This is a genomic window from Pseudomonas sp. GNP012, assembly GCF_054343835.1.
This window is the reverse complement of the sequence record NZ_JBTGUU010000001.1, coordinates 3,983,050-4,038,891: the sequence shown is the minus strand read 5'-3', so window position 1 is coordinate 4,038,891 and position 55,842 is coordinate 3,983,050. Positions and strand designations below refer to the sequence as shown.

The 55,842-nt window shown below is 59.3% G+C and carries 53 protein-coding genes, 4 tRNA genes and 1 pseudogene (2 of these 58 cut by a window edge); 35 read left to right on the top strand and 23 right to left on the bottom strand.

From position 1 onward, the window contains the following. From csrA to mgtE, 5 genes are all read left to right on the top strand, one after another. A protein-coding gene (gene csrA / locus ACXX83_RS18230) for a carbon storage regulator CsrA (protein ID WP_002554426.1) crosses the window boundary here: on the top strand, positions 1-140 show its 3' portion. It extends 49 nt beyond the left edge of the window; only the last 140 of its 189 coding nucleotides appear in the window; its start codon lies beyond the left edge, outside the window; its stop codon occupies positions 138-140. A 62-nt stretch (positions 141-202) separates the two neighbouring features. Further along, a tRNA-Ser gene (locus tag ACXX83_RS18225) sits at positions 203-293 on the top strand. Between the two features lie 107 nt (positions 294-400). After that, a tRNA-Arg gene (locus ACXX83_RS18220) sits at positions 401-477 on the top strand. A 72-nt stretch (positions 478-549) separates the two neighbouring features. Then, positions 550-626, top strand: a tRNA-Arg gene (locus tag ACXX83_RS18215). Between the two features lie 559 nt (positions 627-1,185). Then, positions 1,186-2,628 (top strand): magnesium transporter, encoded by a 1,443-nt coding sequence (gene mgtE / locus ACXX83_RS18210; RefSeq protein WP_007971042.1) that lies wholly within the window; start codon positions 1,186-1,188, stop codon positions 2,626-2,628. 501 nt (positions 2,629-3,129) lie between these two features. Here the strand turns inward: mgtE and ACXX83_RS18205 are convergent. From ACXX83_RS18205 to ACXX83_RS18195, 3 genes are all read right to left on the bottom strand, one after another. After that, positions 3,130-3,456: an Arc family DNA-binding protein gene (locus ACXX83_RS18205; RefSeq protein ID WP_003178899.1), complete on the bottom strand. Its 327-nt coding sequence runs from the start codon at positions 3,454-3,456 to the stop codon at positions 3,130-3,132. A gap of 412 nt (positions 3,457-3,868) precedes the next feature. Then, a complete protein-coding gene (locus tag ACXX83_RS18200; RefSeq protein ID WP_217836148.1) occupies positions 3,869-4,048 on the bottom strand; it encodes a PA3371 family protein in 180 nt (59 codons plus the stop codon). Between the two features lie 21 nt (positions 4,049-4,069). Then, positions 4,070-4,291: a hypothetical protein gene (locus tag ACXX83_RS18195; RefSeq protein WP_126047121.1), complete on the bottom strand. Its 222-nt coding sequence runs from the start codon at positions 4,289-4,291 to the stop codon at positions 4,070-4,072. A gap of 290 nt (positions 4,292-4,581) precedes the next feature. On the opposite strand from ACXX83_RS18195, the gene ACXX83_RS18190 reads away from it, so the two are divergent. The 5 genes from ACXX83_RS18190 to ACXX83_RS18170 all read left to right on the top strand — a co-directional run bounded on the left by ACXX83_RS18190 (position 4,582) and on the right by ACXX83_RS18170 (position 10,190). Continuing rightward, positions 4,582-4,658, top strand: a tRNA-Arg gene (locus ACXX83_RS18190). Between the two features lie 339 nt (positions 4,659-4,997). Next, on the top strand, positions 4,998-6,602 hold the full coding sequence (locus ACXX83_RS18185; RefSeq protein WP_458549239.1) for a response regulator: 1,605 nt from the start codon (positions 4,998-5,000) through the stop codon (positions 6,600-6,602). After that, the gene (locus tag ACXX83_RS18180) at positions 6,599-7,291 is read left to right on the top strand and encodes a sensor histidine kinase (protein ID WP_015096479.1); all 693 of its coding nucleotides are present in this window, start codon (positions 6,599-6,601) and stop codon (positions 7,289-7,291) included. The genes ACXX83_RS18185 and ACXX83_RS18180 overlap by 4 nt, the downstream gene beginning before the upstream one ends. A gap of 201 nt (positions 7,292-7,492) precedes the next feature. After that, positions 7,493-8,737: a glutamine synthetase family protein gene (locus tag ACXX83_RS18175; protein WP_172435664.1), complete on the top strand. Its 1,245-nt coding sequence runs from the start codon at positions 7,493-7,495 to the stop codon at positions 8,735-8,737. Positions 8,738-8,807: 70 nt separating this feature from the next. After that, positions 8,808-10,190, top strand: coding sequence for an MFS transporter (locus ACXX83_RS18170; RefSeq protein WP_458549237.1), 1,383 nt, complete (start codon positions 8,808-8,810; stop codon positions 10,188-10,190). Positions 10,191-10,253: 63 nt separating this feature from the next. On the opposite strand, the gene ACXX83_RS18165 is transcribed toward ACXX83_RS18170, so the two are convergent. From ACXX83_RS18165 to flgA, 4 genes are all read right to left on the bottom strand, one after another. Further along, positions 10,254-11,000 carry a flagellar brake protein gene (locus ACXX83_RS18165; protein WP_217836146.1) on the bottom strand — a complete coding sequence of 249 codons (747 nt, stop codon included), beginning with the start codon at positions 10,998-11,000 and terminating at the stop codon, positions 10,254-10,256. 93 nt (positions 11,001-11,093) lie between these two features. Then, positions 11,094-11,561, bottom strand: coding sequence for a flagella synthesis protein FlgN (locus ACXX83_RS18160; protein ID WP_458549236.1), 468 nt, complete (start codon positions 11,559-11,561; stop codon positions 11,094-11,096). A gap of 48 nt (positions 11,562-11,609) precedes the next feature. Further along, positions 11,610-11,936, bottom strand: coding sequence for a flagellar biosynthesis anti-sigma factor FlgM (flgM, locus tag ACXX83_RS18155; RefSeq protein WP_095963677.1), 327 nt, complete (start codon positions 11,934-11,936; stop codon positions 11,610-11,612). A gap of 168 nt (positions 11,937-12,104) precedes the next feature. Beyond that, positions 12,105-12,863, bottom strand: coding sequence for a flagellar basal body P-ring formation chaperone FlgA (gene flgA / locus ACXX83_RS18150; protein WP_458549234.1), 759 nt, complete (start codon positions 12,861-12,863; stop codon positions 12,105-12,107). A gap of 83 nt (positions 12,864-12,946) precedes the next feature. On the opposite strand from flgA, the gene ACXX83_RS18145 reads away from it, so the two are divergent. The 6 genes from ACXX83_RS18145 (at position 12,947) to flgE (ending at position 18,079) form a co-directional block, all read left to right on the top strand. Then, positions 12,947-13,879: a chemotaxis protein CheV gene (locus tag ACXX83_RS18145; protein WP_015096472.1), complete on the top strand. Its 933-nt coding sequence runs from the start codon at positions 12,947-12,949 to the stop codon at positions 13,877-13,879. Between the two features lie 45 nt (positions 13,880-13,924). Continuing rightward, positions 13,925-14,752, top strand: coding sequence for a protein-glutamate O-methyltransferase CheR (gene cheR, locus ACXX83_RS18140; protein WP_007980127.1), 828 nt, complete (start codon positions 13,925-13,927; stop codon positions 14,750-14,752). Positions 14,753-15,123: 371 nt separating this feature from the next. Continuing rightward, on the top strand, positions 15,124-15,531 hold the full coding sequence (gene flgB / locus ACXX83_RS18135; RefSeq protein WP_217836143.1) for a flagellar basal body rod protein FlgB: 408 nt from the start codon (positions 15,124-15,126) through the stop codon (positions 15,529-15,531). Between the two features lie 3 nt (positions 15,532-15,534). Next, positions 15,535-15,978 (top strand): flagellar basal body rod protein FlgC, encoded by a 444-nt coding sequence (gene flgC, locus ACXX83_RS18130; RefSeq protein WP_007937507.1) that lies wholly within the window; start codon positions 15,535-15,537, stop codon positions 15,976-15,978. Between the two features lie 15 nt (positions 15,979-15,993). Next, positions 15,994-16,716 carry a flagellar hook assembly protein FlgD gene (flgD, locus tag ACXX83_RS18125; RefSeq protein ID WP_095963681.1) on the top strand — a complete coding sequence of 241 codons (723 nt, stop codon included), beginning with the start codon at positions 15,994-15,996 and terminating at the stop codon, positions 16,714-16,716. Between the two features lie 31 nt (positions 16,717-16,747). After that, entirely contained in the window at positions 16,748-18,079 is a 1,332-nt protein-coding gene (gene flgE / locus ACXX83_RS18120) for a flagellar hook protein FlgE (RefSeq protein WP_217836142.1), read from the top strand. Between the two features lie 248 nt (positions 18,080-18,327). On the opposite strand, the gene ACXX83_RS18115 is transcribed toward flgE, so the two are convergent. Further along, entirely contained in the window at positions 18,328-21,219 is a 2,892-nt protein-coding gene (locus ACXX83_RS18115) for a ribonucleoside-diphosphate reductase subunit alpha (protein WP_015096468.1), read from the bottom strand. Between the two features lie 740 nt (positions 21,220-21,959). Here ACXX83_RS18115 and ACXX83_RS18110 point away from each other — a divergent pair. Next, a complete protein-coding gene (locus ACXX83_RS18110) occupies positions 21,960-22,682 on the top strand; it encodes a response regulator (protein ID WP_007980115.1) in 723 nt (240 codons plus the stop codon). After that, a complete protein-coding gene (locus ACXX83_RS18105) occupies positions 22,679-24,289 on the top strand; it encodes an ATP-binding protein (protein WP_217836141.1) in 1,611 nt (536 codons plus the stop codon). Before ACXX83_RS18110 ends, ACXX83_RS18105 begins: the two co-directional genes overlap by 4 nt. A gap of 124 nt (positions 24,290-24,413) precedes the next feature. On the opposite strand, the gene ACXX83_RS18100 is transcribed toward ACXX83_RS18105, so the two are convergent. Beyond that, on the bottom strand, positions 24,414-25,139 hold the full coding sequence (locus ACXX83_RS18100) for a 4'-phosphopantetheinyl transferase family protein (RefSeq protein WP_458549231.1): 726 nt from the start codon (positions 25,137-25,139) through the stop codon (positions 24,414-24,416). A gap of 36 nt (positions 25,140-25,175) precedes the next feature. Further along, positions 25,176-25,253: pseudogene (locus tag ACXX83_RS18095) on the bottom strand (hypothetical protein); the annotation flags it as partial. A 211-nt stretch (positions 25,254-25,464) separates the two neighbouring features. On the opposite strand from ACXX83_RS18095, the gene ACXX83_RS18090 reads away from it, so the two are divergent. From ACXX83_RS18090 to ACXX83_RS18080, 3 genes are all read left to right on the top strand, one after another. After that, positions 25,465-26,067 (top strand): hypothetical protein, encoded by a 603-nt coding sequence (locus tag ACXX83_RS18090; protein WP_458549230.1) that lies wholly within the window; start codon positions 25,465-25,467, stop codon positions 26,065-26,067. A 120-nt stretch (positions 26,068-26,187) separates the two neighbouring features. Continuing rightward, complete coding sequence (locus ACXX83_RS18085; protein WP_015096464.1) at positions 26,188-26,865, top strand: response regulator transcription factor; 678 nt, start codon at positions 26,188-26,190, stop codon at positions 26,863-26,865. Then, positions 26,862-28,208 carry an ATP-binding protein gene (locus ACXX83_RS18080; protein ID WP_458549229.1) on the top strand — a complete coding sequence of 449 codons (1,347 nt, stop codon included), beginning with the start codon at positions 26,862-26,864 and terminating at the stop codon, positions 28,206-28,208. Before ACXX83_RS18085 ends, ACXX83_RS18080 begins: the two co-directional genes overlap by 4 nt. A gap of 160 nt (positions 28,209-28,368) precedes the next feature. On the opposite strand, the gene ACXX83_RS18075 is transcribed toward ACXX83_RS18080, so the two are convergent. Further along, positions 28,369-29,367: an AraC family transcriptional regulator gene (locus ACXX83_RS18075; RefSeq protein ID WP_458549227.1), complete on the bottom strand. Its 999-nt coding sequence runs from the start codon at positions 29,365-29,367 to the stop codon at positions 28,369-28,371. A gap of 338 nt (positions 29,368-29,705) precedes the next feature. On the opposite strand from ACXX83_RS18075, the gene ACXX83_RS18070 reads away from it, so the two are divergent. Together ACXX83_RS18070 and ACXX83_RS18065 are read left to right on the top strand one after the other, a co-directional pair. Beyond that, the gene (locus ACXX83_RS18070; RefSeq protein WP_458549226.1) at positions 29,706-31,040 is read left to right on the top strand and encodes a dicarboxylate/amino acid:cation symporter; all 1,335 of its coding nucleotides are present in this window, start codon (positions 29,706-29,708) and stop codon (positions 31,038-31,040) included. A 144-nt stretch (positions 31,041-31,184) separates the two neighbouring features. Beyond that, complete coding sequence (locus tag ACXX83_RS18065) at positions 31,185-32,366, top strand: CaiB/BaiF CoA transferase family protein (RefSeq protein WP_458549225.1); 1,182 nt, start codon at positions 31,185-31,187, stop codon at positions 32,364-32,366. A 120-nt stretch (positions 32,367-32,486) separates the two neighbouring features. Here the strand turns inward: ACXX83_RS18065 and ACXX83_RS18060 are convergent, their stop codons facing one another. Next, complete coding sequence (locus ACXX83_RS18060) at positions 32,487-32,981, bottom strand: SprT family zinc-dependent metalloprotease (protein ID WP_126047086.1); 495 nt, start codon at positions 32,979-32,981, stop codon at positions 32,487-32,489. Between the two features lie 157 nt (positions 32,982-33,138). Beyond that, on the bottom strand, positions 33,139-33,741 hold the full coding sequence (locus ACXX83_RS18055; RefSeq protein ID WP_015096459.1) for a Yip1 family protein: 603 nt from the start codon (positions 33,739-33,741) through the stop codon (positions 33,139-33,141). Between the two features lie 283 nt (positions 33,742-34,024). On the opposite strand from ACXX83_RS18055, the gene ttcA reads away from it, so the two are divergent. Together ttcA and ACXX83_RS18045 are read left to right on the top strand one after the other, a co-directional pair. Next, positions 34,025-34,849, top strand: coding sequence for a tRNA 2-thiocytidine(32) synthetase TtcA (ttcA, locus tag ACXX83_RS18050; RefSeq protein ID WP_015096458.1), 825 nt, complete (start codon positions 34,025-34,027; stop codon positions 34,847-34,849). 129 nt (positions 34,850-34,978) lie between these two features. Continuing rightward, the gene (locus tag ACXX83_RS18045; protein ID WP_095963692.1) at positions 34,979-35,653 is read left to right on the top strand and encodes a DNA-3-methyladenine glycosylase I; all 675 of its coding nucleotides are present in this window, start codon (positions 34,979-34,981) and stop codon (positions 35,651-35,653) included. A gap of 103 nt (positions 35,654-35,756) precedes the next feature. Here the strand turns inward: ACXX83_RS18045 and ACXX83_RS18040 are convergent, their stop codons facing one another. From ACXX83_RS18040 to arsC, 3 genes are read right to left on the bottom strand one after another with little or no spacing between them, the layout of a single operon-like run. Then, positions 35,757-36,182 carry a DUF2069 domain-containing protein gene (locus tag ACXX83_RS18040; RefSeq protein WP_126047084.1) on the bottom strand — a complete coding sequence of 142 codons (426 nt, stop codon included), beginning with the start codon at positions 36,180-36,182 and terminating at the stop codon, positions 35,757-35,759. 1 nt (position 36,183) lies between these two features. Then, the gene (gene wrbA / locus ACXX83_RS18035; RefSeq protein ID WP_015096455.1) at positions 36,184-36,780 is read right to left on the bottom strand and encodes an NAD(P)H:quinone oxidoreductase; all 597 of its coding nucleotides are present in this window, start codon (positions 36,778-36,780) and stop codon (positions 36,184-36,186) included. Beyond that, complete coding sequence (gene arsC / locus ACXX83_RS18030; RefSeq protein ID WP_458549224.1) at positions 36,777-37,130, bottom strand: arsenate reductase (glutaredoxin); 354 nt, start codon at positions 37,128-37,130, stop codon at positions 36,777-36,779. The genes wrbA and arsC overlap by 4 nt, the downstream gene beginning before the upstream one ends. Positions 37,131-37,244: 114 nt before the next feature. Between arsC and ACXX83_RS18025 the strand changes: the two genes are divergently transcribed. After that, entirely contained in the window at positions 37,245-37,712 is a 468-nt protein-coding gene (locus ACXX83_RS18025) for a TlpA disulfide reductase family protein (RefSeq protein ID WP_217836135.1), read from the top strand. A gap of 86 nt (positions 37,713-37,798) precedes the next feature. Here ACXX83_RS18025 and ACXX83_RS18020 read toward each other — a convergent pair whose 3' ends face one another. The 4 genes from ACXX83_RS18020 to ACXX83_RS18005 form a co-directional block, all read right to left on the bottom strand. Next, a complete protein-coding gene (locus ACXX83_RS18020) occupies positions 37,799-38,203 on the bottom strand; it encodes an META domain-containing protein (protein WP_458549222.1) in 405 nt (134 codons plus the stop codon). Then, positions 38,203-38,637: a hypothetical protein gene (locus ACXX83_RS18015; RefSeq protein WP_015096451.1), complete on the bottom strand. Its 435-nt coding sequence runs from the start codon at positions 38,635-38,637 to the stop codon at positions 38,203-38,205. The genes ACXX83_RS18020 and ACXX83_RS18015 overlap by 1 nt, the downstream gene beginning before the upstream one ends. A 77-nt stretch (positions 38,638-38,714) precedes the next feature. After that, positions 38,715-39,707 carry a 2-hydroxyacid dehydrogenase gene (locus tag ACXX83_RS18010; RefSeq protein ID WP_458549221.1) on the bottom strand — a complete coding sequence of 331 codons (993 nt, stop codon included), beginning with the start codon at positions 39,705-39,707 and terminating at the stop codon, positions 38,715-38,717. 145 nt (positions 39,708-39,852) lie between these two features. Beyond that, positions 39,853-42,606, bottom strand: a complete 2,754-nt coding sequence (locus tag ACXX83_RS18005) for a response regulator (RefSeq protein ID WP_015096449.1) — start codon at positions 42,604-42,606, stop codon at positions 39,853-39,855. 216 nt (positions 42,607-42,822) lie between these two features. Here ACXX83_RS18005 and ACXX83_RS18000 point away from each other — a divergent pair, with 216 nt between their 5' ends. The 9 genes from ACXX83_RS18000 to ACXX83_RS17960 all read left to right on the top strand — a co-directional run bounded on the left by ACXX83_RS18000 (position 42,823) and on the right by ACXX83_RS17960 (position 53,647). Beyond that, the gene (locus tag ACXX83_RS18000) at positions 42,823-43,539 is read left to right on the top strand and encodes a response regulator transcription factor (protein WP_458549219.1); all 717 of its coding nucleotides are present in this window, start codon (positions 42,823-42,825) and stop codon (positions 43,537-43,539) included. Next, complete coding sequence (locus tag ACXX83_RS17995) at positions 43,529-44,887, top strand: sensor histidine kinase (protein WP_458549218.1); 1,359 nt, start codon at positions 43,529-43,531, stop codon at positions 44,885-44,887. The genes ACXX83_RS18000 and ACXX83_RS17995 overlap by 11 nt, the downstream gene beginning before the upstream one ends. Positions 44,888-44,963: 76 nt before the next feature. After that, the gene (locus tag ACXX83_RS17990) at positions 44,964-45,575 is read left to right on the top strand and encodes a hypothetical protein (protein WP_458549216.1); all 612 of its coding nucleotides are present in this window, start codon (positions 44,964-44,966) and stop codon (positions 45,573-45,575) included. Between the two features lie 773 nt (positions 45,576-46,348). Further along, positions 46,349-47,251 (top strand): cysteine synthase CysM, encoded by a 903-nt coding sequence (cysM, locus tag ACXX83_RS17985; protein WP_015096444.1) that lies wholly within the window; start codon positions 46,349-46,351, stop codon positions 47,249-47,251. Beyond that, on the top strand, positions 47,251-48,603 hold the full coding sequence (gene rlmD, locus ACXX83_RS17980; protein WP_458549215.1) for a 23S rRNA (uracil(1939)-C(5))-methyltransferase RlmD: 1,353 nt from the start codon (positions 47,251-47,253) through the stop codon (positions 48,601-48,603). The genes cysM and rlmD overlap by 1 nt, the downstream gene beginning before the upstream one ends. 122 nt (positions 48,604-48,725) lie before the next feature. Beyond that, positions 48,726-50,969: a GTP diphosphokinase gene (gene relA / locus ACXX83_RS17975; protein WP_015096442.1), complete on the top strand. Its 2,244-nt coding sequence runs from the start codon at positions 48,726-48,728 to the stop codon at positions 50,967-50,969. Between the two features lie 138 nt (positions 50,970-51,107). Then, positions 51,108-51,941, top strand: coding sequence for a nucleoside triphosphate pyrophosphohydrolase (gene mazG / locus ACXX83_RS17970; protein WP_458549214.1), 834 nt, complete (start codon positions 51,108-51,110; stop codon positions 51,939-51,941). Positions 51,942-51,969: 28 nt separating this feature from the next. Further along, entirely contained in the window at positions 51,970-52,512 is a 543-nt protein-coding gene (locus ACXX83_RS17965) for a DUF2058 domain-containing protein (RefSeq protein ID WP_015096441.1), read from the top strand. Between the two features lie 187 nt (positions 52,513-52,699). Next, entirely contained in the window at positions 52,700-53,647 is a 948-nt protein-coding gene (locus ACXX83_RS17960) for a hypothetical protein (RefSeq protein WP_458549213.1), read from the top strand. 57 nt (positions 53,648-53,704) lie between these two features. Here ACXX83_RS17960 and ACXX83_RS17955 read toward each other — a convergent pair whose 3' ends face one another. The 3 genes from ACXX83_RS17955 to fabA all read right to left on the bottom strand — a co-directional run. After that, positions 53,705-53,893 carry a hypothetical protein gene (locus tag ACXX83_RS17955; RefSeq protein ID WP_007974549.1) on the bottom strand — a complete coding sequence of 63 codons (189 nt, stop codon included), beginning with the start codon at positions 53,891-53,893 and terminating at the stop codon, positions 53,705-53,707. A gap of 333 nt (positions 53,894-54,226) precedes the next feature. Next, on the bottom strand, positions 54,227-55,447 hold the full coding sequence (gene fabB, locus ACXX83_RS17950; protein WP_015096439.1) for a beta-ketoacyl-ACP synthase I: 1,221 nt from the start codon (positions 55,445-55,447) through the stop codon (positions 54,227-54,229). Between the two features lie 11 nt (positions 55,448-55,458). Continuing rightward, positions 55,459-55,842: the 3' portion of a 3-hydroxyacyl-[acyl-carrier-protein] dehydratase FabA gene (fabA, locus tag ACXX83_RS17945; protein WP_003227150.1), read on the bottom strand. Its footprint extends 132 nt past the window's final position; 384 of the gene's 516 nt are visible here — the last part of the coding sequence; its start codon lies off the right edge, out of view; it ends in the stop codon at positions 55,459-55,461.

The window sequence follows — 55,842 nt, the reverse complement described above, 5'->3', positions numbered from 1 at the left end:
GCGAAATCACCGTGACCGTACTCGGCGTCAAAGGAAATCAAGTGCGCATCGGTGTTAATGCCCCCAAAGAGGTCGCTGTTCACCGGGAAGAAATCTACCTGCGTATCAAGAAAGAGAAGGACGAAGAACCAAGCCATTAATTTTTATCGTTTTTTATGTTTGCAAACGGGGAAGAAGCTGGTTAATATACGCCCCGTGTTGCGGAGAGCTGGCCGAGTGGCCGAAGGCGCTCCCCTGCTAAGGGAGTACACCTCAAAAGGGTGTCGGGGGTTCGAATCCCCCGTTCTCCGCCATTATTTGCTTAGTACGTTGTAATCTGGCTTTTTCGGTAAGTTGTTGAAATTACTAGAAAAAGTGTTTGACATAGAGATTAGACGGCCTATAATGCGCGGCAACAAATGCACTCGTAGCTCAGCTGGATAGAGTACTCGGCTACGAACCGAGCGGTCACAGGTTCGAATCCTGTCGAGTGCACCATTTAAGAGTCATCTGCAGTAATGTGAATGACTTGGCTTCAACCAGTTGTGATCTGGTCTAAAAACACAAATTGCACTCGTAGCTCAGCTGGATAGAGTACTCGGCTACGAACCGAGCGGTCACAGGTTCGAATCCTGTCGAGTGCACCATACAACAAAAAGCCCGCATTTAATGCGGGCTTTTTGCCGTCCGGGATTTGGCTTTTTCCTTTCGTGCATCCCTTCTCATCGAACTCCAGGTTTGCGCTGCGACCTTGCAGGGTGTCGTAGCGATCGCTCGTGGCTGAATTGCCAATACTGAGCCTGTCCGGCTTGCCGAGGGCGCTTTCGGCGTCTTGTCGGGTCATGCCGGCGTCACTCGCTAGGGGATGATTGTCTCCGCATGCACCTCAGAGCCCTCCGCCACGTTCCTTTCAAGACTGGCGACTACAATTTTCGAAGGGACGTGTGTTTTCTTTTCAGAATACGTCGTCGCACTTTCACTGGTCAGGACGATGCTCAGGTTTGTTGTGCAAGCGCTTGTTTCAGCCAAGATTTTTTAACGTTTAAAACCGTCAGGCGGTGTATCATTGCGCCCGTCAGCCCCGCCGGGGCTTGTGGAATACCTCCATGGACTTACCCAGTAGTTACTCAGTACCCCGTTTCACCAATCATGAATTGACTGATTGATCCTTCCGGCGTGCCCCGCTGCTGGGAGTGGAGTTCGCCTATGTCCGAAGTTGAAGTAAAGAAAACGCAGGAAAGCTTGCAGGATCGCCTGGCTCAGGTGGTTGAGTTGCTGCAGCGCCAGCGAGTGGTTGAAGACCTGACTCACCGCCAGGAAGGCCCGCATCATGACCGGGTCGAGAACCTGGTCCACCGGCAGAACCTCGTCGAGTTGCAACGCAAGCTCGATGACCTGCACTCCGCCGACGTCGCCTATATCCTTGAAGCCTTGCCGCTGGACGATCGTCTGACGCTCTGGCAATTGGTCAAGGCCGATCGCGACGGCGACATCCTGCTTGAAGTATCCGATTCGGTCCGTGAATCGCTGATCGCCGACATGGACGATCACGAGCTCCTGGCAGCCGCCAAGGACATGGATGCCGACGAACTCGCTGACCTGGCCTCCGAGCTGCCGCGAGACGTCGTCCATGAGCTCATGGAGACCCTCGACCAGCAACAACGCGAGCGTGTGCGTTCGGCACTGTCCTACGACGAGGAGCAGGTCGGTGCGCTGATGGACTTCGAGATGGTGACCATCCGCGAGGATGTCAGCCTTGAAGTGGTCTTGCGTTATCTGCGTCGTCTGAAAGAGCTGCCGGGCCACACCGACAAGCTGTTCGTGGTCGATTACGACGGCGTCCTCAAGGGCGTGTTGCCGATCAAGCGTTTGCTGGTCAACGATCCGGACAAACAGGTTTCGGAGGTGATGGCCAGCGATCCGGTGAGTTTTCACCCGGACGAAGACGCCTACGATGCCGCCCAGGCGTTCGAGCGTTACGACTTGATCTCCGCGCCCGTGGTCGACAAGAACGGCAAGCTGATCGGTCGTCTGACCATCGATGAAATGGTCGACCTGATCCGTGAAGAGAGCGAAAGCGAAGTTCTCAACATGGCGGGTCTGCGAGAAGAAGAAGACATTTTTGCGTCGGTCTGGAAATCCCTGCGTAACCGCTGGGCCTGGCTGGCGATCAACCTGATTACCGCGTTCGTGGCTTCCCGGGTCATCGGCTTGTTCGAGGGGTCGATCGAGAAGCTCGTGGCGCTGGCGGCGTTGATGCCGATCGTGGCGGGCATCGGTGGTAACTCGGGCAACCAGACCATCACCATGATTGTTCGGGCCATGGCGCTGGACCAGGTGAGCACCGGCAATACCTCGCGCCTGATGCGCAAGGAGTTGGCAGTCGCCTTGATCAACGGTGTGATATGGGGCGGGGTGATCGGTGTGGTCGCCTATCTGCTGTATGGCAGCTGGTCGCTCGGGGTGGTGATGACCGCCGCGATGACGCTCAACCTGTTGCTGGCGGCATTGATGGGGGTCTTGATTCCGATGACCTTGGCGAAGATGGGCCGCGATCCAGCGATGGGTGCCAGTGTGATGATTACGGCCATGACCGACAGCGGAGGCTTTTTCATCTTCCTCGGGTTGGCGACAATTTTCCTGCTCTGATGCCCGGCTCACTGAAAACCCGCCTTCTGGCGGGTTTTTTGTGCCCGGGTTTCAGGCAAAAAGGTTCTTCACGCATTCCCGGGAAACTGTAGGAGCCAGCCTGCTGGCGATGGACTCAAGTACGCCGCGTTTATCCGGTTCACCCGCGTTATCGTTAACGACCATCGCTGGCAAGCCAGCTCCCACAGGGGGCCATGCCCACGCTGAAACTGTAGGAGCCAGCCTGCTGGCGATGGACTCAAGTGCGCCGCGTTTATCCAGTTCACCCGCGTAATCGTTAACGACCATCGCTGGCAAGCCAGCTCCCACAGGGGGCCATGCCCTCGCTGAAACTGTAGGAGCCAGCCTGCTGGCGATGGACTCAAGTGCGCCGCGTTTATCCAGTTCACCCACGTTATCGTTAACGACCATCGCCAGCACAAGGGGTCGTGCTCATGCTCAAACCAGTGAAATAACCAAAAAAAAGCCAGCGATCAGGCTGGCTTGAGCTTTCTGGCTGAATCAGGACGCGTCTGCGGCCATTTCAGCGTCATGAGCGATCAGCGACACCAGGGCGTTCTGCTGTCGATGGGAGAGTTGGCGGAAGCGCTGCAACAGCTCCCGTTCGTGCAAGGAAAGCTCCGGGCTGTCCAGGCGCATGCTCAACTCTTCTCCCAGTGCGCCTTCCTGAATGAGACTCTGCTCAAGGCGCGCAATGATTTCGGAGTTCATGCTGCGATGATGATTGCGAGCCACCTCGGCAATGCGTTCACGCATTCCGTCTGGCAGACGTACGACGAACTTGTCAGCCGTACGGCTGGAATAAATTGCCTGTTTCAATGGGCGCATATATTTAACCGGTTAGTTCAGGGGAGCGGTTTTCGGGATTGGCCGCAGGATGTCTGATAGGACAAGCTCTCTGACCAAATGTTCAACCTGAATTGATAGAGGCGCGCATCATGCCTCAAACCAGCCAGATCCTTGGCGTCAATTCTGTGACAAATATTGAACTGGATAAAGGCGTTCTGCCAGCACCAATTATCAGAAATGCGCACTGGTTTGAAAAGTTTGACCGGGCCGTTTCGCTTTGCGTTTTCTCCGACCGACGAAAGGTCTCTGGCGGGAGGATAAAGCGGACTCGATCCCTGTTCCCTACCCTTACAGAATAGTGGCAAATGGCCGATTTACTAGGAGAGGTCGTATTGAGGGGCTGAATTCAGGATGGATGGCAGGGCCTTGCGCTGAATCTGCCAAGCCAGGGTCAACGCAATACCGGATCAAACTTGATCTTGCGTCCGACAATCAATGCGAGCACGAACAGAGCGGTGAATACACCACAGGCGATCAGGGGGAGGGTGACGACCATGTCCTGGGTCAATGACAGATGAAAAATGCCGCTCAACAAGGCGAGGATTAAGAAACTCGCGGCTGATCTGGACATGCGGTGCTCCTGGTGGGGGATTCAAAATACCAAACGTTCAGCAGGCGGGTTCGGCGCCGTGATGTTTTCCTGGCTGACAAAGCCGTGCTGGTCGCTTATCGCTGCCAGTTGCGGAGCCTTCTGCAACTGAAGGTAATGCGGCATGCGTTGGGCAACCTGCGTAGCGCTGCTCTCGGGAAAAAAATGAAATCCCGATAAAACTGCCAGTGCGATTGCATTCAAGAGTAAAAGGGCGCAATTCATGGCGCGGACCTCGGTTGTTCTGTGAGAACAGCAGAAGCAGCTCGCATGCCAGAGTTTATCGACAATTAAATTCTTTAAAAACAATGAATTAAGTTATTTTTGGTAAAGCGCCATATTGCATTTTGCAATGATGGCTTTTTGCATTGATGCAATTTGCACGGTCAACAAGTCCGCGCTCGGTCGAGGCGTCTGCCTACACTTAAAAAGCCTACGGACGACATGACAAAAGCCAGCCCGGCCGTTAACATGCACGCCGTCCATCGCGCCGCGTTTCGTCGCGGCCGACTTGTGTCTCAGTAGCTCAATTGGATAGAGCATCCCCCTCCTAAGGGGAAGGTTGGCAGTTCGAACCTGCCCTGGGACACCATCCTTCATCAGCACTTTGCTGTCCAAAAAGCCCCGTCGGAAGGTTGATTCCGGCGGGGCTTTTTTGTGCGTTGCGTCTCGTTTCCACAACCGACTTCACCTATTCAGAGTGAGCGTTGGGGCAGGTTCTCAAGGGAATGCCATGGCTGGCCGATAACCCGGACAGTTACGAGCTTCTTCATCTGTGGCGGTCAGTGCATGTGCTGATTGGCGATGAGAAGCTGTTTGATGGCTAAGGGCTACCAGCTATCATCTGCGCGCCAAATCAAGGGCTGCGAAGCTGAGTCCGTCCGTGTATTTGCCTTTGGGTTCTTCTTCTTAAATTGCCTGGAAATCTTCGATGCTGTCGTATCACCAAAAGCGTTTTCTGATCGTCGATGATTTCTCGGACTTCCGCAGTTCGGTTCGCTCGATGCTGCGCGAGCTGGGTGTCAAGGAAGTGGACACTGCCGATACCGGCGAACAGGCGCTGAAAATGTGTTCGCAGAAGCAGTACGACTTCATCCTGCAGGACTTTCACCTGGGCGACGGCAAGAAGAACGGCCAGCAGGTGCTCGAAGACCTGATGGAAGAAAAGTTGATCAGCCATGAAGCGGTGTTCGTGATGGTCACCGCCGAAACCAGCCAGGCCATGGTGCTCAGTGCGTTGGAGCATGAGCCCGATGCCTACCTGACCAAGCCGTTCAACCGTTCCAGCCTGGCCCAGCGCCTGGAGCGCCTGGAGCAGCGCAAGACTTTGCTCAAGCCGATCCTGCAGGCCCTCGACCGGGGCAAGCCGATGGAGGTGCTCAACGCCTGCATCGCCTTGTGCAAGCAAGACATTCGTTACTCGCCGTTGTGCCTGCGCTATCGCGCCGATGCCTTGCGCGACCTCAATCAGAACGAAGCGCTGGAGCGGCTGTACGACGGCATCATCGCCGACCGTCCGTTGCCCTGGGCGTTTGCCGGGCTGGGCAAGTTGCTGTTCAAGCGCGGTCAGGTCGCGCAGGCCAAAGGTATCTACGAAAAAGCCCTGAAAGTGTTCCCGATGATGCCGTCACTGTATGACGGCATGGCTGATGTGCTGGTCGCCGAAGGGGACACCAAGGGTGCGCAGCGCGTTCTCGAAGAAGCGATTCGCCTGTCGCCGCTGGCGGTGCGCCGGCAAGCGTTGCTGGGCAAGCTGGCTATGACCAACGAGGACTTCGATACCGCTTCCAGAGCCTATCGTCAGGCGGTAGCCCAAGGCGCGCAGTCACGTTTCAAGGACCCTGAAAGTAACCTCGGCCTGGCTCACGCCTTGATCAGCAAGGGCCACGACAGGGGGCTGGATACCCGCACCCGGCTGGAAATCAATACCACGTTGAGCGCAGTGGCCAAGGACAACCCTGGCGACCCTGGCCTGCAAATTCGTGCGCGTTTGATGAAGGCCACCAGTCTGCTGATCAACGATGCGGAAACGGCCGACAAGCTCACCGAGCAGGCCCTGTTGCGCCTCGATGGCATGGAGCAATTCATGAGCGCCGAAGCTGCGTTGCTGGTGGCCAAGCAACTGAAAATGCTCGGGCAGTCCGAGGCCGGCACCGCGATGCTGAAAAACTGCGTGGAAATCTACGGCGACGATCCGGCGGTCATGAAGGACATCGCCAAGCAGACCGACGACCCGAGCATCCTCAATGCCGGCAACGCCGCCGCTGAACTCAACCGTCAGGGCGTGCGCGTCTACAAGACCGGCAATCTGGTGGAGGCCCGGCAGGTTTTTCGCAAAGCCCTGGCGATGCAACCGAAGAACATCAGTATCGCCCTGAACATGGCGCAGTCGCTGTTGCACGGCACCGATACCAGCGTTGCTTCGGCGGAGCTGGAGGAATGCCGGACCTGCCTGAAAATGGTCGGCCTGATGCCCGACTCCGACGCGCGTTTTCCACGTTACCAAAAGCTCAAAAGCAAGGCGTTTGGCCAATGAACGACAATGAACAGGCACTGGACTTCTCCACGGTGATCGCCTCCACCGTGCACGACATGAAGAACTCGCTGGCCATGCTGATGCAGGCCCACAGCCAGTGGCTGGCGCGATTGCCGGAATCGGCGCAGCAGACGCCGGAGCAGGGCGTGATCGATTTCGAGTTCGCCCACCTCAACGGCATGCTGGTGCAGTTGCTGGGGCTGTATAAGCTCGGCGTCAACCAGATGCCGTTGCAACCGGCCTACCATGAGCTGGACGACTTCATCGAAGCGCAACTGGCGTGTCATCAAGAGGTGTTCGCCAGCCGCGGCATCATGGCCACCTATGAAGTGGACCCGCTCAGCCCGCTGGGTTTCTTCGACCGCGAGTTGATCGCGTCGGTATTGGCCAACTGCATCAACAACGCCATTCGTTTTGCACGGCATGCCGTTCTGATCAGTGTCAGTGACGAAGCCGGGCAACTGGTGTTGACCATCAATGACGATGGCGAGGGGTATCCGGCGCAGATGATCGAGCGTCAGGCCGATTATGCCCAGGGCATCAATCAAAGCACCGGCAGCACCGGCCTGGGCCTGTACTTTGCGGGGCGAATTGCCGCACTGCATCAACGCAACGGCGTGGGCGGGCACACCGAAATCAGCAATGGCGGTCCGTTGGGCGGTGGGGTGTTTCGTCTTTGCCTGCCCTGACAGGCAGCATATTTAACGACGCTGCTTGAAATTCCGAACACGCGAAGCCTATTTTGTACGGTCGCCGTTCGCGGCCCGCACAATAACAAGGATAGCGTCATGACGACCGTTGGCCTGAGTTCACTCGCGCAGCGATTGACGGGCATTGATGAAGTTGAGTGTGTCACGCCGGATTTGAACGGCGTACCACGGGGCAAGGTGATGACCTCCGAGGGTTTTCTCGACGGTCGACGTTTGCAGTTGGCGCGGGGTGTGCTGCTGCAATGCATCATGGGCGGATATCCGCCGGCGCGTTTTTACGGCAGCGATGATGGCGACCTGGCGCTGATTCCGGACCCTGCACAAATCCACCGTTTGCCCTGGAGCAACCCGCCGCGTGCTTTCGCCATTTGCGACGCGGACGAACTGGGCACTACCACCAGCTCAAACCTGTCGACCCGTGGCCAGCTCAAGGCAGTAATTGCCCGTTACGCGGCCCGCGGCCTGGCGCCCGTGGTGGCGACCGAGCTTGAGTTCTTCGTTTTTGCGCCTAACACCGACCCGACTCAGCCGTTCCAGCCACCGGTGGGGCAGGACGGTCGCCGCGAGGACGGTCAGTCGGCGTTCAGCGTCAGTTCCAATAACGGCTTGCGGCCGTTCTTCAATGAAGTCTACGCGTGCATGGCGGCCCTGGGATTGCCCCGCGATACCTTCATGCACGAGATGGGCGTCAGCCAGTTCGAGATCAACCTGCTGCATGGCGATCCGTTGCTGCTGGCCGACCAGACGTTCCTGTTCAAGCACCTGCTCAAGGAAGTTGCCCTCAAGCACGGCCTGAGCGTGGTTTGCATGGCCAAGCCCTTGGCGCATACGCCGGGCAGTTCGATGCATATTCACCAGAGCGTGGTCGAGATCGATTCGGGGCGTAACGTGTTCAGTGACGAGGCGGGGCAGGAGACGGCCACCTTCCGCCATTTCATTGCCGGTCAGCAAGTGTGCATGGCCGACTTCACCGCGTTGTTTGCGCCGAACGTCAACTCCTATCAGCGCTTGTGCCACCCTTACGCCTCGCCGAACAATGCCTGCTGGTCCCACGACAACCGGGCGGCCGGGCTGCGCATCCCGGCCAGTTTGCCAGTGGCCCGTCGGGTCGAGAACCGTTTGCCCGGGGCCGATGCCAACCCGTATCTGGCCATTGCCGCAAGCTTGGCGGCAGGGTTGCATGGCATCGAGAACGCATTGGAGCCAAGCGCACCGATCCAGGGTGAATTCGAAGTGCCGGACAATCTTTCATTGCCGTGTACCTTGCATGCGGCACTTGAGCGTCTGAAACGTAGCCAGTTGGCCAAGGAACTGTTCGGCACGGAATTCATCGAAGGCTACATCGCTTCGAAGACCCTGGAACTGAGCAGTTTCCATGATGAAATTACGCCCTGGGAACGACGTGTTTTAGCCGCCCAGGCCTGACGATCTGTCGACATCCGGCTATCGTTTAGCGATAGCCGATTCTCACTGCAAGGAGCCGCTCGGAACGCCGATGCGCCAAATCTGGAAATCCTTTCGAGCACTGTATTTCGCCTCGCTGATGATGTTGATCGGCTCGGGCCTGTTGAGTACTTACCTGGGCCTGCGTCTGGCGGCCGACAATGTCGACAGCCTGTGGGTCGGTGCGTTGATGGCCGCCAACTATTTCGGCCTGGTGCTGGGGGGCAAGATCGGTCACCGCTTGATTGCCCGGGTCGGGCATATCCGGGCCTACTCGGCCTGTGCCGGGATCGTCGGCGCGGCGGTGCTGGGCCATGGCCTGGTCGATTGGCTGCCGGCCTGGCTGTTCCTGAGGGTCATAGTGGGTCTGGGCATGATGTGCCAGTACATGGTGATCGAGAGCTGGCTCAATGAGCAGGCCGATGCCAATCAGCGAGGCATGGTGTTCAGCGGTTACATGATCGCTTCGTACCTGGGCCTGGTGCTGGGGCAGTTGATTCTGGTCATGCACCCGGCGCTGGGGCTGGAGCTGCTGATGCTGGTCGCCCTGTGTTTTGCCCTGTGTCTGGTGCCAGTGGCCCTGACCCGGCGGATTCACCCTGCACCCTTGCATCCTGCACCGATGGAGCCACGGTTCTTTATCAAGCGTGTCCCGCAATCATTGAGTACGGTGCTCGGGGCGGGCCTGATTGTCGGCTCGTTCTACGGTCTGGCACCGCTGTATGCCTCGCAGCAAGGGTTGTCCACGGAGCAGGTCGGTCTGTTCATGGGTAGCTGCATTTTTGCCGGTCTGCTGGTGCAGTGGCCGTTGGGCTGGTTGTCCGACCGCTACGATCGGGCCGTGCTGATCCGCAGTTTCGCGTTCAGCCTGGCACTGGCTGCCCTGCCGCTGGCGATCATGCCGCAGGTGCCGCTGGAGGTATTGTTCATCGCCGGGTTCCTTTGCTCGCTGGTGCAGTTCTGCCTGTATCCGTTGGCAGTGGCGTTCTCCAATGACCATGTCGAAGGTGATCGCCGGGTGTCCCTGACGGCGATGTTGCTGGTCACCTATGGCGTGGGTGCGAGTATCGGGCCGCTGGTGGCAGGTGTGCTGATGAAGCTGTTTGGCAGCCAGATGCTCTATGCGTTCTTCAGTTTCTTTTCGTTGGTGCTGGTGTGGCGGATTCGCCCGAAAGCGGTGACCAACCTGCATCAGGTCGACGACGCGCCGCTGCATCACGTGGCCATGCCGGACAATATGACGAGTTCGCCACTGGTGGCCTGCCTCGACCCGCGTGTTGATGAGCAGGTGGTGCAGGATCAGATGCACACTCCGGTGAGTACCGGGCCAGAGCCTGAGCCAGAACCTGAAGCTGTCAGCGAAACTGAAACAGATCAGCCGCCGCAAGACCCTGATACAGGGCGGGACCCTAACTTCAGCGAGGCCAGGCCTTAAAGCCGGGGCAAAAAAAACGGGCAGTCACCGCAAGGGACTGCCCGTTTTTTGTGGAGGTGTCTATCAGATGTCGTCTTTGTCGAAGCGGCGCGCTTCACGTTGCAACTGGTAGACGAAGCGTTCGACCTGACGCTGCACCAGTCCGCTCATGTTGTGGAAGCGAACACCGGCGAAGGTGGTGGAGATCTTTTCTTCGAAGTGCAGATAACGCAACTCGACTGGAGCCGTCATCTTGCCAAAGGGCAGGTCGGCGTTGAAGCGATCGTACACCTGACCCAGTTGCAGGCTGCCCGTGATGTCGCCGTCGAAACGCAGTTTGCAGCCGGTAGCGGAGATATCCAGCAGCTTGCCGCTGATGGGGGCCTTGAGCTTTTCGCCGTCGAGATTGACGTTGACCAGTTGTGCCAGCTTCAGTGCCGCGCGGAATGCATTGCGGCGCTGGTGGTACACCACTTCATCGGGCAGAGTGCCGCGATAGCAGCGGCTGCCACCGGATTCGTCGATCTTCAATTGGCCGTTGCTTTCCCAGGCAATGCGCACACCTTCGTGGAAGCCTTCGACCCTGAAGGGTTCGCCCGCCATCAGGTAGCGTTCGCCATCGCGAGGAATCATTTCGTCCAGGGCAATCATGTTGCTGTCACGGTCCAGGTCCACCAGATAGCTCTGGAAGCGCTGGCTGCGCTCGTGGAACGTGATGATCAGCGGGTCATGGCTTTCGAGCAGCTGGCGCAGATTGCTGGAGATTTCCAAGGGCGTGGAGAGCACCTTGGGTGGCTGCGGAGCATCATCCACGGATAAGGCATTGGACACGGTTAATCAATCTCCAGGCAAAATTTGACTACGGCTAGCCAGCATTTTGCCAGCATCTTTCGCGTCTTGGATAGAGCGGGCACATCAAGCGGCCTAAGCCTGACTGAGCGGGCGCGGCTTAGCAAGCTTGGAGAATGTTCCGCTGGCATCGTAAAGCGCCGGAGTTTCACCACCGGTGAGGATTTTCAGCTGGGTGGCCGTAGCGGCCTGCTGAGTGATGATCGACTGGCCGTTGTTGGCGTTGATGGCCTGGCACTGGGCCAGGAGATCGGTCAGCACGTCACTTTGCGCCAGCAACTGGTCGCCAATGCTTGACTGGCTGGCCAGTTGCTCCAGCCCGCCGCGGTTGGTCGGCAGGTTGAGGCTGGCGAGAATTTCACTGCGCTTGCGGCCATGCTGTTCGAGCAGGACGACCAATGCCTGTTTCTGCGCCAGGATGTCCTCGAGCAATGGCATGTCACGGCCATGCAAGGCGAGGGATTCGGTCTGCAATAATTCCAGCAGTTGTTGCGCTGGAGCAAAGTCGTCGGTGATCAGTTGCAGTAAATTGGTGTCGTGCATGGCTGGCCTTGGGTTTTAAGCGTCCAAAAGCCTGGCGCCGGCGTTGGCCTAGCGCTGGGCTTCGAAGTTGAGCAGTTTGCTGGCTACACGGTTGCTGTCGACTTTATAGCTGCCATCGGCAATCGCTGCTTTCAACTCGGCCACCCGGGCTTTGTCGACGGCAGGCTGATCGCGCAGCTTGTCATTGACCTTCTGCAACTGTTGAGCCTCATTGCTGAGATGTACCGATTCCCCGCTGTTAACGGTACCGGCCTGTTCGGCCGCGGATTCCAGCGGCGCGGTTTTGCCGGTTTCGGCGCTTTCCTTGCTGGCGCTGGTACGTGTACTGCCCGTAAGGGACGAGGAGCTGTTCAAACGGCTGAAATCGATGACCATGATAAAAAAACCTCTGGGAATTTGGACGCTTGCCATGGTTTCGGCCATTCCCTGGAAAACTTTAGGCTCATTTATCAATGAACCTCGCGCGCGTCAGCGCTTGCCCTGCATGGAGCACAGTCTAGGGAACAGCCGCGGCAAGCGCCACATTCCGATGAACAGAGCGCCTTACATGGACACTTCCACCTGCCCCGGCGCCATGACCTGCGCCTTGATGACTCGCTGGGAGTTGAGGTTCTTCACCCGGATCTGTTCGCTGAGGCTGCCGTTTGACAGGGCTTCGCCGGGCATGCGCACGCTGAGCGTACCGCTGCGGGCGGTAATCACCACCTGATCACCCTTGCGGATCACCTCCGCCTGTTCGATATGCACCAGGGTAATCACCTGGTCTGTGACCATTGGTCGGGTCAGTCGCTGCCCGATCGCCTGGTCGAGGGAGGTCAGGTAACCCTGGCTTATCAGGCTGATATCGCGCTCGCGCAGCACCACATCCCCAGGCTCGACAATGGCGGCACGGCGCAGTGGTCGGGCGCTGGTCACGACATCGCGAAACAGGCGGATTTGAGCGGGTACGAAGACAGTCCAGGGGGAGGCACCCTCGCAGCGGACCTTGACCGTGACCCGTCCCAGCGGCCTGGGACTCTCGAGCGTTGCTGTCAATTCCTTGTCGCACATGGGCATGTGCATGCGCGGGTCGAGCGGGTTGACCTGGATCTCGTAGCGACCTTCCGTTTGACTGGTCGCCAGATAGTCCTCTACGGTGAATTCAAGAAAGCCCTGAGTGACGCCGATAAGCATGTCAGGCAAGGTAACCGCGTCAGCAAGGGCAGGGCTGCCAGTGTTGAACAGGCAAACAGCCGCCAGCACGCCGAGTAATTTGCGGTAGGGTGTGGTCAGGCGTCGAAATAATGTCGGTTCTGTGTTCATAACGATTAAAAAAGCAAGCGCCGTGCCGTTTAGTGATGAAGGCGCGTCGCAACAACACTTGGCGTTGGTGTAGGAGTCTGGGCATGGCTGGTGTAATGGATTCGGTAAACCAGCGCACGCAACTGGTGGGGCAGAATCGCCTTGAGCTGTTGTTGTTCCGTCTCGACGGCCAGCAGCTGTACGGGATCAACGTGTTCAAGGTTCGGGAGGTGCTGCAATGCCCCCAATTGACGTTGATGCCCAAGTCCAGTCCTGTCGTGTGCGGCGTGGCGAACATCCGGGGGGCGACCATTCCGATCCTTGATCTGGCGATGGCGACCGGCTCCGGTGCGTTGAAGGACAAGAACAATCCGTTCGTGATCATCACGGAGTACAACACCAAGACCCAGGGTTTCCTGGTGCGCTCGGTGGAGCGCATCGTCAACATGAACTGGGAGGAGATCCATCCGCCACCCAAGGGCACCGGGCGCGATCACTACCTGACCGCGGTGACGCGGGTCGACAATCAGTTGGTCGAAATCATCGATGTCGAGAAGGTGCTCGCGGAAGTGGCTCCGACGCCGGAAGCGATTTCCGTCGGCGTGGTGGACGTTGAAACCCAGCACAAGGCGCTCTCGTTGCGCGTGCTGACGGTCGACGATTCCTCGGTGGCGCGCAAGCAGGTCACGCGTTGCCTGCAAACGGTCGGCGTCGAAGTGGTGGCGTTGAACGACGGTCGGCAAGCGCTGGACTACCTGCGCAAACTGGTCGATGAGGGCAAGAAGCCGGAAGAAGAGTTCCTGATGATGATCTCCGACATCGAGATGCCGGAGATGGACGGGTACACCCTGACGGCGGAAATCCGCAACGACCCGCGCATGCAAAAGCTTCATATCATCCTGCATACTTCGTTGTCGGGGGTATTCAATCAGGCGATGGTCAAGAAGGTCGGTGCCGATGACTTCCTGGCCAAATTCCGTCCTGATGACCTGGCATCCCGGGTAGTCGACCGGATCAAAGCAGCAGATATCAGCTAGGGGCCTGCGCCCCTGGCAGTCAACACGATTTAAGAGGCGGCATCATTGTCTACGGGTAATTTGGATTTCGAACAGTTCCGGGTATTCCTGGAAAAAGCCTGTGGCATTTTGCTCGGTGAAAACAAGCAGTACCTGGTCTCCAGCCGTCTCAACAAACTGATGGAACAGCAAGGCATCAAGTCTTTGGGGGAGCTGGTTCAGCGCATGCAGACCCAGCCGCGCAGCGGTTTGCGCGAACAGGTGGTGGATGCCATGACCACCAACGAAACCCTGTGGTTTCGTGACACCTACCCGTTTGAAGTCTTGAAGAACAAGGTCCTTCCCGAAGCGATCAAGGCCAGCCCTGGCCAGCGTCTGCGTATCTGGTCGGCGGCTTGCTCGTCGGGCCAGGAACCGTATTCGCTGTCGATGTCCATCGACGAGTTCGAACGGGTCAACATGGGCCAGTTGAGGATGGGCGTACAGATCGTTGCCACCGACCTGTCCGGCACCATGCTGAACAACTGCAAGACCGGCGAGTACGACAGCCTGGCCATCGGCCGCGGTCTGTCGCCCGAGCGCCTGCAGCGTTATTTCGACCCGAAAGGGCCGGGACGCTGGGCGATCAAGGCGCCGATCAAGAGCCGGGTGGAATTCCGTTCTTTCAACCTGCTGGACAGTTACGCGAGCCTCGGCAAGTTCGACATCGTGTTCTGCCGCAACGTGCTGATCTACTTCTCCGCCGAGGTGAAGAAGGACATCCTGTTGCGCATCCACAGCACGTTGAAGCCCGGTGGTTACCTCTTCCTCGGCGCTTCCGAAGCGTTGAACGGTTTGCCGGATCATTACCAGATGGTCCAGTGCAGCCCGGGGATCATTTACCAGGCGAAGTGATGCAAAAGCGGCGCGGATAAAAACGGGAGTCCTCAGGGACTCCTGTTTTTTTATGCCTGCAAATGATCATTTGAAATCACCACACCCCTTGTGGGAGCGGGCTTGCCCGCGAAGGCGTCGTGTCAGTCGATATCAACTTTGCCTGACGCACCGCTTTCGCGAGCAAGCCCGCTCCCACAGTTGTTAGGTGGTGCTCTCGAAAGTGGATCAAGCGGCAGAAAAGCGGCAGGCGGCGGAAAACCGTTGCCGCTTTTCTGGCATTGCCGCGTTGCCATGTCCGGCAAAGCCCCGGTTTCCGGGCTTTTTTGAATTGGCATGGGGCTTGCTAAGTTGATCCTACGAAAAATCAGGTCACCCGAAGGTTTCCCGACATGAGCATCAGCTTCGATAAAGCGCTCGGTATCCACGAACAAGCCCTGGGCTTCCGCGCCCAGCGTGCCGAAGTCCTGGCCAACAACATCGCCAACGCCGATACCCCGAACTACAAGGCTCGGGACCTGGACTTCTCGAAAGTGCTCGCCGAGCAGAACGAGAAAACCAAAAGCGGCACCTTCGCCTTGAACATGACCAACAACCGTCATATCGAAGCTGAAGGTCTGGGCAATGGCGACGAGTCGTTGCTGTATCGCACGCCGATGCAACCGTCGATCGACCAGAACACCGTGGACGCTCAGCTGGAACAATCGAACTACGCGCAAAACGCGGTCAATTTCCAGGCCAGCTTCACCCTGCTCAATAGCAAATTCAAAGGGCTGGTATCAGCCCTGCGCGGAGAGTAAGCCATGTCTCTATCCAGTGTTTTCAACATTGCCGGTAGCGGCATGAGTGCGCAGACCACGCGTTTGAACACCGTCGCTTCGAACATCGCCAACGCCGAGACCGTCTCGTCGAGCATCGACCAGACCTACCGCGCGCGTCACCCGGTGTTCGCCACCATGTTCCAGGGCGGCCAGAGCGGCGGCAGCGACTCGCTGTTCCAGAACCAGGACGCCGCCGGCCAAGGCGTGCAGGTGCTGGGTGTGGTCGAAGACCAGAGCAATCTCGAGGCGCGCTACGAACCGAACCATCCGGCCGCCGATGCCAAGGGCTACGTCTACTACCCGAACGTCAACGTGGTTGAAGAAATGGCCGACATGATTTCCGCGAGCCGTTCGTTCCAGACCAACGCCGAAATGATGAACACCGCCAAAACCATGATGCAGAAAGTCCTGACTCTCGGTCAGTGATAAGGGGCGACTCAGATGAGTGTTACCGATTCCACCAGTGGTTTGAGCCTCAACGACATCCTGGCCAACTCTTCGATCAAGACCAACACCACGACTGACGGCCTCGCCTCGGCAGCCGGCAGCGCCTCGGGCAACCAGGCCCTGGGCAAGGATGCGTTCCTGCAGTTGCTGGTGACCCAGTTGAAAAACCAGAACCCGCTGGAGCCTCAGGACAACGGTGCGTTCGTGGCCCAGTTGGCGCAGTTCAGCAGCCTGGAAGGCATCACCACGCTCAACGACACCGTGAGCGGCCTGGCCAGCAACTACAACTCGTCCCAGGCCTTGCAGGCGTCGTCGCTGGTCGGCCGTTCGGTCATCGCGCCGGGCGACAAGGCTGTGGTCGATACCACCAAGAGCCTCAGCGGCACGGTGGTGGTGCCGTCTTCGGTGGCGTCCGCCACCCTGAAGATCACCGATTCAACGGGCAAGACCGTGCGCACCATCGACCTCGGCTCGCAGAAGGCCGGCAACGCCAGCTTCATCTGGGACGGCAAGAACGATGCGGGTGAGACGGTACCTGCGGGCACCTACACCTTCGGCGCCACGACCACGATCGATGGCCAGTCCGTCGCGTTGATCACCAACCTGCCCGCGACCGTCAACAGCGTGACCATCAGCCAGACCGGCGGTGAGTTGATGCTCAATCTGGCCGGGCTGGGCAGCGTTGCCCTGTCCAAAGTACAAACCATTGGTATGTAAAGCCGACTAACCCGGCATAAAGGAGTGGATGATGTCTTTCAATATCGGCCTTAGCGGTCTCTTTGCAGCCAACAAACAACTGGACGTGACCGGCAACAACATCGCCAACGTCGCGACCACCGGTTTCAAATCGTCCCGTGCAGAATTCGAAGACGTGTACTCGGCGACTCGCCTGGGCACCGGCAGCAAGACCGTCGGCAACGGCGTGCGCCTGGCCAACGTTTCCCAGCAGTTCACCCAGGGTGACGTGAGCAACACCGGCAACGTGCTCGACATGGGTATCCAGGGCAACGGTTTCTTTGTCCTGAGCAACAACGGTTCGCTGACCTACACCCGTGCCGGTACGTTCAAGACCGACAAGGACGGCTACGTTACCAACAGCGACGGTACTGCCCGCCTGCAAGGCTACGGTGTGGATTCCAACGGCAAGATTGTCAACGGCGTGCTGACCGACCTGCGGATCGACACCTCCAACCTGGCGCCAAAGTCCACCAGCAACGTGTCGTCGACGATCAACCTGAACTCGACGTCGCCGGTGATCGACCAGACGGTTGCGGCCAACAAGTTCGACCCGTCCAAGACCGAGACCTTTACCAAGTCGTTCAGTACCCCGATTTTCGATACTCAGGGTAACCAGCACACCATGGATCAATACATGGTCAAGACTGGCGCGAACACCTGGGACACCTACACCCTGATCGATGGTCGCAACCCCGATGGCAGTGATCCCAAGGTTACCGCTCCGATTGCTTCGACCATGTCGTTCGATGCCACCGGCAAACTGACTTCGGTCAGCACACCCGTGACGCCGCCAACCACGCCACCGACTTCGGTGATCAGCAGTGACCTGAAGATCACCAACTGGACTCCGGGCAGTGTCACCAATGGCGTCTGGACAGCCAACGGCGCCGCAGCCGATCCGGCTGGCTTGACCATCGCCATGGCCAACACCACCCAGTTCAACGCCGACACCGCGCGTTCGATTCCATCGCAGAACGGTTATGCCACTGGCCAGATCACCAACCTGACCATCGACGGCAGCGGTGTGCTGCTGGCCAACTTCAGCAACAACCAGACCAAGCCGATCGGCCAGATTTCCCTGGCCAGCTTCACCAACGAGCAAGGCCTGCAGCCGGTAGGCGGCTCCAGCTGGAAAGAAACCTACACCTCGGGTATCCCGGGCTACGATGCGCCGCAGACTGGCACCCTGGGGTCGATCGTTTCCAATTCCCTGGAAGAGTCCAACGTCAACCTGACCAACGAACTGGTCGACCTGATCAAGGGGCAGAGCAACTACCAGGCGAACGCCAAAACCATTTCTACCGAGAGCACCATCATGCAGACCATCATTCAGATGGCTTGATGCTGGATAGCGCCGCATAAAAAGCCCCTCGAAAGAGGGGCTTTTTTTGTGCTCGAAAGAAAGACCTGTAGGAGCGAGCTTGCTCGCGATGGTCGTTAACGATAACGCGTGCTGTCTGGATACACGCGGCGCCCTCCAGACCATCGCGAGCAAGCTCGCTCCTACAGACAGGCAAAAGAAAACCCCCGACCCGCCAGAGGCAGATCGGGGGTTTCGAGTAAGCGCCTTGCGGCGCTTGTCGGCTCAGCTTATTGGCAAGCTTCGCAATCCGGCTCGTCGATGGCGCAAGCCTTCGGCACTGGAGCAGGGCCGGCAGGCGCTGCCAGGACCGAATCTTCACCGTGGTTGCCGCCGCTGGAAACAGCGTTCAGCTTGCCGGTGTTGATGGTCGACTTCTCGGTGCTGGTCGCGGCCAGGGCACGGAGGTAGTAAGTGGTTTTCAGGCCACGGTACCAGGCCATGCGGTAGGTAACGTCCAGCTTCTTGCCCGAGGCGCCGGCGATGTACAGGTTCAGCGACTGAGCCTGGTCGATCCACTTCTGACGACGGCTGGCGGCGTCGACGATCCACTTGGTGTCCACTTCGAAGGCGGTCGCGTAGAGCTCTTTGAGTTCCTGCGGGATGCGCTCGATCTGCTGCACCGAACCGTCGTAGTACTTCAGGTCGTTGATCATGACCGAGTCCCACAGACCGCGAGCCTTGAGGTCGCGAACCAGGTACGGGTTGATCACGGTGAATTCGCCCGACAGGTTCGATTTCACATACAGGTTCTGGTAGGTCGGTTCGATCGACTGCGATACGCCGGTGATGTTGGCGATGGTCGCGGTCGGTGCGATGGCCATGATGTTGGAGTTACGAATGCCTTTCTGTACACGGGCGCGAACCGGTGCCCAGTCCAGGGTTTCGTTCAGGTCGACATCGATGTACTTCTGGCCACGGGCCTCGATCAGGATCTGTTGCGAATCCAGCGGCAGGATGCCTTTGGACCACAGCGAACCCTGGAACGTCTCGTACGAGCCGCGCTCGTCGGCCAGGTCGCAGGACGCCTGGATCGCGTAGTAGCTGACCGCTTCCATCGACTTGTCGGCGAAATCGACGGCAGCATCGGAGCCGTAAGGGATGTGCTGCAGGTACAAGGCGTCCTGGAAGCCCATGATGCCCAGGCCGACCGGACGGTGCTTGAAGTTGGAGTTCTTCGCTTGCGGCACCGAGTAGTAGTTGATGTCGATCACGTTATCGAGCATGCGCACGGCGGTGTTCACGGTGCGTTGCAGCTTGGCGGTGTCCAGCTTGCCGTCGACGATGTGGTTCGGCAGGTTGATCGAGCCCAGGTTGCAAACGGCGATCTCGTCCTTGTTGGTGTTCAAGGTGATCTCGGTGCACAGGTTCGAGCTGTGGACCACGCCGACGTGCTGCTGCGGGCTGCGCAGGTTGCACGGGTCCTTGAAGGTCAGCCACGGGTGGCCGGTTTCGAACAGCATGGACAGCATTTTGCGCCACAGGTCTTTGGCCTGGATGGTCTTGAACAGCTTGACCTTGCCCGGGTACTCGGTCAGGGCTTCGTAGTACTCGTAGCGCTCTTCGAAGGCCTTGCCGGTCAGGTCGTGCAGGTCCGGCACTTCGGATGGCGAGAACAGGGTCCACTTGCCGTCATCGAAGACACGCTTCATGAACAGGTCAGGGATCCAGTTGGCGGTGTTCATGTCGTGGGTACGACGACGGTCATCACCGGTGTTCTTGCGCAGCTCGATGAACTCTTCGATGTCCATGTGCCAGGTTTCCAGGTAGGCACACACAGCGCCTTTGCGCTTGCCACCCTGGTTAACGGCAACGGCGGTGTCGTTGACGACTTTCAGGAACGGAACCACGCCCTGGGATTTGCCGTTGGTGCCCTTGATGTACGAACCGAGCGCACGAACCGGCGTCCAGTCGTTGCCCAGGCCGCCCGCGAATTTCGACAGCATGGCGTTGTCGTGGATCGCGTGGTAGATGCCCGAGAGGTCATCCGGCACGGTGGTCAGGTAGCAGCTCGACAGCTGTGGACGCAGGGTACCGGCGTTGAACAGGGTCGGGGTCGAAGCCATGTAGTCGAAGGACGACAGCAGGTTGTAGAACTCGATGGCACGGGCTTCGCGGTCTTTTTCTTCGATCGCCAGGCCCATGGCCACGCGCATGAAGAAGATCTGCGGCAGTTCGAAACGCACGCCATCCTTGTGGATGAAGTAACGGTCGTACAGGGTTTGCAGGCCCAGGTAGGTGAATTGCTGGTCGCGCTCGTGGTTGATCGCCTTGCCCAGTTTTTCCAGGTCGAAGGAGGCCAGCTCAGGGTTCAGCAGTTCGTACTCGATACCCTTGGCGATGTAGGCCGGCAGCGCCTTGGCGTACAGGTCGACCATCTCGTGGTGGGTGGCGCTTTCGGCGACGCCGAGGAAGCCCAGGCCTTCGGCACGCAGGGTGTCCATCAGCAGGCGGGCGGTCACGAACGAGTAGTTCGGCTCGCGTTCAACCAGGGTACGGGCAGTCATCACCAGGGCGGTGTTGACGTCGGTCAGGGCCACGCCGTCGTACAGGTTCTTCAGGGTTTCACGCTGGATCAGGTCGCCGTCGACTTCTTCCAGGCCTTCGCACGCTTCGGTGACGATGGTGTTCAGGCGGCCCATGTCCAGCGGCGCCAGGCTGCCGTCGGCACGGGTGATGCGGATCGACGGGTGCGCTTGTACCGGCTCTTCGGTGGTACGAACGGCACGTTCCTTGGAACGGGCATCACGGTAGATCACGTAGTCGCGAGCGACTTTCTGCTCGCCGGCACGCATCAGGGCCAGTTCGACCTGGTCCTGGATTTCTTCGATGTGGATGGTGCCGCCCGATGGCATGCGACGCTTGAAGGTCGCGGTGACCTGTTCGGTCAGGCGGGCAACGGTGTCGTGGATTCGCGACGAGGCAGCAGCGGTGCCGCCTTCAACTGCGAGAAACGCTTTGGTGATGGCGACGGTGATTTTGTCATCGGTGTAGGGAACGACAGTGCCGTTACGCTTGATCACGCGCAGTTGGCCAGGCGCGGTGGCGGACAGATCCGAATTCGAATCAGCGGCCTGCGGCAAGGTGCCCTGCGGGTTCTCGCGAGTTGTGTCGGTTTGCATGGGGGAGTGTCTCCACATTCTCTATGTTTGTTTGGGCACCATCACGGTGCCCACCGTTCCGTCCTGAAGCACTACAACCGGCGAGCGCCGGGCATAACAACTTCGGGACAGTAGGAAGGGGGCTTTATGGGGCGCCGCTTCCATGCCGAAGTCTTTGGTCTCACGCCTTGGGCCTGAAACCATGGTCCTTTGCAGGTGACAGTTGGGACTGCAACACCCGTACCGTTTTCACCACTCGGGGCCGAAACACAGTAGCCATCCGCATGCGCGGTTTGGTCTTTCGAAAATACGTTTGGTTCAACCGGACAGAGGCAATAAAAGCGCTTGAAATTGGTGTCTGGTTTGTGTTTGGTTTTTCGCGCAAAACCCTATATCTAGGGTTTTTTTAGCGCCGGGCTACAAGATAATGCGTTTTAGGGGGGGATTGCAACGTACTACCTGTGGATAAACCTGTGCGTAAATTGTGTGTGAAAGAGGGAACCAGCGTGTAGGCCGCGACGCTGCTGGACCGGACCTTTTTTCAGCGATTTTCTGCGATCGAAAACGGTCGGTCGGATTTTTAAGGGCGCGAACCCTATCACAAAAAACCGCGTTGTCCGAACGCATTTACCCGCTTGTGTTCTCGACGGGCGGCGTTTATACATTCGGCCCAGCGTGTATACATATTTGTCCCCCCGAATCATTACAAGAAAACGGGCGGATCCTTCCTTATTAGTGGTTTTGGCAAGCAGAGGTCACCCGTGGAGCAAGAAGCCTGGCAGGTATTGATTGTGGAGGATGACCAGCGACTGGCCGAGCTGACCCGCGATTACCTGGAAGCCAATGGCCTGCGTGTGTCGATCGAAGGGGATGGCGCCCTCGCTGCGAACCGCATTATCAAGGAACAACCGGACCTGGTGATCCTCGACCTGATGCTCCCCGGTGAAGATGGCCTGAGCATCTGCCGCAAGGTTCGCGCCCGTTATGACGGCCCGATCCTGATGCTCACCGCCCGCACCGATGATACCGACCAGATTCTCGGCCTGGACCTGGGGGCTGACGATTATGTCTGCAAACCGGTACGCCCGCGCCTGCTGCTGGCGCGCATCCAGGCCCTGCTGCGCCGTAGCGAAACGCCTGAAGTCGCCCCGGAAAAACAGCGGCGTCTGCAGTTCGGCCCGCTGATCGTCGACAACGCCTTGCGCGAGGCCTGGTTGCAGGGCAACGGCATCGAACTGACCAGTGCCGAATTCGACTTGCTCTGGCTGTTGGTGGCCAATGCCGGGCGCATTCTCTCCCGGGAAGAGATCTTCACTGCGCTGCGAGGTATCGGTTATGACGGTCAGGACCGTTCCATCGATGTGCGCATCTCGCGCATCCGCCCCAAGATCGGCGATGACCCGGAGCATCCACGGCTGATCAAGACCGTGCGTAGCAAAGGCTATCTGTTCGTTCCCGAGGCTTGCGTAGACCAGACCCTGTGAACTCGATCTTCCTGCGTATCTATGGCGGCATGTGTGCCGCGCTGATTCTGGTGGCGGTGCTCGGTGTGCTGGCCTTGCACCTGCTCAACCAGGTGCGCAGCGAGCAATACCGCGAGCGCCTGGCCCACGGCACGTTTTCGCTGATGGCCGACAACCTGCAACCGATGAACCAGACCGAGCGCCATCGGGCCTTGCTGGTGTGGGAGCGGTTGCTGGGCATTCCGCTGGCGTTGAAAACCTTTGCCGAGACTGACCTGGACCTTACCCAGCGCACTCGTGTGTTGCGCGGCCAGGCTTTGGTGGAGCAGACCGGCCCGCACGCGGCGAAGGTCTACAAGCTGGTCAGCGACAAGGAACAGTTGATGCTGACCGGGGAAGTGCAGCAGATCAGCGAGCAACTGGCCCGGGCGACCATCTACCTGTTGACCGATGAACTGGTGCGCACCCCCGTTGCCGATCAGCCCCTGCGTCTGGCGCAATTGAAGCAGGACAAGGGCTTTGGCTTCGACCTGCGCCTGGTCACGGTTGACGAGGCGGACATGGACGAAGACCAGAGCCGCCGGGTGTCCGAGGGCGACACCGTGATGGCGCTGGGCAAGGAAGGCGATTCGATCCGGGTGTTTGCCGGCATGGTCGGAACACCGTGGGTCCTGGAAATCGGCCCGTTGTATCAGATGAATCCTTATCCCCCGCAATGGCTGGTGCTGATCGCCGCGCTGGGCCTGACGCTGATCGGTTTGATCGTTTATCTGTTGGTGCGCCAGCTCGAGCGGCGTTTGCGTGGCCTGGAGGCCGCCGCTACGCGTATTGCCCAGGGCAGCCTGGAAACCCGCGTGCCAGCGCGCGGCGCGGACTCGGTGGGACGGCTGGCCTCGGCGTTCAACGGCATGGCCGAGCACTTGCAGCAGTTGTTGGCGATCCAGCGCGAACTGGTGCGCGCGGTGTCCCACGAATTGCGCACGCCGGTGGCGCGCCTGCGCTTTGGCCTGGAGATGATCGGCTCGGCCACCACGCCGCAAGCCCTGGAAAAATACTGCCAGGGCATGGACAACGACATCGAGGATCTCGACCGTTTGGTGGACGAGATGCTGACTTACGCTCGCCTTGAACAGGGTTCTCCAGCACTGAACTTCCAGCGGATCGATCTGGATGCCTTGGTCAACCAGGTGATTGAGGAACTGGCGCCGTTGCGTGCCGACGTCACGGTACAGCGGGGTTTGTGCCTGTCGGCCGCTGATAACGACGATGCCTGGGTCGAGGCCGAACCACGTTATCTGCACCGGGCGATCCAGAACCTGGTGAGCAATGCCATGCGCCATGCCCAATCACGGGTGACCATCAGCTATCAGGTGGGGCAGCAACGCTGCCGGGTGGATATCGAGGATGACGGACCGGGGGTGCCGGAGTCGGCGTGGGAGAAGATCTTTACGCCGTTCCTGCGTCTGGACGACAGCCGCACCCGTGCGTCGGGCGGGCATGGGCTGGGGTTGTCGATCGTGCGGCGCATCATCCATTGGCATGACGGGCGTGCGTTGATCGGCAAGAGCAAGAGTCTGGGTGGGGCGTGTTTCAGCCTGAGCTGGCCGCGCAATCAGGAGAAGCGTTGAGATTTCCGTTGAATGTTCAACCGCTTTCGCGAGCAAGCCCGCTCCCACAGTTGACTTGTGTACGACACAAAACCTGTGGGAGCGGGCTTGCTCGCGAAGGGGCCCTGCCAAGCACCGAAAACCCTCAGGCCTTGATACTGACCAGACTCAACAACTGCCCATCCTTGACCCCGAACTGCGCATCCAGCTCGGTGCCGTTGCGCCATTCGCGGGACAAATCCGTGAGCAGTCGCAACCGCACCTCACCCGACTCACGCCACTCAAGCACTTCGGCGTGCTCGAAATAAAACCGTTGCTGAACCATCGGATAGAGTGCCTTGAACAGGCTTTCCTTGACCGAGAACGTCAGGGTCACCAGCAACGCCCGTTGCTCGCGAGGACCGAGCGCCATGCGCTGTAGCTCCGGCGGGTTGAGGATTTCCCCGGCCAGGCGTTCGGCGCGTTCGACATTGAGCAGGTTTTCCAGGTCCATGCCCAGGCCGCGCCAATGGCTTTTGTTCGCGACAATCGCCGCGGCCCGGCCCGTGCTATGGGTGATCGAACCCGTGATATGAGCAGGCCAGACCGGTGCCCGGTCTTCACCAATGGCCGGAATGACGCTCAGACCTTCCAGACGCTGTAACGCGGCCCGGGCACACACCCGCCCGGCGAGAAACTCCGCCTGCCGTTTGGCGACAGAGCGCTGAATGCTCGCCGGCACCTCCACTGCGCTGCGCTGAAAGTCATCGCTGGCCAGTCGGGCGCTATCGAAGTGAGTGCTCAACAGGACCGTATCGGGCAACACCAACGGCAGCGGCCAGTGGTCATCGAGGGGTGTGCAGCAGACGGGCAGGGCGGGGGTTGAATTCATGTCAGGCATTTTGCCGGGTTGGCTTGGGACTGGGTAGTAGCCGATGGCGGCGATTTTAAGTGGATCGGTCTGCGGTTGTTTTTTCAGTAGTTCGAGCCCGGCCTGGAACCTTGCACTGGGATGGCAGCCTGGCTGAGCCCGCTCAAGGCCAGCAGAAGGGCAACGAAGAACATGCGCAGGGTCGGGTCTCCTGTTGAAACGTGTCGAAACATTCGGGAAAGGGCGGTTCAGCTCAGGTTCAGAGTGCGTTCAGGGGGAGTTCAGGGCGCGGTGCGTAACCTTGCCCCGTACCCCAAAAACAAACGGCACATGAGGTAACTCCCCAATGACTGCATTCAAAAAACTGCTTCTGGCATTCACGGTTCTGGGCGCAAGCACCGCAGCCTTCGCCTCCGACGACAACTTCGCCAGCCTTACGCTTGGACAAACCAGCGACAAGATCAAAAAATCCCACGCCCTGAACGACAGCCTCAATCACCCGAGCGCCGATGGTGTGATCGGCAAGGACACCACCTGGGGTGTTCGTCTGGGCCAGCAGAATAGCCAGGGCCGTTACTACGCCACTTACGACAACGTGTCGGGCTCGCACAACGGCATTAAACTGCGTCAGGAAAACCTCCTGGGCAGCTACGATATGTTCTACCCGGTGGGCGGCAGCACCAAATTGTTCGGCGGCGCCACGGCGGGCCTGACCAAAATGACCCAGGAGTCGCCAGGCTTCAGCCGCGACAGTGATATCGGCTACGCCATCGGTGGCCAGGTGGGTGTGCTGCAACAGGTTTCGCAGAACACCTCGGTTGAACTGGGTTACCGTTACCTGCGCAGCAACGCCAGCACCGAGATGAGTGAGCGCGGTGGCAGCAAGCAGGGTTCGCTGGACCTGACCAGCAGCGCCCAGACTTACCTGTCCGCCAACTACGCTTTCTGACAAGCGTTTCGTGAACGGCCTGCGCCGGATCAGCCCGAGTGACTGATCCGGCGTTGCCCTGTTAGCCATTGAGGTGCGACGTTGTGCCTCTGGAGATGTTGATTTGCCCGGGAGAGCGTTATGAAACTGCTGGTCGTCGAAGATGAAGCGTTGCTGCGTCATCACCTGCAAACCCGCCTGACGGAGAGCGGCCATGTGGTCGAGTCCGTGGCCAACGCCGAGGAGGCGCTGTACCAGACCGCGCAATTCAACTTTGACCTGGCGGTGATCGACCTCGGTCTGCCGGGCATGAGCGGGCTTGACCTGATCCGCCAGTTGCGTTCAGGTGGCAAGGTCTTCCCGATCCTGATCCTCACCGCGCGTGGCAACTGGCAGGACAAGGTTGAAGGCCTGGCCGCCGGCGCCGACGATTACGTGGTCAAGCCGTTTCAGTTCGAAGAGCTGGAAGCTCGTCTGAATGCCTTGCTGCGCCGCTCCAGCGGTTTCACCCAGTCGACCATCGTCGCCGGTCCCTTGCTGCTGGATCTCAACCGCAAGCAGGCGTCCCTCGACGAACAGCCGCTGGCACTGACCGCGTATGAGTACCGCATTCTCGAATACCTGATGCGCCACCATCAGCAAGTGGTGCCCAAGGACCGCTTGATGGAACAGCTCTACCCGGATGACGACGAGCGTGATCCGAATGTGATCGAGGTGCTGGTCGGCCGTCTGCGCCGAAAACTGGAGGGACCGGGCGGATTCAAGCCGATCGACACGGTGCGCGGCCTGGGTTACCTGTTCAATGAGCGTTGCACTTGATCCGTTCGCTGCGCATTCGCTTGATGCTCGCCGCCACGCTGTTGGCGGTGTTGTTCATGCTGGCGTTGCTGCCGGCGATGCAGGGTGCGTTCAGCCTGGCGTTGCAGGACTCCATCGAGCAGCGTCTGGCATCGGACGTGACTACGTTGATCTCCGCCGCCCGGGTGGAGAACAACAGCCTGCAGATGCCGGCGCAATTGCCCGACGAACGCTTCAACCTCACCGATAGCCGGCTGCTCGGCTATATCTATGACCGTGAAGGGCGTCTGGTCTGGCGCTCAAAGGCGACCCGGGAAGAGCGCATCAATTACAAGCCACGCTATGACGGACGTGGTAACGAGTTTGCGCGCATCCGCGAAGCCGACGGCCAGGAGTTCTTCGTCTACGACGTCGAGGTCAAGTTGCTCGGCGGCAAAAGTGCAGCCTTCAGCATCGTGGCGTTGCAGCCGGTTCGCGAGTACGAACTAACCCTCGAGGGCCTGCGGGAAAATCTCTATCTGGGTTTTGGCGCGGCTCTGCTGGTGCTGTTGGCGTTGCTGTGGATCGGCCTGACCTGGGGCTTGCAGGCATTGCGGCGCTTGAGCCAGGAGCTGGACCAGATCGAAGGTGGCACCCGCGAAAGCCTCAGCGAGGAACACCCCCGGGAATTGCTGCGCCTGACCGGTTCCCTCAACCGCTTGCTGCACAGTGAACGTGAGCAGCGCAGTCGCTACCGTGATTCCCTCGACGACTTGGCCCATAGCCTGAAAACGCCCCTGGCGGTGTTGCAGGGCGTCAGTGAAGACATGGCCCAGCGTCCCGAGGATCGCGATCAGGCCTGGGTGCTGCAAACCCAGATCGAGCGCATGAGCCAGCAGATCAGCTACCAGTTGCAGCGCGCCAGTCTGCGCAAGAGCGGTCTGGTACGTCATCAGGTGCACTTGCACCCGGTGCTGAAAAGTCTGTGCGACACGCTGGACAAGGTCTATCGCGACAAGCGCGTGCACGTTGCGTTCGACCTGCCCGACCCGTGCCATGTACCGATCGAGCAGGGTGCTTTATTGGAAATGATGGGTAACCTGCTGGAAAACGCCTATCGCCTGTGCCTCGGCGAAATACGCATCAGCGTGCGTGAAACCCTCAGCGGCACCGAGTTGTGTGTCGAGGACGACGGCCCCGGCGTACCACAGGATCAGCGAGCACGGATTCTCGAGCGCGGCGAGCGGCTGGACCGTCAGCATCCGGGGCAGGGCATCGGCCTGGCGGTGGTCAAGGACATCATCGAGAGCTACAGCGCCCAGCTGACCCTGGGGGATTCACCGATGGGCGGGGCGGCGTTCCGGATTCATTTCCCGGTGGTTTGACCTGGCGTTTGATAGTGTTCTTTCGGGCCTCTTCGCGGGCAAGCCCGCTCCCACAGGGTTTTGAGTGAGTCAGATGATTTGTGAACAACTGCGGCCATTGTGGGAGCGGGCTTGCTCGCGAAGAGGCCAGTGAAGACAGCAAAAAAATCGGCCTGGAAATTCAGTGTTCCTGCGCCCGATAGGCCCCCGGTGTCAGCCCGGTCCACTTCTTGAACGCCCGGTGAAACGCCGACGGTTCGGAAAACCCCAGTTGCTCGGCGATCTGTTGCAACGACAGGTCAGCGCGGCTCAGGTGGTAAATCGCGATGTCCCGGCGCAACTGGTCCTTCAGTTCCTGAAAGCTCGAACCCTCTTCCCGTAAATGCCGGCGCAAGGTTTGCGGGCTGATGTGCAAGTGCGCGGCCACGGCTTCCAGGTCGGGCCAGCGTGAACTGTCGCGGCTGAGCAAGCGCCGCAAGCGGCTGCTCAAACTGTCGCCATCATCCGGGCGCGAGAGCAGGTCGGCGGGGGAGCGCTCGAGGAAATGCTTGAGGGTGCGCTCATCCTGCAACAGCGGCATGGCCAGGTAGCGGCTGTGAAACAACAGGCTGCTCTGGGGGTTGGAAAACTCAAGCGGGCAGGAAAACAGCAGGTCGTACTCGGCGCCGTGTTCCGGTCGGGAGTAGCTGAACGTGGCCTGTTCCAGGCGAATGCGCTGGCCGATCAGCCAGCTGCCGAAACGGTGCCAGATCACCAGCAGAGCCTCGGTCAGAAAGTGGTCCGGGTCCCAAAGCTGCGAGTCGTCCAGGCTCAGGCGGACCCATTCGTCCTCGTGAGTCAGGGTCAAGCGTGGAGCCCCGGGGAATAGGCTGTAAAACAATAAGCCGCGATTGAGTGCCTTATCCAGGCTGCGGCAGTGGATCACGGCATGGCACATCATCGCGAAGCTGCCCGGTCTGCTCGGGGCTTGCCCGAACCCCAGGTACTCGTCGTCCAGTGCCAGCCATAAGGCCTGAATCAGTTGGGTGAATTGCTCTGGAGCGATGCGCGCCCGGGGTTCATCAAGCAACTCGGGGCTGATCCCCAGTTGTTGTAGCAGGCCCGAATAATCGTAGCCGTGCCGACGCGCACCACCCAGGGCGGCGAGAGCGAAATGACTGGCGATGGTGCGTTCGCGCATGGCAGCAGGCCTGACCGTTGAACGACGGATGGTAGCTGCGCGCTGCGGGCATGAACAGGGCGGATATCCGCCAAATTGCAGGACGACTTTTAGTGGAAGGGCGGAAATCCGCCACATGCATGTAACCGTTCGGTGACAGGGAGTTTGCTGCAACCCCTGATATCAAAAGGCATGCAGGGATTTTACGGAAGGTGGCACGGGGCTTGCGATACAACGTCCAGAGGCCTGCCGTTGCGCAGCTCGAAAAAACAAATCCCTCCAGTGCAGGAGGGTTCGCAATTGCGGTGTTGCGGGCAACAGATGGATGTTGTCACCGGGCACCCTTGAGGAACTTTGCAATGACGACTCGTCAGCCACTGTACAAATCCCTGTATTTCCAGGTGATCGTTGCAATTGTCATCGGTATTGCCCTCGGTCACTACTATCCACAGCTCGGTGTGGCCGTTAAGCCACTGGGCGACGGGTTCATCAAGCTGATCAAAATGATCATCGCCCCGATCATCTTCTGTACCGTTGTCAGCGGCATCGCCGGCATGCAGAACATGAAGTCCGTCGGCAAGACCGGTGGTTATGCTCTGCTGTACTTCGAAATCGTGTCGACCATTGCCTTGCTGGTCGGTCTGGTCGTGGTCAACATCGTGCAGCCAGGTAATGGCATGCATATCGACGTCGCCACCCTCGATGCCTCCAAGGTTGCCGCTTATGTGGCGGCCGGTGCCGACCAAAGCGTCGTCGGCTTCCTGCTGAACGTGATCCCTAGCACCATCGTCGGCGCCTTCGCCACCGGCGACATCCTGCAAGTGTTGATGTTCTCGGTGATCTTCGGTTTCGCCCTGCATCGCCTTGGAGCCTACGGCAAGCCGCTGCTGGACCTCATCGATCGCTTCGCCCACGTGATGTTCAACATCATCAACATGATCATGAAGCTCGCGCCCATCGGTGCCTTCGGTGCCATGGCGTTCACTATCGGTGCCTACGGTGTCGGCTCGCTGGTGCAACTGGGTCAACTGATGGCGTGCTTCTACATCACTTGCCTGCTGTTCATCCTGATCGTGCTGGGCTCCATCGCCCGCATGCACGGCTTCAGCGTGTTGAAAATGATCCGCTACATCCGTGAGGAGCTGCTGATCGTGCTCGGTACTTCTTCTTCGGAATCGGTGCTGCCACGCATGCTGATCAAAATGGAGCGTCTGGGCGCGCAGAAATCCGTAGTAGGCCTGGTAATCCCGACCGGCTACTCGTTCAACCTCGACGGTACTGCGATCTACCTGACCATGGCCGCGGTGTTCATTGCCCAGGCAACCGATACGCCCATGGACATCACGCACCAGATCACCCTGCTGGTGGTCTTGCTGCTGTCTTCCAAAGGCGCTGCGGGTGTGACCGGTAGCGGATTCATCGTACTGGCTGCAACGCTGTCCGCCGTCGGCCACCTGCCGGTTGCCGGCCTGGCGCTGATTCTCGGTATCGACCGTTTCATGTCCGAAGCCCGTGCCCTGACCAACCTGATCGGTAACGCCGTGGCGACCATCGTTGTGGCCAAGTGGGTCAAGGAACTGGACACCGACGTGCTGCAAGCCGAACTGGCTTCGGGCGGGCGCGGCATTGCCGACGAGCCTAAAGACGATGTTTTGGGCCACGACGAAGAGGTAGCCCCGGCTAGCGCCAGGTAAGCCTTGTCCTGATGAAAAACCCGCTTCGGCGGGTTTTTTCATGCCTGGCGTTTGAGCGTAACGGTCATTGCAAGTGGCGCATAAGGTGATTGCTGCAATGTCGTTGGCTGCCTAGGCTGGAGGCTTCGTTGAAGGAGAACGTTCATGCTCGGTCCATTGGCATCACTCAAGGTTCTGGATTTCTCGACACTGCTGCCGGGGCCGTTCGCCTCGTTGCTGCTGGCGGACATGGGCGCCGAAGTGCTGCGCATCGAATCACCGACCCGCATGGATCTGCTGCGGGTGTTGCCGCCCCACGATCAAGGGGTGTCGGCCAGTCATGCCTATCTCAATCGCAACAAGCGCAGCCTGGCTCTGGATCTCAAACAGCCTGAGGCGCTGGATGTCATCAAGCAGCTGTTGCAGGACTACGACATCGTGCTGGAGCAATTCCGCCCCGGTGTCATGGAGCGACTGGGGCTGGGGTATGAGGCCCTGAAGGCGATCAACCCAAAACTGATTTATGTGTCGATCACCGGCTACGGCCAGACCGGCCCCTATAAGGACCGCGCCGGCCACGATATCAACTATCTGGCCTTGTCCGGGCTGGCGAGTTACACCGGCCGAACCGACAGTGGGCCACTGCCGTTGGGCATGCAGGTGGCGGATGTCGCCGGTGGTTCGCTGCACGGGGTGATTGGCTTGCTGGCGGCGGTCATCGCCCGGCAGCAAACCGGTCAGGGCCAGCACCTGGATGTCAGCATGACCGACTGCGCGTTCAGCCTGAATGCGCTGGCGGGTGCCGGATATCTGGCCTGTGACGTCGAGCCGGGGCCGGAAAACCAGGTGCTCAATGGTGGCAGCTTTTACGATTACTACCGCTCCCGGGATGGGCGCTGGCTGTCGGTGGGCAGTCTGGAGCCGGTGTTCATGAAGCAGTTGTGCACGGCGTTGGGGCTGGAGGAACTGGCTGGCCTGGGCCTGTCACCGCAACCGGCGCATCAGAAAAAGCTAAAAGACGCGCTGAAGGTCGAGTTCGAAAAGCATGACTTTGCCGAGTTGCGTGCGCTGTTCGCGGAACTGGATGCGTGCGTCGAACCGGTGTTGAGCCTGGGAGAAGCGCTGTGTCATCCACAGTTGCAGGCGCGGGAGTTGGTTGCCGAAGTGCCGCGGGACGATGGCTCAACCCAGGCGCAGATGGCGTGCCCGTTGAAGTTTTCGCAAGGGTTGCCTGAGCCGAAGCATATCGGCGTGGCGCTGGGGCAGCATACCGATCAGGTGTTGGGGGAGTTGGGGTTTAGCGTTGAGCGAATTGAAGAGCTGCGGAGTAACAAAGTGATTCTCTAGTGTTTGTACTGGCCTCTTCGCGGGCAAGCCCGCTCCCACAGGGGACCTCCGGTATGGCATAGATCCAGTGTGGGAGCGGGCTTGCCCGCGAAGAGGCCAGTACAGCCACCGCAAATCTCGCTACTCGACCCGCATCTCCCCACTGAACACCAAGGTGTTGCGACACCGCCGGCACAGATACCGCCGCCCTTGCCGCACCAGGCTATGGCGCTGGGCCGAGAACGGGAAGTCGCTGTCGGCGCATGGGCATTTGTAGATGTAACGGGTCACGCTGCGGCGTTTGACGTCATAGGTGTGGCAGCGGTTGGGCGGCAGTTCGTATACACCGCGCATGATCAATTGCCACTCTTCGCCATGGGGCTGGATGCGGTCGCCGAACAGCTGGTGGGCGATCAGGTGCGCGACTTCATGGGCCACGGTCTGCTTGAGGAAATCCTCGGTATTGTCCCGGTACAGCTGCGGGTTGAAGCGCAGCAGGTTCTCGTGCAAATGCGCGACACCGGCTTTTTGCCCGCGCAGCTTGAGGCTCACCACAGGGCGCTTGAAAGGTCGTTTGAAAAAGGATTCGGCTAGTTGGAAACAGTCTTCGACGCGGGAATTGAGTTGCTCGGGCATGCTTGATGGATCTCCAGAGCGCTCGAGTATGCCGCAACCCTCGGGCCGTGCGAATCACCAGGTTGCCGAATGGTCGTGGACTTTCTCCTTGCTGAAGAATGAAAAGGCCACCTCGCGGCGGCCTTTATCGGCATTTCTGACTTTCGGTGATGAGCGGCTAATTGGTGTAGACCGGCCCCACGCCGAGTCCCCAGACAATCACAGTGAACGCCATGATGGCGACCAGCACCACCAGGCCTACGGCGAGCACTGAACTTGAAAACAGGAAGCCCTCGTCAGATGGAATGTTCATGAACGTCGGTAAGCCCACATACAGCAAGTACACCGTGTAGCAGATGGCTGCAGTGCCGACGATCATCCCCAGCCACAAGTGCGGGTACAAGGCCGCGAGGCCGCCGATGAACAAAGGTGTCGCGGTGTAGGTTGCAAATGCAATGCAGCGAGCCAGGCTTGGGTTGGCGTCATAGGTGCGGGCCATCCAGTGAATGAATGCGCCCATGACCGCGACACCTCCGAGCATCGCCAGGTACGACATGACCGTCATCCATATAGCGCTTTCTACGGTCAACATCACGGGAGGCCGATTGCCGATGACCCAGCCGACCTGCGTGGTGCCAATGAAGGCAGACACGGCGGGGATGGCCGCCAGGATCAGCGTATGGGTCAGGTACATGTGGCTGATGCTTTCCTCCTGGTCGCCACGGATTTCTTTCCATTCTTGGTCAGGGTGGGTGAAGAGCCCCACTACGTGATGGATCATGCCAGTCACTCCTCTTGTCTTTACCGTCGCCCCCCAGTGGAGCGCCTACGGGCCAATGCGGCCAAGCAAGTCACAGGTCTGAAATATGTAAGCGACCTTATGTCGCAGTATAGGGAGGAGTTTCCCCAGAGGGTGTAGGGGCTTTAGAGCAAATTGCGCTGTAAACCCGGTTGTTAATCGCTGCAGGGTCTGTAGGTGAGCTAGAGATGTTGCCCCCTCGCCACAAGTGCAAAGAATTTGCGTAAAATGCCCGCCTTTCGTCACACCTCACGGATTTCGCGTCATGGGCACTCTCACGGTCAACCAGAACAAACTGCAAAAGCGCCTTCGCCGACAGGCCGGTGAGGCGGTTGCCGATTTCAACATGATTGAAGACGGCGACAAGGTCATGGTCTGCCTGTCCGGTGGCAAGGACAGCTACACCATGCTCGATGTGCTGATGCACTTGCAGAAGGTCGCGCCAATCAAGTTCGAGATCGTGGCCGTGAACATGGACCAGAAGCAGCCGGGCTTCCCGGAGCACGTGCTGCCGGCCTACCTGAAAGAACTGGGTATCGAGTACCACATCGTCGAGAAAGACACCTATTCGGTGGTCAAGGAGCTGATTCCGGAAGGCAAGACCACGTGCTCGCTGTGCTCGCGCCTGCGTCGCGGCACGCTCTACACCTTCGCCGATGAAATTGGCGCGACCAAGATGGCCCTGGGTCACCACCGCGACGACATCGTCGAAACGTTCTTCCTGAACATGTTCTTCAACGGTTCGCTCAAGGCCATGCCGCCGAAACTGCGCGCCGACGATGGTCGTAACGTGGTGATCCGCCCGCTGGCCTACTGCAACGAAAAAGACATCCAGGCCTACTCGGACTTCAAGCAATTCCCGATCATTCCGTGCAACCTCTGTGGTTCCCAGGAAAACCTGCAGCGCCAGGTGGTCAAGGAAATGCTGCAGGATTGGGAACGCAAGACCCCGGGCCGTACCGAGAGCATTTTCCGCAGCCTGCAGAACGTGATCCCGTCGCAACTGGCGGACCGCAACCTGTTTGACTTCACCAGCCTCAAGATCGACGAAAGCGCCGCATCGCGCTTCGTCAACGTGGTCAACCTCTGATTAAAACTGTGGGAGCGGGCTTGCTCGCGAATGCGTAGTGTCAGTCGACATCAATGTTGAATGACGCACCGCCTTCGCGAGCAAGCCCGCTCCCACATTTGTTTTTCGTTTCAATCCTCAGGAGAGGGCATGCGCGATTACAAGTGGCTCAATGAATACTGTCTGAACCGCTTCGGTTCGGCGGCTGAACTGGAAGCCCATCTGCCCGTTCCCAAGACTCCCGCGCAACTGCGCAAGATCAGCGACGATCGCTACCTCTCGATGATGGCGCTACGGGTATTCCGCGCCGGGCTCAAGCACAGTCTGGTGGATGCCAAGTGGCCAGCCTTCGAAGAGGTGTTCTTCAGGTTCGACCCGGAAAAAGTCGTGCTGATGAGCGCCGAGCACCTTGAGCGGCTGATGCAGGACACACGGATCATCCGTCACCTGGGCAAGCTCAAGAGTGTGCCGCGCAATGCGCAGTTCATACTGGACGTGGCCCATGAAAAGGGCAGCTTCGGTGAGCTGATCGCCGACTGGCCGGTGACCGATATCGTCGGGCTCTGGACCTTTCTGAAAAAACGCGGACATCAGTTGGGTGGCCTGTCAGCCCCGCGCTTCCTGCGGATGATCGGCAAGGACACCTTTGTGCCGAGCTACGATGTGGTCGCGGCTTTGAATGCACAGGACATCATCGACAAGGTGCCGAGCAGTCTGCGCGACCTGGCGTTGGTGCAGGACGTGTTCAACCAGTGGCATGCGGAAAGTGGCGGGCGGCCGATGAGCCAGATTTCGATGATGCTGGCTTACACAGTGAATCATTAAGACCGAGTCGCCCCCTTCGCGAGCAAGCCCGCTCCCACATGGGATCTGTGTCGTTCACAAATCCCCCAGTGGGAGCGGGCTTGCTCGGGTTGAAGGCGTCAGATCAGGCTACGGAGGCCCCGCCTTCACCCGCCAGCTTGCGGTTCAACTGATAACGCCAGCGCACATACAGCAGTGCCGAGCAAAACACCGCCAGGCTTGCGCCCATCTCCAGCAAACCGAAGATTTGTCGGTTCGGATCATAAGCGGCCAATGCGCCCTTGATGAAATACAGGTTCACCACAAAGCACATCCATGAATGTCCGCGAGGACTGCCGATGATCATGCCCGGCGCCAGTATCAGCAGTGGCACCAGTTCGATCAGCAGAATCACCCATGGCCGGGCGCCATGCAGGTCGGCGATCAGCAGGTAGTAGACGCACAGCAGGCCCACCAGTCCCAAAAAGCACAGCAGGCTGATGACACGCATCGCCCGCACCCGAGGCTCGAGCCAGTCAATGGCGGGGAGAATCTTCGGCTTCCTGGCCATTTCAGCTCTCCAGTTTCTGTGCAGTCTTGGCCAGGCGCATGCCCAGCGCGCGGCACAGCGCCACTTCATGGCTATCCAGGCCGCTTTTGCCGTCGGCACCGGCGTGGTGGCTGGCGCCGTAGGGTGTGCCGCCGCCTTGGGTTTCCAGCAGTGCCGATTCGCTGTAAGGCAGGCCGGTGATCAGCATGCCGTGGTGCAACAACGGCAACATCATCGACAGCAGGGTCGTCTCCTGGCCGCCGTGCAGGCTCGCGGTGGAGGTGAATACGCCGGCCGGTTTCCCCACCAGGGCGCCGGTCAGCCACAGGTTGCTGGTGCCGTCGAGGAAGTACTTGAGCGGTGCGGCCATATTGCCGAAGCGGGTCGGGCTGCCGAGTGCCAGGCCAGCGCAGTTCTTCAGGTCGTCGAGGCTGGCATACAGCGCGCCTTCGTCGGGAATCTGCGGCGCAACAGCTTCGCACTCGGTGGAAATTGCCGGCACCGTGCGCAGGCGGGCCTCAAGCCCGGCCTGTTCGACGCCACGGGCGATCTGCCGGGCCATTTCGTTGGTCGAGCCGCTGCGGCTGTAGTACAGAACCAGAATGTACGGTGCACTCATGGCAACAGTTCCAGGATCTGCTCCGGTGGGCGACCGATGACGGCTTTGTCACCGACTTCGAGAATCGGTCGCTCCATCAGTTTCGGGTGGGCGGCGATGGCGGTAATCAATTGCGCTTCGCTCAGGCTGCTGTCGGCCAGATTGAGGGTCTTGTACTCGTCCTCGCCGGTGCGCAGCAGTTGCCGTGCGCTGATCCCCAGCTTGCCCAGCAGGCGCTGGATTTGCGAGGTGTCCAGCGGAGTGTCCAGGTAACGCACCACGGTCGGGGTCAGGCCACGGGCTTCTAGCAGTTCGAGCGCACCGCGGGATTTCGAGCAGCGCGGGTTGTGATAAAGCGTCAGATCGGTCATGAGCGGTTCGCATCTTGCGTAAGGTGGCGGCTATTCTAACTGTGCAGCGCGCAATCCAGAACCGTGAGAGGCGATGGGTCGCAGGCGCATTCAATTTTTGACAAGGAACACGACATGACAAGGCGACTGGCAGCAGCATTGGCGATCATCGGAGCGTTGATGCTGGGGGGCTGCGGGAATGACTATGGCATCGACCAGGACGGCCACAAGATCGCCGCCGACCGACTGGACGGCAAATGGCTGGTACTCAACTACTGGGCAGAATGGTGCGGTCCTTGCCGTACCGAAATCCCGGAGTTGAACACCTTGGCCGAGCAACTCAAGGGCAAGAAAATCGGTGTGTTCGGGGTTAACTTCGACAATGTCCAGGGTCAGGAACTGAAGGACGCGAGCGAGAAACTGGGGATCAAGTTCACGGTGTTGGCCCAGGACCCTGCCGAATTGTTCGAGTTGCCACGCAGCGAGGCATTGCCGGTGACGTACATCATCGATAACAAGGGCAAGGTGCGTGAGCAGTTGATGGGTGAACAGACGGCGGCGGGGGTGATGGCGAAGCTTGAGGCGTTGCAGGCAAAAAATTAAGGCAAAAGATCGCAGCCTTCGGCAGCTCCTACAGGATTAGACGTAAACCTGTAGGAGCTGCCGAAGGCTGCGATCTTTTTTGCGGATCAACCTTCCTCAAGCCACCAACGCAGCGGCTTGCCTTCGGCTGGCCAGAAGCGGATCTGCTCGATCGGGGAGACATCCCAGCGCTGGACGTTTTCCAGGGCCTGCAGGAAGCGTTTTTCCTGCTCCATCAGCGCCGGCGCGCACATTTTGCGGGTGCTGCCGATTTTGCCGAAGGTCAGTTTGTCGCCATCCAGGGTGTACGGCGCGAACCAGTGGTTGCAGCCGCCATTGCCATAGGCGCGGCCATCTTCACCGAGCGTGATGGTCAGGTGGCTGTAGTCCATCAGCGGCCGCTCGCCGATCCACTCCAGGATGTAGCTGCGATTGTGTTCAAGCTGCACCGGCTCGGCGGCGCAGCCCAGCAGGCTGGCACCGGCCATCGCGCTCAGGGCGAGGCGTTTCATCACGCAGGCTCCTGGCATTTCGGGCACAGGTGTTTCTCGCCGACGGTAGTCCAGCCCAGCTCGGCAATTCGTGCGGTGGCAGCAGGTTTTTCGGCCTTGTTGCCCAGCTTGGCGTCGACGGCGAACTCGAAGCTCAGCGCTTTGGCGCAGCTGTCGCAGTTCACTTGCCAGGTATGGATCGCCAGTTCGCCGAACACCGGGCCGCTGGCCACCGCGACCCATTGGCCGGGCGGATTGATCAGGTGGCGAACCGTTTCGACGGTCAGGCGCATGGACAAGTCCTTGGCGCCCTTGAGGGTCACGACCAGCACGTCGTTGTTGCGAATCGAGCCACCGTTGCCGGTGACCTGATAACGCCCCGGCACCAGGGCGCGGCATTCGGTGAGGGTGTGTTGCGGGTTCATCAGGCTGTAGCGGAAATCGTGTTCGACCATGGGTCCTCCAAATATGCGCGATATGCTAGCACGGGCTTGCATGCCGCATCGCGCAGGCCGATGACCTTCGATCCGTTTCAGTCGCCCGTGACCAGGTTTTCCGGCGTGCCCGCCACCCAGGCGGCGATGTTGCGCAATGTGGTGGCGGCAATCGCGTCCAGCGCTTCGTGGGTCAGAAAGGCCTGGTGCGCGGTGACGATCACGTTAGGAAAGGTCAGCAGCCTGGCCAGCACATCGTCTTGCAACGGCAGGTCGGAGCGGTCCTCGAAGAACAGTTGTGCCTCCTCCTCATATACGTCCAGCCCCAGATAGCCGAGGCGACCGTCTTTCAATGCGTCGATCAGCGCCGGGGTGTCCACCAGGCCGCCACGTCCGGTATTGATCAGCATCGCGCCCGGTTGCATGTGCGCCAGTGATTCACGGTTGATCAAGTGCTTGCTCTGCTCGTTGAGCGGGCAGTGCAGGCTGATGATCTGCGATTCGGCCAGCAGTTGCTGCAGGCTCAGGTAGCGCGCGCCCAAGGCTTCGACCTGCGGGTTGGGGTAGGGGTCATAGGCCAGTAACTGGCAGCCGAAACCGTTCATGATCCTCGCGAATGTGGCGCCGATCTGCCCGGTGCCGACCACGCCGACCGTCTTGCCCACCAGGTCGAAACCGGTCAGCCCTTGCAGTCTGAAATCCCCATCGCGGGTGCGGTTGCAGGCGCGGGGCAAGCGGCGGTTGAGTGCGAGGATCAATGCCACTGCGTGTTCGGCCACGGCGTGGGGCGAATAGGCCGGGACGCGCACGATGGCCAGTCCCAGACGTTTTGCCGTTGGCAAGTCGACGTGGTTGTAACCCGCCGAGCGCAGGGCGATCAGGCGCGTGCCTCCAGCGGCCAGGCGATCGAGCACTGCCGCGCCGAGGTCATCATTGATGAACGCGCAGACCGCTTCATACCCTTGGGCGAGCGCTACCGTGTCGAGGCTCAGGCGCGCAGGCTGAAATTGCAGCTCGATGCCGGCCGGTTGCCCGGCCGCCCGAAAGCTGTCGATGTCATAGTTCTGGCTGCTGAAAAGAATCGTACGCATGATTTCCTCTTTGCCTCGTTCCTGTAGGCGCTGGCTTGCCGGCGATGAGGGGATCAAACTCTACGTTGCCCTTGAGGCCGCCATCGCTGGCAAGCCAGCTCCCACAGAGCTTACGCTGATACTTGATTCCCACGATTGCGCTGCATCAAGCGTTCATTCGCGCGTGAGCTGCCAGGCGATTGATCGCCCGGTCGAGTTCATCGAGTGCCACGCTGGCTTTCGGGTCCTGTTGCTTGAGCAGGGTTTCGCTGCGTTGGCAGGCCGCACGCAATTGCGGTACGCCGCAATAACGCGTCGCGCCATGCAGCCGATGGACCCGTTCGATCAGGGCGTTGTGGTCATCGCTCTGCTGAGCCAGACGGATGGCTTCGCGGTCAGCCTCCAGAGAGGCGAGCAGCATCGCCAGCATGTCTGCGGCCAGATCAGCCTTGCCCGCGGCCAGGCGCAATCCTTCCTCGTGGTCGAGCACCAACAAGTCATGTGCGCCACCGTGCCCATCGCCGGAGCGCTCCGGGCTGTGATTGCGCAGCGCCAGGCCGCTCCACTTCAGCACCACCTGGGCCAGTTGTCGTTCGCTGATCGGTTTGGTCAGGTAGTCGTCCATGCCACTTTGCAACAGTGCGCGTTTTTCGTTGGCCATGGCGTGGGCGGTGAGGGCCACGATCGGCAACGGCGTGCAATGCCGTTCGCTTTCCCACTGGCGAATCGCCTCGGTGCTCTGGCGACCGTCCATGCCGGGCATCTGCACGTCCATCAATACCAGATCGAATGTCTCGTTCTGTACCGCCTTGACGGCGGCATAACCGCTTTCCACCGCAAGCACCTTGGCGCCCATGTCTTCGAGCAGGGTCTGCACCAGCATCAGGTTGGCCGGATTGTCATCGACGCACAGCACCTTCGGTGCACGGCTGGACACCGGTTCGCCCGGCTCGCTGCGCATCGGGCGCGGGCTGACCAGGTCAGACAGGGAGCGTCGCAGCTTGCGGGTACAGGCCGGTTTCGCCTGGAGCTGGCTGTGGGGGTTGGGCACGGAAAGGTGGAACAGCGTCTGTTCCGTGGTCGGGCACAGCACCAGCACTTTGCAGCCAAGATGCTCGAGGTCCCAGATGTGCTGATTGAGGCGTTCCGGCGGCATGTCGTTGCTGGTGATGCCGAGCACGGCGAGGTCGATCGCCTGATCGGTCTGGTGGGCGGCGGTGACGCCATTGGTCAGGCTTTCCAGGGTATTGAACGGCGTGGTGCTCAGGCCACAGTCTTCCAGTTGATGCTGCAACGCCTGCCGGGCCAGTTCGTGGTTTTCCAGCACCGCCACCCGACGTCCGAGCAAGGGCGCGGCGGGCAGGTCTTCGGCATCGTCGCGGGCTTTCGGCAGGCTCAGGCTGATCCAGAATTCCGATCCTTCCCCGGGCGTGCTGTCGACGCCGATCTCGCCGCCCATCTGTTCGATCAGGCGCTTGGAAATCACCAGGCCCAGGCCCGTGCCGCCGGGTTGCCGCGACAGCGAGTTGTCGGCCTGGCTGAAGGCCTGGAACAGGGCGCGCACGTCCTGGTTGGACAGACCGATGCCGGTGTCCTGGATGCTGATGCGCAGTTGCACGCTGTCTTCGTGCTCTTCTTCGAGCATGGCGCGGGCGACGATGGTGCCTTCGCGGGTGAACTTGATTGCGTTGCTCACCAGGTTCGTCAGGATCTGCTTGAGCCGCAGCGGGTCGCCGACCAGGGACAGCGGCGTGTCCCGGTACACCAGGCTCACCAGTTCCAGCTGCTTGGCGTGGGCGGCGGGGGCGAGGATGGTCAGGGTGTCTTGCAGCAGGTCGCGCAGGTTGAACGGAATATGGTCGAGCACCAGCTTGCCGGCCTCGATTTTCGAAAAGTCGAGAATCTCGTTGATGATGCCCAGCAGGCTGTCGGCGGACTTTTCGATGGTACCCAGGTAGTCGAGCTGGCGTGGAGTGAGCTCGCTTTTTTGCAACAGGTGGGTGAAGCCGAGAATGCCGTTGAGCGGCGTGCGGATTTCATGACTCATGTTGGCCAGGAATTCGGACTTGATCCGGCTCGCTTCCAGGGCTTCCTTGCGCGCCAGGTCCAGTTCGATGTTCTGGATCTCGATGGTTTCCAGGTTCTGGCGCACGTCTTCAGTGGCTTGGTCGATGCTGTGCTGCAATTCTTCCTGGGCGTTTTGCAGGGTGCCGGCCATGCGATTGATGCCGGAGGCCAGTTCGTCCAGCTCCTGGCTGCCGAGGGGCGGCAAGCGGGTTTCCAGATGGCCGTCCTTGAGTTGGGCTACTGCCTGCTTGATCTGGCTCAGTGGCCGGTTGATCGTGCGACCCATGCGCAAGGCCAGCAGTGCCGCACCTGTCAGTCCGGCTGCGATCAGCATCAGGCTGGCGAACAGGCTGCGGTAACCGCGCAACAGCATGCTGTTATGGGACAGCTCCAGTTCGACCCAGCCCAGCAGGCGGTCGGCTTCTTCGGATATCACGTCTCCGGCCAGGTTGCGGTGTTTACCGAACACCGGCAGCAGATAGCGGGTCGCATCGTTGCCACTGCGGCGCAGCATCTGCATGCCACTGCCGGAAGGCACCTGGTTGAGCATGGTCGGGCCGGCGTGGGCCAGCAACGTGCGGTCGGGAGCCAGGAAGGTCACGGCCCGTACGTCGGTTTGTTCCAGGGCCTGGGTGGCGATGCGTTCAAGCAGTTCGTTGTCCTGATGGCCCATGGCTGGCGCCGCCAGGGGAGCCAACTGCTCGGCGATCATCTCGCCGCGCTGCATGAGTTGGGTTTGCAGGTCAGCCTGTTGCATCCAGGTAAAATATCCCCCCAGCACCAACGCCATCAGGCTGGTTGGCAACAGGGTCAGCAACAGCACGCGGCCTTTGATTCCCAGTTTCTTGAGCACGCATCTCTCCTGCATCCCGCTATTCATAGACCTGCACATATATCCGTCATGCAGCACTTGCGCAGTGTAGCGATTTGCTCGCGGGCAATCTTCGTAAAAAATGCTGCTGCCATTCGTCGGCCCGCGCAGGTCATTGGCGATACAGCCAAGCGGCGGGTTGCCCCTGGCGAGGCAATCTTGAATAATCATTCAACTGAGAATTATTTGCAGATAGTCATGACTCCCATCACTGCCGGCCTCCCCCGAATCCTGTCCATCGAAGACGACCTTGTGCTCGGTGCCTACGTTCATGAGCATCTGGACCGCAGCGGCTTCCAGGTGACCTGGTGCCAGAACGGCCGGGAAGGCCTGGACATGGCCCTGCGGCAATCTTTCGACGTGGTGCTGATGGATATTCTGCTGCCGGGCATGGACGGTCTGGAGGTGCTGACCCAATTGCGCCAGAGCCATTCCACCCCGGTGTTGCTGATGTCGGCCCTCGGTGCCGAGGCCGACCGCATCAGCGGCTTTCGCCTGGGGGCCGACGATTACTTGCCAAAGCCCTTCAGCATGGTGGAATTACGGGTGCGCATCGAAGCCATTCTGCGGCGGGTGGCCCTCGACCGCCGTCCCGTCCCCGCGGTGCCAGCCCCTTCGATGGACAGCCTGCGTTTCGACGATGAAAGCTTCGAGGTGTTTTATGGCGAACAGGCCGGCGGCCTGACCCGCAGCGAATATCGATTGCTGGAAACACTGCATCGCAGCGCCGAAGTATTGAGCAAAGCCTTCCTTTATCAGCAGGTGCTGCAGCGCGGTTACGCGGCCCATGACCGCAGCCTGGACATGCACATCAGCCAGATCCGCCGCAAGCTCAAGGCCATTGGCTACACCGAGCGCGAAGTGCGCACCGTCTGGGGCAAGGGTTACATCCTGAGCGCCGCCGATGAAATGTAACTTGCCGGGCAGGCATTCGCTGTTCTGGAAGCTTGCCTGTCTGCTGGTGGCGTTCTGTTTGCTGATGATCTGGCTCAGTTGGTCCTGGGGACGCTACATGGAAGTGCGCAACCAGTTCCTCTCGGATCAAGCGCGGGGCACCCTGACGCGCTATGCCGCCGAGGCCGAGCAGGCATGGCAACAGACGCAGAGCGCTGGTGTCGATGAGTGGTTGCAAGACATGCATCAGCGGGAAAAAGGCTGGGTGGGTGTCATCGGCGCTGATTTGCAGTCCTTGAGCAACCAATCACTGACGGACAAGGAGGTCGAACGCCTGACTTTTTTGCGCGGTCTGGATTGGCCCGTCCACAAGAAAGGCCGGCCCTGGATGCGTGTGCCGTTTCCCGGGGACCCTTCCACCGGCAGCCTGGTGATCGAGTTGCCCGAGCGCTTCGTTCCCGGCCACTACCGGCTGTTCTGGCGGGTGATCACCAACGGGGTGATTCCGGGGTTGTTCACCTTGTTGCTTTGCGTCGGGCTGTACCGCCTGCTGGTGGTGCCGCTCAACCACTTGCGTGAGCAGGCCAATGCCTGGCGTGCCGATCAACTGAACGTACGGCTCTCGAGCCGGACCACCAAACGTTCGGATGAACTGGGTGAGCTGGGCAGGGCGTTCGATCACATGTCTGAACGCCTGCAAAGTACCGTGGCCTTGCAGCAGCAACTGCTGCGCGACCTGTCCCACGAATTGCGTACGCCCCTGAGCCGCTTGCGGGTGGCCAGTGAAAGTGAGCAGGGGCTGGAGCTATTGCGCGAACGCATCGGCCGGGAGGTCGATGGCATGCAACGCCTGGTGGAAGACACGCTGCAGCTGGCCTGGCTGGACACCGAGCGCACCCGCTTGCCCGACGAAGCGATCCAGATCCAGGCGCTGTGGGAGATGCTCACGGAGAATGCCTGCTATGAAAGCGGTTGGCCTGATACCCGGCTGCAATGCACGGTGGATGCGTCCTGCTGGGTGCGCGGTCATCTCAACACCCTGGCCCAGGCACTGGAAAACATTCTGCGCAATGCGATTCGCCATTCGCCCACTGGCGGCTTTGTCCTGCTGGCCGGGCGGCGCGATGGTGACTATTGGCATCTGTGGTTGGAGGATCAGGGTGGTGGCGTGGCTGAAGCCGATCTAGAGCGGATCTTCCTGCCATTTACCCGCCTAGATGGGTCGCGGCCGGGGGATGGCGGGTTTGGGTTGGGATTGAGTATTGCAAGGAATGCGGTGCGGCGTCAGGGCGGGGAACTTTGGGCGCAGAACACCGAGCGCGGATTACAGATGAATATACGGTTGTTGGCTAATAAATCGCCAGATTAATGTGGTGAAAACCGGATTGGGCTGCGTTCATACAACTAATTCGGATGCATCCTACGCGGCAAGTAATGCTTGGTGTATGAAAGTTCTGAAATTAGAAAAAGGGGCTCAAGGCTTCAATTTGACGGGCGATATCTACCTTGCAGATAAATATCAAGGAGGAGCGTCAGTGAATGTCTCAATAAGAACACCCGTTCTATCAATGCAAGCCGATGCCTATGTCATAAAAAACCCTTACGAAACAAAAAATTCTTACACAATAACCAATGCAACTGATGCTGCTGATGTATTGAGTTTGAAAAGCGAGTCTGCAATAGGCGCGCTGAAAGATATGATAAGGGGGTGCGATTTTACGTCGATTAGTACCAATGAGTTGGCAAGGATTGGATCAAGGCTTTTTGAGCTTGAGCTGATAGATGAGGATGTGGCATGTGTTTTTATATCGGGTAATATGGCGACTGATAAAAATGGTCATCAAACTGAGAAGGACGTCAAGTTTAATGCGATTGCGATGTTTAACCAGAAGCTAGGTGATAACAAGGCCTACGCACGCGCATGGCCTATGTATGCTCATCAGGAGTCATTCAAGATTGTGACGAGGATGCTGCTGGGCGCTAATCAGGCGATAAACGCGCTCTCCTATTTTGCGAACTCAGCTAGAAATGACCTGTTCATCAGTATTCAGGCTTGAATAAGTCGGTACCCGAAAATATTGACGGGTACCGGCGAGTTATTGCTCATCGAGCATAGCGTGTGGTACCAGAGTATTGTCTTTCCGTATTAAGTGTATTCTCGTGGCGCACCCTGTAAGTCCCCAGTGGTCCAAGTACTGAGGCCGTATTTCCAGTGCCGCCAGCGACTTCAGTCCAGGTTGAACCCGTTTGCCTGTCAATGTATAGCTTCGGGGCAGAGCCCGCGCCTGAGGCGGTAATGGTGGCGGAAATATTGGCCTGTCGACATCCGTTTGCACCGGTTATCGTAAAAGGGCCTTGTGCGATAACGAACGAGTTGGCGGGGACGGTTCCATTGTAGGTATTAAGAATGCTGGTACATGCTGCCGAAGCTTGAGTGCTCGCCAGAATCAGGCTGGCGAGAGAAAGCGCAAAAAGTGTTTTCATCTCTATGCTCATTTGAAATGGTCATCAATGTGGTAAATGGCGCGGAATTGCGTGAAGTGCACATTCCGCGTTACAAAAGGCTATCCATGAAAACCATTGCCAACTAGTTCATGCATGCCGTCATGGGTTGCAGGAAATTTCTGATGGAGTGAGTTTTTCGTTCATATGGATCGAGGACTTCCGATAGCCATTTAATGGGGGCAGCCCTCTGCTTGGTCCGGGCAGGACGCCGGAGCAATAACCGCCCTTATTCCCATTAGCCATAAGCACCACACTTTGCGTGATATGGTCTGCGAACGTTTGCCGGTATGATAGGCGCCCCCGCAGTCTGGATTGCGAATACGCCATGACCTTGCAGTACCCAACCATCGCCGATTGCGTCGGCAACACTCCGCTGGTCCGTTTGCAGCGCCTGCCTGGCGCCACCAGCAACACCCTTTTGCTCAAGCTCGAAGGGAACAACCCGGCGGGTTCGGTCAAGGACCGTCCGGCGCTGTCGATGATCACTCGCGCCGAACTGCGCGGGCAGATCCACGCCGGCGATACGCTGATCGAAGCGACCTCGGGCAACACCGGGATCGCCCTGGCCATGGCCGCGGCGATCAAGGGTTACAAGATGATTCTGATCATGCCGGACAACTCCAGCGCCGAACGCAAGGCGGCCATGACCGCCTATGGCGCCGAGCTGATCCTGGTCAGCCAGGAACAGGGCATGGAAGGCGCCCGTGACCTCGCGCAGAAGATGGAAGCCGAAGGTCGCGGCAAGGTACTGGATCAGTTCGCCAACGGTGACAACCCCGAAGCGCACTACACCACCACCGGTCCGGAAATCTGGCGCCAGACCGAGGGCACCATCACCCATTTCGTCAGTTCCATGGGCACCACCGGGACCATCATGGGCGTGTCGCGCTACTTGAAAGAGCAGAACGACAACGTGCAGATCATCGGCCTGCAACCGATGGAAGGCTCGGCGATCCCGGGCATCCGCCGCTGGCCCCAGGAATACCTGCCGAAGATCTACCAGGCTGACCGCGTGGACCGGATCGTCGACATGGCCCAAAGCGAAGCCGAAGACGTGACCCGTCGGCTGGCCCGCGAAGAAGGCATTTTCTGTGGCGTGTCCTCGGGCGGTGCCGTGGCGGCAATGCTGCGCCTGTCCAAAGAAGTTGAAAACGCGGTGATCGTCGCGATCATCTGCGACCGTGGCGACCGTTACCTGTCGACCGGCATTTTTGACGCGCCCAACTGATGGCCAAGCATGAAAGAGGCCTGCGCTTCCAGCCCGCCGGTGGCAGCAAGGCCCCGCAAATCCCGACCGGCAAAAAGCAGCGCCTGACTATCGAGCGCCTGGCCAATGACGGTCGCGGCATCGCGTTTTTCGAAGGCCGCACCTGGTTCGTCATCGGTGCATTGGCCGGTGAGGAGATTGAAGCGCGTGTGCTCGGCGCCCACGGCAAAGTGGTCGAGGCGCGCACCGAACGGGTGTTCAAGGCCAGCGAATCGCGCCGCCCGGCACCGTGCGCCCATGCCGGCCGTTGCGGCGGTTGCAGCGTGCAGCATTTGCCTCATAACGAACAACTCGCCCTGAAACAGCGCATGCTCGCCGAGCAGTTGTCGAAGGTCGCAGGCGTCGAACCCGAAGAGTGGGCGCCACCTTTGAGCGGTGCGGAATTCGCCTACCGGCGTCGCGCCCGCGTGGCGGTACGCTGGGACATGAAGGCGAAAAAACTCGAAGTCGGTTTCCGTGCCGCCGGCAGCCAGGACATCATCGGCATCGATGATTGCCCGGTGCTGGTACAGCCCTTGCAACCGATCATGACCCGCTTGCCGGAAATGCTGCGGCGCTTGAGCAAACCTCAGGCACTGGGGCACGTGGAGTTGTTCAGCGGCTCGACGCTGGCGGTTTTGCTGCGGCACATGGCACCGTTGTCTGAAAGTGACATGACCATCCTCAAGGATTTCTGCGCCTTCCATGAGGCCCAGTTGTGGCTGCATGGCGACGGTGAACCGCAACCGGTCGAGGCTGACCATTCGCTGGGCTATCGTCTTGAACAGTGGGATCTGGAGCTGGCGTATCGGCCGGGAGACTTCATCCAGGTCAACGCTGGCGTCAACGAAGCGATGGTCGCCCAGGCGCTGGACTGGTTGAAGCCGACGGCGGATGAGCGTGTACTCGATCTGTTCTGCGGCCTGGGCAACTTTGCCTTGCCGCTGGCCAAGGCTGCTCGCGAAGTGGTGGCAGTGGAAGGTGTGCAGGTGATGGTCGACCGGGCGGCGGCGAATGCCGCTAGCAACAATCTGCATAACGCGAAGTTTTTTCAGGCCGATTTATCCCAGCCTTTGACGGACGCCGAATGGGCCGCCGAAGGCTTTTGTGCGGTACTCTTGGACCCACCGCGTGACGGTGCTTTCGAGGTTGTGCGCAAGCTCAAGACCCTGGGGGCCGAGCGGTTGGTGTATGTGTCATGCAATCCGGCAACTCTGGCCCGCGACACGGTCGAATTGATCAAGCAGGGCTACCGGTTAAAACGTGCCGGGATTCTCGATATGTTTCCTCAAACGGCACATGTCGAGGCCATGGCGTTATTTGAAGCGAGCTAGGATGCTCGTCTGGTCCGACTGGCCCGCCCGTGCAGCCGCGCACCGAGCCCGACGTGGGCGCACAGGCAACGAAGGTCAGCGATTTGACGCATTGAATCTGCGTCGTAGGGAAGGTAAGCAAGATGGTACAGGTGAGAGCACACCAGCCGATCAACACTGACGGCAGTATCAATCTCGAGGCTTGGCTCGATCACGCGGTGAGTGTCGATCTGGCACTGGATCGCGAAGCCTTGAAGGAAGCCTGCGAGTACGCTCGCGAGGCCGAACAACAAGCCAACGCGGCACAGAATCTATGGTCGGAAGGTAATTCGACTTTCCGTACCGGACTTGAGATCGCCGAGATCCTCGCCGATCTCAAACTCGACCAGGACTCTTTGGTCGCCGCGATCCTGTATCGAGGCGTACGCGAAGGCCAGATCAAGTTGCCGGCGGTCAGCCAGCGCTTCGGTCCGGTGGTGGCCAAACTCATCGATGGCGTGCTGCGCATGGCCGCGATCAGCGATAGCCTGAGCCCGCGCAAATCCCTGGTGCTGGGCACCCAGGGCCAGGTGGAAAACCTGCGCAAGATGCTGGTGGCCATGGTCGATGACGTTCGCGTCGCCCTGATCAAGCTGGCCGAACGCACGTGCGCCATCCGTGCGGTGAAAACCGCCGATGACGAAAAGCGCAACCGCGTGGCCCGTGAAGTCTTCGACATTTATGCGCCACTGGCCCACCGCCTGGGTATCGGCCACATCAAGTGGGAACTGGAAGACTTGTCCTTCCGTTACCTGGAGCCGGACCAGTACAAGCAGATCGCCAAGTTGCTCCATGAGCGGCGACTGGATCGCGAGCGCTTCATCAGCGACGTGATGAGCCAGCTGAAAAACGAATTGCAGGCCACCGGCGTCGATGCCGACATCAGCGGCCGGGCCAAACACATCTATTCGATCTGGCGCAAAATGCAGCGCAAAGGCCTGGAGTTCAGCCAGATCTACGACGTGCGTGCCGTTCGCGTGCTGGTGCCGGAAATGCGCGACTGCTACACCGCGCTCGGCATCGTCCACACCCTGTGGCGGCACATCCCGAAAGAGTTCGACGACTACATCGCCAACCCCAAGGAAAACGGCTATCGCTCGCTGCACACGGCGGTGATCGGGCCTGAGGGCAAGGTGCTGGAAGTGCAGATCCGCACCCACGCGATGCATGAGGAAGCCGAGCTCGGCGTGTGCGCGCACTGGCGCTACAAGGGCACCGACGTCAAGTCCGGTTCCAATCACTACGAAGAGAAAATCTCCTGGCTGCGTCAGGTGCTCGAATGGCATGAGGAGCTGGGCGACATCGGTGGCCTGGCCGAACAGCTGCGGGTCGATATCGAGCCCGACCGGGTCTATATCTTCACCCCGGACGGCCATGCCATCGACTTGCCCAAAGGCGCGACGCCGCTGGACTTCGCTTACCGCGTACACACCGAAATCGGCCACAACTGCCGTGGCGCCAAGATCAACGGGCGCATCGTGCCGCTCAACTACAGCCTGCAAACCGGTGAACAGGTCGAGATCATCACCAGCAAGCACGGCACCCCGAGCCGTGACTGGCTGAACCCGAACCTGGGCTACGTCACCACGTCGCGGGCACGGGCGAAGATCGTTCACTGGTTCAAGCTGCAGGCTCGTGATCAGAACGTCGCGGCCGGTAAAACCCTGCTTGAGCGTGAGCTCAATCGCCTCGGTCTGCCGGCGGTGGATTTCGACAAGCTGGCCGACAAGGCCAACATGAAAACCGCCGAAGACCTGTTCGCCGCCCTCGGTGCCGGCGACTTGCGTCTGGCGCAACTGGTCAACCTGGCGCAGCAACTGGTCGAGCCGGAGCGCGGCAACGAACAGCTGGAATTGATTCCGCGCAAAGCCACGGGCTACAAACCGGGCAAGCGCGGTGATATCCAGATCCAGGGCGTCGGCAACCTGATGACCCAGATGGCTGGCTGCTGCCAGCCATTACCGGGCGATGCCATCGTCGGCTACATCACCCAGGGTCGTGGCGTGAGCATTCACCGCCAGGACTGCGCTTCGGTGCTGCAGCTGGCCGGGCGCGAGCCCGAGCGGATCATCCAGGTCAGTTGGGGGCCGGTACCGGTGCTCACCTATCCGGTGGACATCGTCATCCGCGCCTACGACCGTTCCGGTTTGCTGCGTGATGTGTCGCAAGTGCTGCTCAACGAGCGGATCAACGTGCTGGCGGTCAACACCCGCTCGAACAAGGAGGACAACACCGCGCTGATGTCCCTGACCATCGAGATTCCGGGGCTGGATGCATTGGGGCGGTTGCTGGGGCGGATTTCCCAGTTGCCGAACATCATCGAAACGCGGCGTAACCGTACGCCATAAAACGGGAGCGCTTTACTGTAGGAGCGAGCTTGCTCGCGAAGAACCGGAGGGCGACGCGTTGATTCAGAACGCCCGCGTCATCGTTAACGTCCATCGCGAGCAAGCTCGCTCCTACAGGGAGCGGGCAGAGATTGATCGATGTATTCACTTGAAGATTTGCTACATCTGATGAACCGCCTGCGCGACCCGCAGTACGGTTGCCCATGGGACATCAAGCAAACTTACGCCACCATCGTCCCGCACACCCTTGAGGAAGCCTACGAAGTCGCCGACGCGATCGAACGCGGTGACTTCGATCACTTGCAGGGCGAGCTGGGCGATCTGTTGTTCCAGGTGGTGTATTACAGCCAGTTGGCTCGCGAAGAAGGGCGCTTCGAGTTCGCCGGCGTAGTCGACAGCATCACCCGCAAACTGATCCGCCGTCATCCCCACGTGTTCCCCACCGGTGACCTGTATGCGCCTCTGGATGTTCCGCGCCTGAGTGAAGAGCAGGTCAAGCAGCGCTGGGAAGAGATCAAGGCCGAAGAGCGGGCGGAGAAATCTTCGGCACCCGAACAGTTGTCGTTGCTCGATGACGTCCCCGCTGCATTGCCGGCGCTGTCCCGTTCGGCAAAATTGCAGAAACGCGCGGGGCAGGTCGGCTTTGACTGGCCGGACGCTTTGCCGGTGCTCGATAAAGTGCGTGAGGAGCTCGATGAAGTGCTCGAAGCCATGTCGGAAAACGATCCCGAAGCCGTTGTCGACGAGATTGGCGACCTGCTGTTTTCCGTGGTCAATCTGGCGCGGCATCTCAAGGTTGATCCGGAAACCGCACTGCGTGGTGCCAACGGCAAGTTTGAAAGACGCTTTCGTTTTATCGAACAGGCATTGCGCGATACCCGTCGTCCCATGGAAGATTGCACCCTCGAAGAGTTGGACGCCTTGTGGGGCGAAGCCAAACGTCAGGAAAAGAATTTGCCCAGCTGCGGTTGAGCCGTGGCCCAAGTGAGTAATAAGCACCATGAGCATTTCCCTTCGCGACCAGTTGCTCAAAGCAGGGCTGGTCAACCAGAAGCAGGCCAAGCAGGTCAGCAAAGACAAGCAGAAACAACAGCGACTGGCCCACAAAGGCCAGATCGAGCTGGATGACTCCCAGCAGCGCGCGGCGCAGGAAGCCATGGCCGAGAAGGTCAAGCGCGATCAGGAGCTCAACCGCCAGCAGCAGGAGAAAGCCGAGGCCAAGGCCCGTGCCGCGCAGGTCAAGCAACTGATCGAAGTCTCGCGCCTGCCGAAACTGACGACCGAGGATTACTACAATTTCGTCGACGACAAGAAGGTCAAGCGCATCTGCGTCAACACCCTGATGCGCAACAAGCTCAGCAGCGGATCGTTGGCCATCGTGCATCACGCTGGCGGCTACGAAGTGATTCCGCGCGAGGCGGCGCTGAAAATTCAGGAGCGCGATCCGCAGCGCATCGTGCAGCTCAATGTGCAGACTGAAGAGGTCATCGCCGAGGACGATCCGTACGCGGCCTATAAGATTCCTGATGACCTGATGTGGTAACAGATTCAATGTTCTAGCGGGCTTACATGTTTGCTAGTACTTTGCATGATTTATACATTGAGCCCGAAAGATTGTATCGATACGATCTTTCGGGTTTTCTTTTGCCAGGAAATAATATCTTTTTATAAGGGTGTTTGTGTCTTGAGAAAGCAAATGGAATGAACTTTAGTGTCCAAGGATGGAATAAATGTTTGTCAGTATCGCTTCGTTACGCCAATCCACTTTCAAGTCGCAGCTTTCACAGGCGCGACCGCTCGGGCAATCCATTCACGATTATCTGGACGATGAACTTGTCGCTCGTGCCGAGCTTGTACGCCGAAAAATCAAGATCGCTGCAAAAGCTGCTCGCGAGGATCATGGCGAGACCGCTTGTGTTTTCTTTACCCTGCCTGAGTTCTTCTGGAACATTCCCTGGCGCGAGGTCCGCAATGAAGAGGAGCTCCATGAGCTGAACTCTGCCTATCTGGAGAAAGTGCCAGCGTGTATAGCTTTGTTGATGACCGAGCTGCCAGTGGAACGCTATGGCAAGATTGTATTGCTGGCGGGAAGCTGTGCGACCCTCATCAAGGTTGGAGAAGGTGAATCGAGTTATTACGATGTCATTAATTACTTGCTGGCGATCACCAATAAAGAATATGAAGGCGATATTCCTTTGATGTCGATGTGGCCAAAGCGCCATGTATCAGGTATCGATTTTGGCAAGCACCTGGCTTCGGTAGGAGACTTTTGGCTATTCAAAATTTCCGAGGAAATCGAGATCAGGGTGAAGAAGCTCGGCAGCGTGTGGGCTGAGCACAGTTATTTCGGGGGTTATGAAGGGAAGTTCATCAATAGCCTCGTCAATGGCTGCCCTTTTGCAATCAACTTGTGCCTGGATTACTACAGTCTCAAAGAAGGCGAGCGCGACGTTCAGGTTGAGCTGATCGAGGCGAAAATCGATTTCCTGATCGCCTGCGGCATGAGTTTCGACTATGCCAAGCGTCATCCGTCTTCGCTGCAGTTTTCGATCCGCAATGACGGAATGGGCGATGGCGAGGTCGAGGTGGTCAGGCTTCAAGCGGGCTGGATTGTTGAAAGTGTCCCTTCGGTGCCGATCGAAGATGACCTTCATTTGACGCTGGTCGAAGTTGTCTGATGTGGATGCAGCCTGCCCGGCAGTAAAGGGCAGGCTGCACGGTGGTGGAGTCTGTTTTCAACCGGTTGCGAGCTCGCGTTTGCGCTCGAGCATTTCCAGTTCGGCCCTGTAGTTTTGCGCGTCGGCCTCGGAATGGAACATACCGACCAGCAGGTCTTGTTGGTGCACGTCCCAGATCCGGATGCCGGCGGCTACACCCTCGTGGGATTTATGTGAATCGTCGCGTTCAGTTACTTTGACAGTCATCTGCTAGCTCCAATCTCTGTTATCTGCAGCAAGGCGTGTGCAGGCCTCTGTTATAGAGTTTGGTAGCTTGCTAAGTAAATAACCGAGTTTGGTAACGTTTTTTTGCAAAAACGGAAACAGTCCTGCAGCCCGCTAAATGCGCGGCATTCGGTCGCAGGCCATTGAGTTTCATGACAAAGGTTTCATGTTTGTGACGATGAAACTGCAGGCTGAATGCAAAACCTGTGGGAGCGGGCTTGCTCTCACAAGGATGTGGTGTTGCCCTGTTTTCAGACGAAAAAAAACGCCCCGAACCAGTCGGGGCGTTTTCATGTGCGGCTCAGCAGCGGGAAATTACTTGCCTTCCCAGCGCTTCAGTACCAGCGTGGCGTTGGTGCCACCGAAACCGAAGCTGTTGCTCATCACGGTGTTGATGGTGGCGTTTTCGCGGGTCTTGGTCAGCACCGGCAGGTCGGCCACTTCAGGGTCCAGTTCGTCGATGTTGGCGGAGCCGGCAATGAAGTTGCCTTCCATCATCAGCATGCAGTAGATCGCTTCGTGAACGCCGGCGGCGCCCAGGGAGTGACCCGACAGGCTCTTGGTGGAGCTGATGGCCGGAGCCTTGTCGCCGAACACTTCACGCACGCCTTTCATTTCCGCGACGTCGCCGACCGGGGTCGAGGTGCCGTGGGTGTTCAGGTAGTCGATCGGGGTGTCGACGGTGGACAGCGCCTGCTGCATGCAGCGGATTGCGCCTTCGCCGCTCGGGGCGACCATGTCGTAGCCGTCGGAGGTCGCGCCGTAGCCGACGATTTCCGCGTAGATCTTCGCGCCGCGGGCCAGAGCATGTTCCAGCTCTTCGACCACGACCATGCCGCCACCGCCGGCGATGACGAAACCGTCACGGTCGGCGTCGTAGGCGCGGGAGGCCTGTTCCGGGGTGTCGTTGCGCTTGCTGGACAGGGCGCCCATGGCGTCGAACAGGAACGACTGGCTCCAGTGCTCTTCTTCACCGCCACCGGCAAAGACGATGTCCTGCTTGCCCATCTGGATCTGTTCCATGGCGGTACCGATGCAGTGAGCACTGGTGGCGCAGGCAGATGCGATGGAGTAGTTCAGGCCCTTGATCTTGAACGGAGTGGCCAGGCAAGCGGAAACGGTGCTGCTCATGGTCCGCGTGACGCGGTATGGGCCGACGCGCTTGACGCCTTTCTCGCGCAGGATGTCCAGCGCTTCCATCTGGTTCAGGGTCGATGCGCCACCGGAGCCGGCGATCAGGCCGGTACGCGGGTTGGAAACCTGCTCTTCGGTCAGGCCCGAGTCGGTGATGGCGTCTTTCATGGCCAGGTAGGCATAAGCTGCCGCATGGCCGACGAAGCGATAGATCTTGCGATCGATCAGTTCTTCAAGGTTGAGGTCGATGGAGCCGGAAACCTGGCTACGCAGACCCATTTCGGCATATTCCGGGTTGAACCGGATGCCAGGGCGGCTTGCACGCAGGTTAGCGGAGACGGTCTCTTTGTCATTGCCCAGGCAAGAAACGATGCCCAGACCAGTGATAACGACGCGGCGCATGCGGATAACCCTTAGAAGTTGTCAGTGGAGGTGAACACGCCGACCCGGAGGCCTTCGGCGGTGTAGATTTCGCGACCGTCGACAGTGACCGAACCGTCGGCGATGGCCAGGTTCAGCTTGCCTTTGAGGACGCGCTTGATATGAATGTTATAGGTGACTTTCTTGGCGGTCGGCAGGACCTGGCCGAAGAATTTCACTTCGCCCGAACCCAGCGCACGGCCACGGCCCGGCAGGCCTTGCCAGCCCAGGAAGAAACCGACCAGTTGCCACATGGCGTCGAGGCCCAGGCAGCCCGGCATCACCGGATCGCCTTCGAAGTGGCAGGCGAAGAACCACAGGTCCGGATTGATATCCAGCTCGGCGACCAATTCACCTTTGCCGTACTTGCCACCTTC

Excerpts from the sequence above, each read along its gene's own strand:
- mgtE (WP_007971042.1), top strand. The coding sequence starts at position 1,186 with ATGTCCGAAGTTGAAGTAAAGAAAACGCAGGAAAGCTTGCAGGATCGC.
- ACXX83_RS18205 (WP_003178899.1), bottom strand. The coding sequence starts at position 3,456 with ATGCGCCCATTGAAACAGGCAATTTATTCCAGCCGTACGGCTGACAAG.
- ACXX83_RS18200 (WP_217836148.1), bottom strand. The coding sequence starts at position 4,048 with ATGTCCAGATCAGCCGCGAGTTTCTTAATCCTCGCCTTGTTGAGCGGC.
- ACXX83_RS18195 (WP_126047121.1), bottom strand. The coding sequence starts at position 4,291 with ATGAATTGCGCCCTTTTACTCTTGAATGCAATCGCACTGGCAGTTTTA.
- ACXX83_RS18185 (WP_458549239.1), top strand. The coding sequence starts at position 4,998 with ATGCTGTCGTATCACCAAAAGCGTTTTCTGATCGTCGATGATTTCTCG.
- ACXX83_RS18180 (WP_015096479.1), top strand. The coding sequence starts at position 6,599 with ATGAACGACAATGAACAGGCACTGGACTTCTCCACGGTGATCGCCTCC.
- ACXX83_RS18175 (WP_172435664.1), top strand. The coding sequence starts at position 7,493 with ATGACCTCCGAGGGTTTTCTCGACGGTCGACGTTTGCAGTTGGCGCGG.
- ACXX83_RS18170 (WP_458549237.1), top strand. The coding sequence starts at position 8,808 with ATGCGCCAAATCTGGAAATCCTTTCGAGCACTGTATTTCGCCTCGCTG.
- ACXX83_RS18160 (WP_458549236.1), bottom strand. The coding sequence starts at position 11,561 with ATGCACGACACCAATTTACTGCAACTGATCACCGACGACTTTGCTCCA.
- flgM (WP_095963677.1), bottom strand. The coding sequence starts at position 11,936 with ATGGTCATCGATTTCAGCCGTTTGAACAGCTCCTCGTCCCTTACGGGC.
- flgA (WP_458549234.1), bottom strand. The coding sequence starts at position 12,863 with ATGAACACAGAACCGACATTATTTCGACGCCTGACCACACCCTACCGC.
- ACXX83_RS18145 (WP_015096472.1), top strand. The coding sequence starts at position 12,947 with ATGGCTGGTGTAATGGATTCGGTAAACCAGCGCACGCAACTGGTGGGG.
- flgB (WP_217836143.1), top strand. The coding sequence starts at position 15,124 with ATGAGCATCAGCTTCGATAAAGCGCTCGGTATCCACGAACAAGCCCTG.
- flgC (WP_007937507.1), top strand. The coding sequence starts at position 15,535 with ATGTCTCTATCCAGTGTTTTCAACATTGCCGGTAGCGGCATGAGTGCG.
- flgD (WP_095963681.1), top strand. The coding sequence starts at position 15,994 with ATGAGTGTTACCGATTCCACCAGTGGTTTGAGCCTCAACGACATCCTG.
- flgE (WP_217836142.1), top strand. The coding sequence starts at position 16,748 with ATGTCTTTCAATATCGGCCTTAGCGGTCTCTTTGCAGCCAACAAACAA.
- ACXX83_RS18115 (WP_015096468.1), bottom strand. The coding sequence starts at position 21,219 with ATGCAAACCGACACAACTCGCGAGAACCCGCAGGGCACCTTGCCGCAG.
- ACXX83_RS18100 (WP_458549231.1), bottom strand. The coding sequence starts at position 25,139 with ATGAATTCAACCCCCGCCCTGCCCGTCTGCTGCACACCCCTCGATGAC.
- ACXX83_RS18090 (WP_458549230.1), top strand. The coding sequence starts at position 25,465 with ATGACTGCATTCAAAAAACTGCTTCTGGCATTCACGGTTCTGGGCGCA.
- ACXX83_RS18085 (WP_015096464.1), top strand. The coding sequence starts at position 26,188 with ATGAAACTGCTGGTCGTCGAAGATGAAGCGTTGCTGCGTCATCACCTG.
- ACXX83_RS18075 (WP_458549227.1), bottom strand. The coding sequence starts at position 29,367 with ATGCGCGAACGCACCATCGCCAGTCATTTCGCTCTCGCCGCCCTGGGT.
- ACXX83_RS18070 (WP_458549226.1), top strand. The coding sequence starts at position 29,706 with ATGACGACTCGTCAGCCACTGTACAAATCCCTGTATTTCCAGGTGATC.
- ACXX83_RS18065 (WP_458549225.1), top strand. The coding sequence starts at position 31,185 with ATGCTCGGTCCATTGGCATCACTCAAGGTTCTGGATTTCTCGACACTG.
- ACXX83_RS18060 (WP_126047086.1), bottom strand. The coding sequence starts at position 32,981 with ATGCCCGAGCAACTCAATTCCCGCGTCGAAGACTGTTTCCAACTAGCC.
- ACXX83_RS18055 (WP_015096459.1), bottom strand. The coding sequence starts at position 33,741 with ATGATCCATCACGTAGTGGGGCTCTTCACCCACCCTGACCAAGAATGG.
- ttcA (WP_015096458.1), top strand. The coding sequence starts at position 34,025 with ATGGGCACTCTCACGGTCAACCAGAACAAACTGCAAAAGCGCCTTCGC.
- ACXX83_RS18045 (WP_095963692.1), top strand. The coding sequence starts at position 34,979 with ATGCGCGATTACAAGTGGCTCAATGAATACTGTCTGAACCGCTTCGGT.
- ACXX83_RS18040 (WP_126047084.1), bottom strand. The coding sequence starts at position 36,182 with ATGGCCAGGAAGCCGAAGATTCTCCCCGCCATTGACTGGCTCGAGCCT.
- wrbA (WP_015096455.1), bottom strand. The coding sequence starts at position 36,780 with ATGAGTGCACCGTACATTCTGGTTCTGTACTACAGCCGCAGCGGCTCG.
- arsC (WP_458549224.1), bottom strand. The coding sequence starts at position 37,130 with ATGACCGATCTGACGCTTTATCACAACCCGCGCTGCTCGAAATCCCGC.
- ACXX83_RS18025 (WP_217836135.1), top strand. The coding sequence starts at position 37,245 with ATGACAAGGCGACTGGCAGCAGCATTGGCGATCATCGGAGCGTTGATG.
- ACXX83_RS18020 (WP_458549222.1), bottom strand. The coding sequence starts at position 38,203 with ATGAAACGCCTCGCCCTGAGCGCGATGGCCGGTGCCAGCCTGCTGGGC.
- ACXX83_RS18015 (WP_015096451.1), bottom strand. The coding sequence starts at position 38,637 with ATGGTCGAACACGATTTCCGCTACAGCCTGATGAACCCGCAACACACC.
- ACXX83_RS18010 (WP_458549221.1), bottom strand. The coding sequence starts at position 39,707 with ATGCGTACGATTCTTTTCAGCAGCCAGAACTATGACATCGACAGCTTT.
- ACXX83_RS18000 (WP_458549219.1), top strand. The coding sequence starts at position 42,823 with ATGACTCCCATCACTGCCGGCCTCCCCCGAATCCTGTCCATCGAAGAC.
- ACXX83_RS17995 (WP_458549218.1), top strand. The coding sequence starts at position 43,529 with ATGAAATGTAACTTGCCGGGCAGGCATTCGCTGTTCTGGAAGCTTGCC.
- ACXX83_RS17990 (WP_458549216.1), top strand. The coding sequence starts at position 44,964 with ATGAAAGTTCTGAAATTAGAAAAAGGGGCTCAAGGCTTCAATTTGACG.
- cysM (WP_015096444.1), top strand. The coding sequence starts at position 46,349 with ATGACCTTGCAGTACCCAACCATCGCCGATTGCGTCGGCAACACTCCG.
- rlmD (WP_458549215.1), top strand. The coding sequence starts at position 47,251 with ATGGCCAAGCATGAAAGAGGCCTGCGCTTCCAGCCCGCCGGTGGCAGC.
- relA (WP_015096442.1), top strand. The coding sequence starts at position 48,726 with ATGGTACAGGTGAGAGCACACCAGCCGATCAACACTGACGGCAGTATC.
- mazG (WP_458549214.1), top strand. The coding sequence starts at position 51,108 with ATGTATTCACTTGAAGATTTGCTACATCTGATGAACCGCCTGCGCGAC.
- ACXX83_RS17965 (WP_015096441.1), top strand. The coding sequence starts at position 51,970 with ATGAGCATTTCCCTTCGCGACCAGTTGCTCAAAGCAGGGCTGGTCAAC.
- ACXX83_RS17960 (WP_458549213.1), top strand. The coding sequence starts at position 52,700 with ATGTTTGTCAGTATCGCTTCGTTACGCCAATCCACTTTCAAGTCGCAG.
- ACXX83_RS17955 (WP_007974549.1), bottom strand. The coding sequence starts at position 53,893 with ATGACTGTCAAAGTAACTGAACGCGACGATTCACATAAATCCCACGAG.
- fabB (WP_015096439.1), bottom strand. The coding sequence starts at position 55,447 with ATGCGCCGCGTCGTTATCACTGGTCTGGGCATCGTTTCTTGCCTGGGC.